Origin of the sequence: Prevotella sp. P2-180 (assembly GCF_002251435.1) — a bacterium.
Taxonomy (GTDB): Bacteria; Bacteroidota; Bacteroidia; order Bacteroidales; family Bacteroidaceae; genus Prevotella.
This window is the reverse complement of record NZ_NPJI01000092.1, coordinates 1-40,831: the sequence shown is the minus strand read 5'-3', so window position 1 is coordinate 40,831 and position 40,831 is coordinate 1. Positions and strand designations below refer to the sequence as shown.

38 protein-coding genes are annotated in these 40,831 nt (G+C 38.1%); 32 read left to right on the top strand and 6 right to left on the bottom strand.

What is annotated here, in order from left to right; all coding sequences use genetic code 11:
- Window positions 1-707 precede the first annotated feature (707 nt).
- From CIK98_RS18965 to CIK98_RS13410, 24 genes are all read left to right on the top strand, one after another.
- Window positions 708-833 carry a hypothetical protein gene (locus tag CIK98_RS18965; RefSeq protein WP_256387779.1) on the top strand — a complete coding sequence of 42 codons (126 nt, stop codon included), beginning with the start codon at window positions 708-710 and terminating at the stop codon, window positions 831-833.
- Complete coding sequence (gene tnpB / locus CIK98_RS13520; protein WP_094385107.1) at window positions 827-1,162, top strand: IS66 family insertion sequence element accessory protein TnpB; 336 nt, start codon at window positions 827-829, stop codon at window positions 1,160-1,162. Before CIK98_RS18965 ends, tnpB begins: the two co-directional genes overlap by 7 nt.
- A 100-nt stretch (window positions 1,163-1,262) precedes the next feature.
- The gene (locus tag CIK98_RS13515; protein ID WP_253249744.1) at window positions 1,263-3,179 is read left to right on the top strand and encodes a transposase; all 1,917 of its coding nucleotides are present in this window, start codon (window positions 1,263-1,265) and stop codon (window positions 3,177-3,179) included.
- Between the two features lie 310 nt (window positions 3,180-3,489).
- Entirely contained in the window at window positions 3,490-5,229 is a 1,740-nt protein-coding gene (locus CIK98_RS13510; RefSeq protein WP_141210550.1) for a hypothetical protein, read from the top strand.
- A 180-nt stretch (window positions 5,230-5,409) separates the two neighbouring features.
- Window positions 5,410-5,994 carry a dTDP-4-dehydrorhamnose 3,5-epimerase gene (gene rfbC / locus CIK98_RS13505; RefSeq protein WP_094385103.1) on the top strand — a complete coding sequence of 195 codons (585 nt, stop codon included), beginning with the start codon at window positions 5,410-5,412 and terminating at the stop codon, window positions 5,992-5,994.
- Between the two features lie 86 nt (window positions 5,995-6,080).
- Window positions 6,081-6,983, top strand: a complete 903-nt coding sequence (gene rfbA / locus CIK98_RS13500; RefSeq protein ID WP_094385101.1) for a glucose-1-phosphate thymidylyltransferase RfbA — start codon at window positions 6,081-6,083, stop codon at window positions 6,981-6,983.
- A 215-nt stretch (window positions 6,984-7,198) separates the two neighbouring features.
- The gene (gene glmS / locus CIK98_RS13495) at window positions 7,199-9,079 is read left to right on the top strand and encodes a glutamine--fructose-6-phosphate transaminase (isomerizing) (protein ID WP_094385099.1); all 1,881 of its coding nucleotides are present in this window, start codon (window positions 7,199-7,201) and stop codon (window positions 9,077-9,079) included.
- 25 nt (window positions 9,080-9,104) lie between these two features.
- Entirely contained in the window at window positions 9,105-10,154 is a 1,050-nt protein-coding gene (gene galE / locus CIK98_RS13490) for a UDP-glucose 4-epimerase GalE (protein ID WP_094385097.1), read from the top strand.
- Window positions 10,155-10,358: 204 nt separating this feature from the next.
- The gene (locus CIK98_RS13485) at window positions 10,359-11,882 is read left to right on the top strand and encodes a lipopolysaccharide biosynthesis protein (RefSeq protein WP_094385095.1); all 1,524 of its coding nucleotides are present in this window, start codon (window positions 10,359-10,361) and stop codon (window positions 11,880-11,882) included.
- A 7-nt stretch (window positions 11,883-11,889) separates the two neighbouring features.
- Window positions 11,890-12,720, top strand: coding sequence for a hypothetical protein (locus tag CIK98_RS13480; protein ID WP_094385093.1), 831 nt, complete (start codon window positions 11,890-11,892; stop codon window positions 12,718-12,720).
- 2 nt (window positions 12,721-12,722) lie between these two features.
- Complete coding sequence (glf, locus tag CIK98_RS13475; protein WP_094385091.1) at window positions 12,723-13,844, top strand: UDP-galactopyranose mutase; 1,122 nt, start codon at window positions 12,723-12,725, stop codon at window positions 13,842-13,844.
- Window positions 13,845-13,855: 11 nt separating this feature from the next.
- Entirely contained in the window at window positions 13,856-14,722 is an 867-nt protein-coding gene (locus CIK98_RS13470; protein ID WP_094385089.1) for a DUF4422 domain-containing protein, read from the top strand.
- A complete protein-coding gene (locus CIK98_RS13465) occupies window positions 14,713-15,339 on the top strand; it encodes a DapH/DapD/GlmU-related protein (protein WP_253249743.1) in 627 nt (208 codons plus the stop codon). The genes CIK98_RS13470 and CIK98_RS13465 overlap by 10 nt, the downstream gene beginning before the upstream one ends.
- A 7-nt stretch (window positions 15,340-15,346) precedes the next feature.
- Window positions 15,347-16,651: an O-antigen polymerase gene (locus tag CIK98_RS13460; RefSeq protein WP_094385087.1), complete on the top strand. Its 1,305-nt coding sequence runs from the start codon at window positions 15,347-15,349 to the stop codon at window positions 16,649-16,651.
- Window positions 16,652-16,655: 4 nt separating this feature from the next.
- Window positions 16,656-17,747, top strand: a complete 1,092-nt coding sequence (locus CIK98_RS13455) for a glycoside hydrolase family 99-like domain-containing protein (protein ID WP_094385085.1) — start codon at window positions 16,656-16,658, stop codon at window positions 17,745-17,747.
- Window positions 17,744-18,808, top strand: a complete 1,065-nt coding sequence (locus CIK98_RS19080) for an acyltransferase family protein (protein ID WP_094385084.1) — start codon at window positions 17,744-17,746, stop codon at window positions 18,806-18,808. The genes CIK98_RS13455 and CIK98_RS19080 overlap by 4 nt, the downstream gene beginning before the upstream one ends.
- Before the next feature lie 18 nt (window positions 18,809-18,826).
- Window positions 18,827-20,596, top strand: coding sequence for a 2-succinyl-5-enolpyruvyl-6-hydroxy-3-cyclohexene-1-carboxylic-acid synthase (gene menD / locus CIK98_RS13445; RefSeq protein WP_094385082.1), 1,770 nt, complete (start codon window positions 18,827-18,829; stop codon window positions 20,594-20,596).
- Window positions 20,597-20,729: 133 nt separating this feature from the next.
- Entirely contained in the window at window positions 20,730-21,446 is a 717-nt protein-coding gene (locus tag CIK98_RS13440; protein WP_256387782.1) for an SDR family NAD(P)-dependent oxidoreductase, read from the top strand.
- Window positions 21,446-22,570, top strand: coding sequence for a polysaccharide pyruvyl transferase family protein (locus tag CIK98_RS13435; RefSeq protein WP_094385078.1), 1,125 nt, complete (start codon window positions 21,446-21,448; stop codon window positions 22,568-22,570). Before CIK98_RS13440 ends, CIK98_RS13435 begins: the two co-directional genes overlap by 1 nt.
- Before the next feature lie 2 nt (window positions 22,571-22,572).
- Window positions 22,573-23,520 carry a glycosyltransferase gene (locus CIK98_RS13430; protein ID WP_172409956.1) on the top strand — a complete coding sequence of 316 codons (948 nt, stop codon included), beginning with the start codon at window positions 22,573-22,575 and terminating at the stop codon, window positions 23,518-23,520.
- A 72-nt stretch (window positions 23,521-23,592) separates the two neighbouring features.
- Complete coding sequence (locus tag CIK98_RS13425) at window positions 23,593-23,985, top strand: hypothetical protein (protein ID WP_094385074.1); 393 nt, start codon at window positions 23,593-23,595, stop codon at window positions 23,983-23,985.
- On the top strand, window positions 23,975-24,589 hold the full coding sequence (locus CIK98_RS13420; protein WP_094385072.1) for a hypothetical protein: 615 nt from the start codon (window positions 23,975-23,977) through the stop codon (window positions 24,587-24,589). The genes CIK98_RS13425 and CIK98_RS13420 overlap by 11 nt, the downstream gene beginning before the upstream one ends.
- Before the next feature lie 20 nt (window positions 24,590-24,609).
- Window positions 24,610-26,451, top strand: coding sequence for a P-loop NTPase fold protein (locus tag CIK98_RS13415; protein WP_094385070.1), 1,842 nt, complete (start codon window positions 24,610-24,612; stop codon window positions 26,449-26,451).
- A 7-nt stretch (window positions 26,452-26,458) separates the two neighbouring features.
- On the top strand, window positions 26,459-27,511 hold the full coding sequence (locus CIK98_RS13410) for a glycosyltransferase family 1 protein (protein WP_094385068.1): 1,053 nt from the start codon (window positions 26,459-26,461) through the stop codon (window positions 27,509-27,511).
- 23 nt (window positions 27,512-27,534) lie between these two features.
- Here CIK98_RS13410 and CIK98_RS18320 read toward each other — a convergent pair whose 3' ends face one another.
- The gene (locus tag CIK98_RS18320) at window positions 27,535-27,705 is read right to left on the bottom strand and encodes a hypothetical protein (RefSeq protein ID WP_172409955.1); all 171 of its coding nucleotides are present in this window, start codon (window positions 27,703-27,705) and stop codon (window positions 27,535-27,537) included.
- Between the two features lie 364 nt (window positions 27,706-28,069).
- Between CIK98_RS18320 and CIK98_RS13405 the strand changes: the two genes are divergently transcribed.
- Window positions 28,070-29,068 (top strand): glycosyltransferase family 8 protein, encoded by a 999-nt coding sequence (locus tag CIK98_RS13405; RefSeq protein WP_172409954.1) that lies wholly within the window; start codon window positions 28,070-28,072, stop codon window positions 29,066-29,068.
- A 14-nt stretch (window positions 29,069-29,082) separates the two neighbouring features.
- The gene (locus CIK98_RS13400) at window positions 29,083-31,017 is read left to right on the top strand and encodes a sugar phosphate nucleotidyltransferase (protein WP_094385064.1); all 1,935 of its coding nucleotides are present in this window, start codon (window positions 29,083-29,085) and stop codon (window positions 31,015-31,017) included.
- Between the two features lie 302 nt (window positions 31,018-31,319).
- Here CIK98_RS13400 and CIK98_RS13390 read toward each other — a convergent pair whose 3' ends face one another.
- Window positions 31,320-31,895 (bottom strand): transposase, encoded by a 576-nt coding sequence (locus CIK98_RS13390; protein ID WP_256387780.1) that lies wholly within the window; start codon window positions 31,893-31,895, stop codon window positions 31,320-31,322.
- 393 nt (window positions 31,896-32,288) lie between these two features.
- Here CIK98_RS13390 and CIK98_RS13385 point away from each other — a divergent pair, with 393 nt between their 5' ends.
- Together CIK98_RS13385 and CIK98_RS13380 are read left to right on the top strand one after the other, a co-directional pair.
- Window positions 32,289-33,395 (top strand): nucleotidyltransferase family protein, encoded by a 1,107-nt coding sequence (locus CIK98_RS13385; RefSeq protein WP_094385058.1) that lies wholly within the window; start codon window positions 32,289-32,291, stop codon window positions 33,393-33,395.
- Window positions 33,388-34,656, top strand: a complete 1,269-nt coding sequence (locus CIK98_RS13380; RefSeq protein WP_094385057.1) for a nucleotidyltransferase family protein — start codon at window positions 33,388-33,390, stop codon at window positions 34,654-34,656. Before CIK98_RS13385 ends, CIK98_RS13380 begins: the two co-directional genes overlap by 8 nt.
- 117 nt (window positions 34,657-34,773) lie before the next feature.
- Here CIK98_RS13380 and CIK98_RS18315 read toward each other — a convergent pair whose 3' ends face one another.
- Window positions 34,774-34,920, bottom strand: coding sequence for a hypothetical protein (locus tag CIK98_RS18315; RefSeq protein ID WP_172409952.1), 147 nt, complete (start codon window positions 34,918-34,920; stop codon window positions 34,774-34,776).
- 195 nt (window positions 34,921-35,115) lie between these two features.
- Between CIK98_RS18315 and CIK98_RS13375 the strand changes: the two genes are divergently transcribed.
- The 3 genes from CIK98_RS13375 to CIK98_RS13365 are packed head-to-tail and all read left to right on the top strand — an operon-like array spanning window position 35,116 to window position 38,456.
- Complete coding sequence (locus CIK98_RS13375; RefSeq protein WP_094385055.1) at window positions 35,116-35,946, top strand: hypothetical protein; 831 nt, start codon at window positions 35,116-35,118, stop codon at window positions 35,944-35,946.
- A gap of 2 nt (window positions 35,947-35,948) precedes the next feature.
- Window positions 35,949-37,739 (top strand): DUF262 domain-containing protein, encoded by a 1,791-nt coding sequence (locus CIK98_RS13370; RefSeq protein ID WP_094385053.1) that lies wholly within the window; start codon window positions 35,949-35,951, stop codon window positions 37,737-37,739.
- Window positions 37,740-37,757: 18 nt separating this feature from the next.
- Window positions 37,758-38,456, top strand: a complete 699-nt coding sequence (locus CIK98_RS13365; protein ID WP_094385051.1) for a hypothetical protein — start codon at window positions 37,758-37,760, stop codon at window positions 38,454-38,456.
- Between the two features lie 70 nt (window positions 38,457-38,526).
- On the opposite strand, the gene CIK98_RS18310 is transcribed toward CIK98_RS13365, so the two are convergent.
- Window positions 38,527-38,667, bottom strand: a complete 141-nt coding sequence (locus tag CIK98_RS18310) for a hypothetical protein (RefSeq protein ID WP_172409951.1) — start codon at window positions 38,665-38,667, stop codon at window positions 38,527-38,529.
- A gap of 103 nt (window positions 38,668-38,770) precedes the next feature.
- Window positions 38,771-39,055, bottom strand: a complete 285-nt coding sequence (locus tag CIK98_RS13360; protein WP_094385049.1) for a hypothetical protein — start codon at window positions 39,053-39,055, stop codon at window positions 38,771-38,773.
- 83 nt (window positions 39,056-39,138) lie between these two features.
- On the opposite strand from CIK98_RS13360, the gene CIK98_RS13355 reads away from it, so the two are divergent.
- Window positions 39,139-39,825, top strand: coding sequence for a hypothetical protein (locus CIK98_RS13355; RefSeq protein WP_094385047.1), 687 nt, complete (start codon window positions 39,139-39,141; stop codon window positions 39,823-39,825).
- Window positions 39,826-40,079: 254 nt separating this feature from the next.
- On the opposite strand, the gene CIK98_RS13350 is transcribed toward CIK98_RS13355, so the two are convergent.
- A partial coding sequence (locus CIK98_RS13350; RefSeq protein WP_172409950.1) for a transposase occupies window positions 40,080-40,831 on the bottom strand: 752 nt, incomplete at its 5' end.

Below are 40,831 nucleotides of genomic sequence, written 5' to 3'. Positions count from 1 at the left end.
ACGCTTGCGGACAATCTAAGTCGTCACATGTAGACCCTGTTGTCGTTAATAAATATCTTTATCAGTGATAATCAGCAATCAATCATCATCAATCCGCATGGGCGCCCACGGCGCATAAACACTCGCAATTCTATTGCGTCAAATAATCGCAACTCTGTTGCGTAGATAATCACGAGCAACCCCGCAGGGGCGTGAGCTTGTTTGCGAGTACAGGCCCAGCCGGCCAGGCTTTAAGTCCCCTGTACCCTGAGGGGAAAGGGGATTTAGGGGAAAGCGGTGGAGCCCCTCTTCAGGTTAAGAGGGGACGGGGGAGTTTTCGAAAAACATTTTTTTATGACAATTGCTGGTCATTTATGGCACTTGCTTTAGCTTGATGAACTCCTCTTTAAATTTAGTAAGCGTCCAAAAGTGGTTTTAGGTAATCCCTGAGAAAGTTTGTACCTTTGCGCTGTCAAATTCAATAAACAGTAAAAGGTATGATAAGTAACAGTGATTTAGAGAAGGCTTGGTTTCTGTATAAGACAGAGTATGAGCCGCAGAACATTTCAATCAATGATTTCTGTATGAGAAAGGGTATCCCCCATCGTGAGTTCAACAAATGGTTTCGTAATACACACAAGCAAGTTGTCCCTGTGGAGATTGAAGGAGTCCCGGACAACTCGGGGCCAGCCCCTTCTCAATCAGATTCAGCTAAAGTTTCTAATATAATGAGTCCAAGGAAGTCCGGCATCCATGTGTTCATCCACACGAGCGACGGTCTTCAGATACAGAAGAAAGGCCTGACCTACCAGGGGCTGCTGAGCCTGGTGGAGAAACTGGAGGGTCTATGTTGAGTATAACGGGACTTCATAATTTCTATTTTCTTCCCGGTCTGCATGACATGCGCTGCAAGGCTCCTCGTATATTTGAGATAATACGCGCCAAGTACCACCGCGACCCGTTGAACGGAGATGTCTATATGTTCATGTCCAAGGACCAGACGAAGGTCAAGATGATCCATTATGAGAACCATGCCTATTATGTTCACGAGAAGTGCTTCTCAAAGGGATACAAGTTTGTAAAGATAGTGCTACGGGATGATGTTCCTGTATATAAAATCGAGTGGAAAAGCTTGGTTTCAGTGCTTGAAAGTCCTGTAATTAAGTCAATAAATTTACAATAATATAAATAGTGTTAAATCGCTGATTAACAACAGAATAATATGATTAAAAAATTGCATATATCAAATATTTTTAGTATCTTTGTACCATATAATAAAGCATATGGCAAAGGACGAGTTAATCAGAGAAATACAGCTGAAACGGCAGCTTTCGGAGCTGGACGGAAGTCCAGTTCCGGAGTATGACCCGTCCGATGGTATGGAAACGGTAGAAGAACTGAAAAGATACGTGAGATTCCTGTATTCCTCCCTTCAGGAGAAGGATAGGGAGAACAGACAGGTCAGGGATGAGATGGCGGAGATAAAGGCCGAGCTAAAGGCCGCCAACCGCCGTGCCGACTCTGAGGCGGAAAGTCGCCAGCGCCTGTTTGACAAGCTTGAGCGTTTCATGGACAGCCAGAAGGAGGCTGACAACGAGAAGAAAAAGCTCCTTCGTAGGATTGAGACTCTTGAGAACCGCCTGGCATTGGCTAACCAAGCACTCTATGGTGGAGGGAAGACCTGCAGCGAGAAGTATTCAGGCAAGAAGAGCGAGGGCATCAATGACGGCCGTGACGATTTTGACGGAACGGAGAAGTCGCTTCCCGAAGGTACTCCCGGCCCGGTTGGCAAGTCGCATACTTCTGAAGAAGACACTTCAAAGTCAGAGAAGGCTGAAGGTGGAGAGGCGGATGCTCAAGACACGGTTCAAGACAATGGCACAGGCCAAACCTGTTACCATGGTGCGAGCCGCAAGGGTTGTTCTTACATAAAGGAGGTGATAGGCAATCCGATATTTCATGAATGCGTCGTGCCTGAGGGTTGCAAGGTGATAAAGGTCAAGAAGCCCCGTAAAATAAAGACGTTAGTCCAGCGGTTGGAGGAACATCATTTCCAGAGGCTATTGGTTGAGTATCCTGACGGTTCCAGAAGGGTTATCACCGCCCCTGTTGACGAGGACGGCAAGGAGATACTTGAGGAGCTGGTCCCCGGCACAGGCATAACAGCCACATTGTTGTCGTTCATGATATTCAACCGTTACATCATGGCTTCCCCCGCTTACCGTGAGGCCAAGAACAGGTATCCAGATATGGACTGGCACACCTGCAGGCAAAACCTGCTCAACTGGGAGGACAAGGGCGCAATCATGCTCAACATGCTCCTGCCAGCATTGAAGGATATGGCCTTGGAGGATGGCGCAAACGTCAATGTTGACGAGACATGGTACCGCTACCAGACCCACTTCGGCCACAATAAGACTTACATGTGGTGTCTTGTAAACCGCAAGGCGGGCATAGTCATATTTTTCTATGAAGATACGGTTGACAAGAACGGCAAAGTTCATACGGGTGGGCGCAGACGAGCAGTGCTTAAGGAGTTCCTTGGCGACGCCAAGATAAAGTCCCTTCAGAGCGATGGCTACAATGTATATATGTATCTTGATGACGAGATGGTGGATGTCGAGCACATCTGCTGCCTTGCCCACGTTCACAACAAGCTTCAGGAAGCAAAGAGGCTCGGCTATAAGATTGTCGATTTCTTCCTTTCGGGAATCAAGAAACTGTATAAGCGTGAGAGGATGTACGCAAGCGATCCAAAATACTACACCCCTGAGCGCATAAAGAAGGCTCGCAATGACGAATATACAGATGGAATCATAAACTCCATGCATGTTAAGCTGCTTGACTTGATAGCCAAGGGCGAAGAAGAGTTCCCCGACAAGGTGTGGAGGGCCTTGAACTACTTCTACAATTTCTGGGACAGGATATTCGCCTATCGGAATGACGGTGAATACAGCATTGATAACATGGCGGTAGAGCGGGCCATAAGGCCTTTGACAGTTCAAAGGAAAAACAGTCTGTTCTTCTGCAGTCCCAAGGGAGCCAAGAACTCCGGCATATTCAATACTTTCATCTCGACCTGTCAGCAGAAGTGTCGCAACTTCCGCGACTTCTTCGTGGATTTTGTTCGGGAGTGGAACAAGGGACGAAGGGACTATGACAATCTTGTCAGGCTTGCTTTCTCCCCGGCAACCAATTAAAATAAGTTAAATTTCAATTAAATCACAAATAGGCGGGCTTCTCGGAATGCCCGTCCTATAAGGGTTTTAATCACTTTTGGACGCTTACGGTAGGTGTTTGACTTTGAAACCAATATACACAGTACAGAATATGAGATATATCCTGCATATTAACATTAGTTACGGTTCTGATGTACATGTCCCTGTGAACCTCCAACTATTTGGGTTCACTTCACCCTTTGACCCAATATCCCTGTGACCCAAATTGAATACTTACAAACTTGCGTATTTACATATGATTTATCTATATTCATTAAAATCTATAATCAATTTGGATAACTATCTACCTGAGATACAACAAGACATTCTCAGCTTATCCAATCGTTTCACTCCGCTATGTATAGGGAGTGAACATTATGGGGGATATGTTTATAACGATAAAACCAAGTTGTTATTGGATTCTCTTGAAATGAAATGGAAATCAGTCAATGCATCGATATTGAAATTTACTCGTTGGTTTCATAAATTACAAAATGGTGACGTATTCTTTATACTTACCGACAAAAACCCGGATATTGATCATGATGCCGCTCTTTATGCATTGAATGAATACAATAAAAAAAATATCTCCATCGAGGAATCCATAAAGAAATACAAGACGTTATTCGCTACGTTGTCGGAGAAATACAAAATCTACAGTTATGGAAAAAAAACAGTAAAAGAGTTTGTTGGAGAAAAGCAAAAGTCGAAAAGGGTATGCCGTTTCTGCGGCAAATCAATGCCAGATGTTAGCTTCAACCATATTGCCCATGCTGTAGGTGAATCGTTAGGTAATCATAGGTTGTTTTGCTATGAAGAATGTGATATTTGCAACGGAAGATTGAGTCAAATCGAGCAAGACCTTACCGCCATGATGGATGTTAGAAGAGCCACTTTTGGCGTTAAGAATAAGAAAAAGGACATTCCTGAAGTAGAAGGCGACAATTTCTGTATAAGAAGAAAAGGCAAGGACGATATTAAAATGTATCTAAAAGAAGAGATGCTTCCTTCAACATACAAGACTAATCCTGTGTTTGATCTCAGACTTGAGACAAGCAAACTGATGACAAATCACAATTTCTATAAGGCATTAGTCAAGATTACAATTGATTTAATCCCATCTGAATACCTTCCTCATTTACGGAATACAATTGCATGGATAAACGGCAAACTAGGACTGCCAAAAACACCTTCATGTCTGTTTATGGTATTTCCTTATGTCGCGCCTCACCCGTATGTCGATATATATGTAAATAAAAAACCCGGAAATGGTCATCCATTCATAACTGTTATTCTCAGAATTCTTGATATTGCTTATATGTATATCATACCAGAGGTTGACTTTGACAAAGGGCTATTCGTGTCTGACGAGACCTTGATAAACCACTGGTTGGATTTCTATAAAGTTTATGGTGATGAATGGATAAAACAAGACACATCATGTATTAATTATAGCTCACCTTTCATAGATGTAACAGTAGATTTGCAAAATGACTTCTTTGAGGTTCGTCCATCATCTAATATGGTTTTCAACTATCCTACCAGTACATATAAAATAGAAAAGATGGAAATGAATGAAGTTGACTTTCCTTCTATTGGCAGCAATGATATAAACGTAGTAAAAGTCACTTTGAACAATTTCAGGGTTTTTCGTCAGATATCGATAAAATTACCTTATAACTATACTATGCGTCTTTATATGAAAATTGCGATTAGAAAAGAACAAAATACATTAATTGTTGAATTTCAAGACATGCAATATGATCATACCGACCAAATCCAGCTGTTCGGCATATATATTACAATAAGATTTGTGGTAAACAATCTTCAAAATTATATCAGTTATGATAAGAAACAGATAAGTGGAGATCTTGTTAAACTAGTTTTGGAAAAGACTTTGTTGGAAGCAGACAAGTTCTTAATTCCAAAACTAAATAACACATCATATTCACACGTAAGGTTGATAGATCAATATCAAAACTTGATAAATAGTGAATTTATGGACAAAGTGAAAATTGGAGTTTACCAATAGAATCGGCTTTTTGATATAGACGATTACGAAGAAGATTAATATTTTTGTTAATTGCTGTTCATTTATGGCACTTGCTTTAGCTTGATGAACTCCTCTTTAAATTTACAATGTGTGAATAATTGCTGTTTACCCCAAACAGTCCGCTTGCGGACACTCAATATAAAGTTTAAACATACTTTTATGGAAATAATAAAAACAAATATCCCTGGCGTGCTCATCATTGAGCCCCGCATATTCAAAGACTCCCGTGGCTATTTCTTCGAGAGCTTCTCTCAGAGAGAGTTTGATGAGAAAATAACGCCCATCCTTGGGCATAGTATCAACTTCGTGCAGGACAACGAATCGATGTCATCATACGGCGTGATGCGTGGTCTTCACTATCAGCGCATGCCATATACACAGAGCAAGCTAGTGCGCTGCGTAAAGGGCGCAGTACTCGACGTAGCCGTTGACATCCGTAAAGGCTCCCCGACATTCGGTCAACATGTAGCAGTAGAATTGACAGAAGACAATCATCGTCAGTTCTTCATCCCTCGTGGCTTCGCTCATGGCTTCGCCGTTCTCTCCGAGACCGCTGTATTCCAATACAAGTGCGATGAGTTCTATCATCCTGAGGCTGATGGCGGAATCAATATCAAGGATGAATCCCTTGGCATTGACTGGCGCATACCTGTTGAAAAAGCGATACTCAGTGAGAAAGACTTGAAGCACGCATGCCTAAAGGATGCAGTGCTAGATTTTGATATAAACGACAAGTTATACTAATCATCTTCCATGTTCAGATACTGCCTGTTTTTAATGAGCAACTTTTCAGGTAAGTCTGAATGGTGGAGATACATTAAGATAAATATATGAAAGGTATAGTATTAGCCGGTGGCTCGGGTACTAGGTTGTACCCCATCACCAAGGGTATCAGCAAGCAGCTGATTCCCATTTTCGACAAACCAATGATTTATTATCCTATCTCTGTGTTGATGCTTGCCGGCATCCGTGAGATATTGATAATCAGTACTCCATTCGACTTGCCAGGCTTTAAGCGACTGCTTGGCGATGGCAGTGACTTCGGGGTGAAGTTCGAGTATGCAGAGCAGCCATCACCCGATGGACTCGCACAGGCATTCACTATAGGTGCAGACTTTATTGGTGATGATGCAGCATGTCTAGTACTTGGAGATAATATCTTCCAAGGTGCTGGTTTAACAAATATGCTTATAGAGGCAGTACGCACAGCCGAGGAAGACAAGAAGGCTACAGTCTTTGGATATTGGGTATCAGACCCTGAGAGATATGGCGTAGCTGAATTTGATGCAGACGGCAATTGCCTGAGCATTGAGGAAAAGCCAGAGCATCCAAAGAGCAATTATGCAGTAGTCGGATTGTATTTCTATCCCAACAAAGTGGTAGATGTAGCAAAGACCATCAGACCATCTGCACGTGGAGAATATGAGATAACGACTGTCAATCAGCGATTCCTTGAAGATGGTGAGCTGAAGGTGCAGAAACTTGGCCGTGGCTTTGCATGGCTCGACACAGGTACTCATGATTCACTATCTGAGGCTTCTACATATATAGAGGTATTGGAGAAACGACAGGGCTTGAAGGTGGCATGTCTTGAAGGCATCGCATTCCGCAAAGGATGGATTACTGCCGTCAAGATGCGTGAGCTTGCAAAGCCTATGCTTAAGAACCAATATGGACAATATCTGCTTCAGGTCGTGGAAGAAGTGGAAAGGACAGGTCAAGCAAATCTTTAATCAGCAATCAGTCATCAATTTGAGAAGGCTATACTCAGTGAGAAAGACTTGAAGCATGTAAGTTTAAAGGATGCAGAGCTTGATTTTAATATAAACGACAAGTTATACTAATCATCTTCACTGTTCAGATACTGCCTGTTTTTTATGAGCAACTTTTCAGGTAAGTCTGAATAGTGGAGATAAAAACTTATAGAGAAAAAGCGAATCAATAACGTATGTGTGGAATCGTAGGATATATAGGAAATAAGGAAGCAGCCCCTATACTTATTAAGGGACTTCATCAGCTCGAGTATCGTGGATACGATAGCGCTGGTATTGCCCTGTTAGGATCAGGCTGCAACGAGATTAAAGTATTTAAGGCAAAAGGCAAGGTGGCAAACCTTGAAGAAAAGGTAGATGCTGCATTGTCATCTGAATCACAGCAGACAAGCCTGACTACCGGCATCGGACATACACGTTGGGCAACTCATGGCGAACCATCAGAGACAAATGCCCATCCCCATGTGTCAATGTCAGGCGATATAGCCTTGGTGCATAATGGTATCATCGAGAATTATAAATTGTTGAAAGAACAGCTCGAATCTAATGGCTATGAATTCAAAAGCCATACAGACACCGAGGTGCTTGTTCAGTTGATAGACTATTATTATCAGAGAAACGGCAAGCAGTTGGTGAAGGCTGTAAACCAGGCCTTGAATAAGGTCATTGGTGCTTATGCTATCGTGGTTATGGAGAAATCAAACTCCAACCACCTTGTAGCTGCACGTAAAGCTTCGCCGTTGGTAATAGGATTGAGCAATGACAACACGGAGTTCTTTGTAGGCAGCGATGCCACGCCACTGGTGGAATATACACGAAAAGTGATATACTTGGAGGATGAGCAAATAGCTGACATCTATATTGGTAAAGACATTGAGATAACCAATCTCGATGAGACATCAGCCGACATCACCATCAAGGACGTGGATCTTGACATATCTGCACTGAGCAAAGGTGGCTATCCCCATTTCATGCTCAAAGAAATTTTCGAGCAGCCGCATTGTATTGAGAATACTATGCGAGGCAGGATTATCATGAGAGAGGATGGCCTATACGAGATTAAGCTCTCGGCACTAACAAATTTCAAAGCCAAACTCCTTCGCGCTCGACATATCATCATCGTTGCCTGTGGAACGTCATGGCATGCCGGACTCATCGGCAAACAACTCATCGAGGATATGTGCCGAATAAGAGTGGAGGTGGAATATGCCAGTGAGTTCCGCTATCGCAATCCTGTGATAGAAAAGGACGATGTGGTGATTGCCATTAGCCAAAGCGGAGAAACGGCAGATACCCTTGCTGCCATCCAACTTGCAAAACAACAAGGAGCATTGGTATTTGGTATAGTCAACGGCGTTGGCAGCAGTATCGCCCGAGAATCTGATACGGGAATATATATTCACGTAGGACCGGAAATAGGCGTAGCCAGTACAAAGGCATTTACCGGTCAGGTAACAGTATTGACCATGCTTTCATTGGCATTGGCAAATGCCATTGGAACCATTTCGGAAGAAGAGTTCCAAACCACATGTCACGAATTGACTCAGATACCACAAAAGATGGAAAAGGTGTTGGAGCAAAACGATACGGTAGAAAATCTATCGTCGATGTTCACCTATGCCCGTAACTTCCTCTATCTTGGCCGAGGCTACAACTATCCAGTAGCCCTTGAAGGCGCATTAAAGCTGAAGGAGATTAGTTATATCCATGCAGAGGGTTATCCCGCTGCCGAGATGAAACATGGTCCTATAGCCCTTGTGGATGAAGAGATGCCGATAGTGTTCTTGGCCACACATCACCAGCTGTATCATAAGATAATCTCCAACATGCAGGAAGTGCAGAGTCGTAACGGTCGCATTTTCGCAGTTGTGACAGAAGGCGATGAGGATGTCAAGAAGATCTCAGAGCAAGTGGTAGAAGTACCGAACACATTGAATTGCCTTGTTCCATTGCTAAGTGTCATACCAATGCAGATGTTGGCATATCATGTGGCAGTGAAGAAGGGTTTGAATGTAGATATGCCAAGGAACTTGGCTAAGAGTGTAACGGTAGAATAATGAGTAAATATAATATATTAAAAATATGAAAATACTTCTAACAGGTGGAGCTGGTTACATTGGCTCACATACGATTATTGAATTATATAAAGCAGGTCATTCAGTTGTAGTAGTAGATAATCTCGTAAACTCTAATCAAGAGGCTCTTCGCCGTGTATCAAAAATAATAGGTGAAGAATTTCCATTTGAAAAAGCAGATATTCGAGATCGCGAGAGTCTGGATCGCTTATTCGGTCAATATCACATTGATGCTGTGATTAATTTTGCAGGTCTAAAGGCTGTGGGAGAATCTGTTTCCAAGCCGCTTGAGTATTATGAGAATAACATGAATGGTGTTTTCGTACTATTGGATGTTATGAGAAGACATGGTTGCAAAAACATAATTTTTTCTTCATCTGCGACAGTGTATGGAGATCCAGCAATTATCCCTATTACAGAAGAATGTCCCAAAGGACAATGTACAAATCCATATGGATGGACAAAGTCTATGCTCGAACAGGTACTTATAGATGTGCAGAAAGCAGATCGTGAATGGAATGTAGTTCTGCTTCGTTACTTTAATCCAATTGGAGCGCATGAATCAGGATTAATAGGTGAGAATCCAAATGGCATTCCCAATAATCTTATGCCATACATCACTCAAACAGCAGTAGGCCTGCGCAAGGAATTAGGTATATTTGGAAACGACTATGACACCCATGATGGAACAGGAGTTCGCGACTATATTCATGTTGTTGACTTAGCCCGCGGTCATGTTGCAGCTTTGAAGGTGTTTGAAAATAGAAATGAAATATCATCTCAAAGAGATGAAGAAAAGGGATTATACATTTACAATCTTGGTACCGGACACGGATATTCTGTATTGGATGTAGTTAAAGCTTTTGAGAAAGTAAATGGAGTAAAGATACCATACGTTATAAAAGAAAGACGTCCTGGGGATATAGCAACTTGCTATTGCAATCCATCAAAGGCTAAGGAAGAACTTGGTTGGGAGGCTCAGTATGGCATAGAAGAAATGTGTCGTGACTCCTGGCGTTGGCAGTCACAGAATCCGAATGGATATGAAAGTTTGTAAACAAATGGAGTTGATTTATATTTCACATGCACAGTAAAATATCAATTTAGTGCTACTGATTCTTTGCTTCTGAATTGTCGATATTGATAATAAACCGTTAAATAAACGATTTGTATATATAATATTAAATAGGCATAGAAGAGGTTGTTCGTTTACATAATAATTTTCATATGTATATAGAGTTTTTCCTATTAGAAATAAGAAATGAATAATAAAATTATTGCAAAGAATACAATATTTCTTTATGTAAGGATGCTACTCATTATGTTAGTATCCTTATACACTTCGCGTGTTGTACTTGATTCATTAGGTATTGATGATTTTGGAATTTATAATATCGTAGGTGGTATTATTTCTCTTTTCGCATTTATAAATGGCCCCATGATAGAGGCAACACAACGGTTCCTAAATTTTTATATGGGAAGAAACGATAAAGAAGGAGTAAAAAACGTTTTTAATGCGAGTTTAGTTATACATATAATAATTGCCTTAATCATCGTTTTTTTTGCAGAAACAATAGGATTGTGGTTTTTACATGAAAAAATAGTCATTCCAGAAAATCGATTTTTCGCAGCTTGTTGTGTATATCATATTAGCATTTTTTCTACAGTGATGATGATTCTATCATATCCTTATAATGCTCTCATAATTGCCCATGAGCAGATGAGTATTTTTGCTTATATTTCAATTTTTGAAGCATTGTCAAAATTGCTAATTGCTTTTTTGATTTTGTCTTCACCCTGCGATAGATTGGTTTACTATGCATTATTAATTGGCATTGTGCATATAATTATAACACTGATGTATTTTATATATTGTAACAAAAAATATAAAGAAACGCAAATATCTTTTGTATCAGTACCTAATTCTTTATATAAAGATATGCTTGGGTTCACTAGCTGGAACTTTTTAGGCAATATTGCAAGTGTTTGTTTAAGCCAAGGTACGAATATTCTTCTAAATATATTTTTTGGGCCAGCTGTCAATGCAGCTAAAGGCATTTCAGTTCAAGTACAGAATGCAGTAAATCAGCTTAGTAATAATTTTCAAATAGCTTTTAAACCGCAGATAATCAAGAGTTATTCTAGCAATGAATTAAAAGCTATGCACAGTTTAATATTTCGTGCATCGAAATTCTCTTTCTTCTTAACCTATTTACTGGCATTACCAATTATGTATAAAACTTATTGGATTCTGTCAATATGGCTTAAAGAAGTACCATGCTATACTATTGCTTTTGTAAGATATACAATGTTATTCGCATTAATTCAGTCACTAGCAACACCTTTGCTTACAGGTAGTTTGGCTACAGGAAGGGTTAAAAAGATCATGTTATATATTGCTTCTTTTTTTATAATGGTTATCCCAATATCATATATAGCTTTACTATTTGGAGGTGAACCTACAATCGTTTTCTTAATTCAATTATTTATGTATTTTGTAGCTCATATCATAAGGATAATAATAGTCAGTAAACAAATCTTTTTTGGAATTAATGATTATTGTAAAGATGTAATATACCCAATCATAGTTGCATCTATTCCCTCTTTAGTATGTGCAATAATATTAAATTATTATGTGGAAGATTCTTTTGTACTTAATCTGTTACAATTGTTTTTAATTAGTATTTTAAATATTTTCTTTATTTATTATTTAGGCATCTCTAAAGTGGAGCGACATAAGATTAATCAAATTGTAATCAATAGAATTAACAACATTATAAAATAATAATATTATGACATTTGTATTTAAGTGTATTTCATTACTAAAAAGTGTAAAACTTAAAATTATTGGACTCTCTATAAGAGATGAATCAATAAACTATTTTAAATCATTACTAATCAATATTAGTTTGTTTGGATTAAAAAAAGGATTAAAACTGCCAATTTTGATATTTCATAATACCAATATATACAAGATTGGTACAATCCATATAAAATGTCCAATAAAAAAAGGAATAATAAAAATCGGGCATCATGATTTTAAATCGCAAGGCAGAACTAAATTTTACAATAACGGTGTTATTAATGTATATGGTCCTCTTAGAATAGAAGGTTGTTGCATAATTGAGAACAATGGAACCATTAATTTTATGGGTTACAACTTTATCAGTGACGGAACATCAGTTTTAATTAGAAATCAACTAACTATTGGAGAACATAGTCGTATAGGCTTTCATAGTTTCGTTATGGATAGTGATGATCATTTTACTATTGATTGTAACACACATTTGATAAGTAGAAATACAAAACCAATTACTATTGGTAAGTATAATTGGATAGGTCATACTACATTTATCAAAAAAGGCACAAAAACTCCTGATTACTTCATTGTATCGTCACCAAATGCTCTTTTGTTAAAGGACTATAGTGAGATGCCACCTTACACAGTTGTAGGAGGAAGTCCAATAAAAATAATTAAATCAGGTATTAGACGAATATATAATTGCGAAACTGAAGAAAAAATATTCAATTACTTTAACACTCATCCTGATATTAACAATATTGAAGCTGAATTAAATAATCAGACGTTGGATGAATATTGTAAGAATAATAATTCATTTTGATAATGGAAAATTTTGACTATCTTATAGTTGGATCTGGGTTGTTCGGATCGACATTCGCACATCTTGCCGCGAATCAGGGCAAGAAGTGCTTAGTGATAGACAAGCGTCCGCATTTGGGAGGAAACGTCTATTGCGAGAACATTGAAGGAATCAATGTGCACAAGTATGGCGCACATATATTCCATACTAATAATAAGGAGGTGTGGGACTTTGTTAACTCTATCGTGGAGTTCAACAGATATACCAACTCCCCTGTTGCTAACTATAAGGGCAAGCTCTATAATCTTCCCTTCAATATGAACACCTTCCATCAGATGTGGGATGTGAAGACTCCAGAGGATGCGAAGGCGAAGATTGAGGAGCAGAAAGCAGAGGCTGTGGCGGCACTCAATGGTAATGAGCCACAGAACCTGGAAGAACAAGCTCTGACATTGGTCGGCAAAGATATTTTCTATACCCTCATCAAGGAATATACCGAGAAGCAATGGGGACGAAAGTGTACAGATCTGCCTGCATTCATCATCAAGCGACTGCCGCTGCGTTTTGTCTTCGACAACAACTACTTCAACGACCGATATCAGGGTATTCCCATAGGTGGCTATAACAAATTGATTGACGGATTGCTTGATGGATTGGAATGTAAAACAGACGTTGATTTCTTCAAGTCTGAATTCAGGGATTGGCGAAAATATGCCGATAAGTTGGTATATACCGGTGCTATCGATGAGTTCTTTGATTTCAGATTCGGAAAGCTCGACTGGCGCACAGTTTCCTTCAAGACTCGCATAGAGAACACTCCAAACTATCAAGGCAATGCCGTAGTTAACTACACCTCTCTTGATGAACCGTACACTCGTGTAATCGAGCACAAGCACTTCGAGATGTTCGGTCAGGATGTATATGACTGTCCAAAGACAGTGGTCAGCGAGGAATATTCCACAGAGTATAAGCCCGGTATGGAGCCATATTATCCTGTGAACGATGATCGCAACAATTTGTTATCTGAGAAATATCGCGAACTTGCCTTTAAGGAGTCTGATGTCATCTTTGGTGGCAGATTGGCTGAATATAAATACTATGATATGGCTCCAATCATTGAACATGTTTTGAATATGAATATCTAATCATTTTTGAAATGAAAGAAGAAACAATAAAAATTCTGATAGCATGTCATAAACCAGATAGTGTTTATGAAGATGACGTTTATACACCAATACATGTAGGGCGTGCTATTTCGCCTTACAAAGAAGAAATGGCTAATATGATTGGTGATGATACTGGTGATAATATTAGTGTTGAAAACCCAAGATATTGTGAATTAACCGCAATTTATTGGGGATGGAAAAACCTGAAAGATATTGATTATTTCGGATTATGCCATTATAGACGTTATTTCCAAAAAAAGATAACAAATGAGAACATACAAGAATTAATGTCTTCGTGTGATTTCATTGTGGCAAAAAAAGTCGCATTTGCTCAAAGTATAAAAACATGGTTGTGCGGTTCTTTAGTCTCAGAGGACGTATATATTCTTTATAAAGTGATACTTGCCAAATGTCCTGACAAGAAATGTCAAATAGATGATTTTTTTATGAGTAATGCCATTTATCCATGTAATATGTTCATCTGCAAAAAAGAGATATTTGACAGATATGCTGAGTGGCTTTTTGATATATTATTCACTGCAGATAAATATTTAAAGCCATCAAGTTATTCAAGACTTAGACGTGAGATGGGGTATCTGAGCGAAGTGTTATTGGCTCTTTTTATTAAGCTGCATGGATATGTTTGCAAAGAAATGCCTCTAATTAGTAATATTAATACTACTCAAGTTTTGTTTAGTATTCCAATACATCGACAGCTTAAAACGAAATTAGCATATTGGATAAATAAAGTCTCAACAATCGAATGGGATTATGCTTTAATAACAGGTATGAAGAATGATGGAATTTATGATGAATTGGAAACATTAACTATAAAAAAAGAAGATATATGTCGATAATTGAATATTTGTTCATATTTATTCAGAAATTTTTCTACCCGTATCAAGTGTATCGGGCTATTTTAAAGATGAAATGGAAACTACAGTCGAATTGGCTTAGACCCATTTTTGCCCATTGTGGTTCTAATGTAAGTTTTAGAAAAGTAGGGGCTATTCTTTCACCTGAAATGATTTCCATTGGAGAAAGTAATGTTTTTCAAGAAAATATTTATCTGACTGCTTGGCCTTTAGAAACAGATAAGAATTTCCCAATAAAAATCCATATAGGAAACGGATGTATTTTTGGGGCTTTTAATCATATTACTGCAATAAACAATATAAGAATTGGAAACAATTTGGTTACTGGTAAATGGGTGACCATCACAGATAATTCTCATGGGTTAACTGATGAACTATCATTAAATACCCCCCCCAAAGAGCGTCCATTGGTTAGTAAATCTGATGGGGTGATAATTGGGAATAACGTATGGATAGGAGAAAAGGCTACAATACTTCCTGGAGTTCATATTGGAGACAGCGTTGTTATTGCAGCTAACTGTGTTGTAACAAAGGATATTCCTAGTTTCTCTGTTGCAGCAGGAGTTCCTGCCCAAATAATTAAGACATACAAAAAGTGACATATTCATGATTTCTGTAGTATTACTATCGATATTTGTTATTTTACTTATATCAATTTACAAATTCGGGTCCAATCCAATCAGGCCTTCTGTGTTGTTTTCATCCGGTATGTTAATGATGGCTCTTATTGCTTTCACGTTACGCAAAGAGTGGAAATTAGACATTATGCAATCCGATACGGTATTCTTACTTATTGGAGGAAGTATCGTTGCATTTCTGACAGATTATTACGTTTCAAAAAAGAATGCACTCAAAATCGCTGAAAAGCCTACATATCGAAAAATGAGTGCATTCAGACTAATGATAATATTAATTATTCAATTCTTTGTTGTTGTATTATATTTAATTGAATACTTCAGAAATGCAGGTGTAGTAATGATGTTGCAGTCATTTGGTGAAGTTAACGAATCAATTAAAAATGATGACATATCCATTTATATACCTTGGTATATTAATTTCCCATTTCATGTTTTTCAAGGTATGGGATATATTTGGGCAATAATGGTTCCTCTGAATTATTTGATTATTAAACCCGAAAAAAAAATCCGAATATTGATATTATTGAATTACATTTTGGCATTAATTGGTTCCTTTTCGTCAGGCGGTAGAATGCCTATATTGAATTACATTACTCCTTTAGTGTTTTTTTATTTATTATTTAGTAGGTCCCAAAACTCGAAATTACAAATAAGAAAATATCTTCGTGTTGGATTATTAGCATTTTTGTTTTTGTATTTTTTCTCTGAATTAGGAACACTTATGGGAAGAACGGAAAGAACAGAAAGTGCTTTTGAAATTGTTGCGGAATATTGTGGAGCAGAAATTAAAAACTTAGATGATTTTGTTAAACACACTCCTCGGTTAAAAACAAACCATATAGCAGATTATACTTTACATAGTATTTATGATTGGCTTAACAGTCGATTTGGAACTACACCATCAGCTTATGATCATAAAACTATATACCCTTTTAGTTCCATTAATGGATATCATTTAGGAAATGTTTATACATGCTATGCAAACTATTATGCAGATTTTGGCCTGTTTGGTTTGATTTTTGTAGTAATAGCAATTGGCATAAGTTGCTTATTCTATAATAAGATATGTAAAAGCGACCTTTTATCGTCAGGCATTCCTAATATGTGGTGTTTTTTGTTTGCCACTTCTATTGCCCGTCTTTTTTTATGTTTTTTCCATGAGCAGTTTTATGCTTTTAATTTGGAAAATTGGATAAGAAATATGATAGTTATATATTTCATATTGGCGTTTGTTTATAAATCATGGAATTTAAATTATTTTAAAAAATATTGAGATAATGAATAAAGCTCGTGTAATTGCATTTTATCTTCCTCAGTTTCACCCCATTCCTGAGAATGATGAAAATTGGGGAAAGGGTTTCACTGAATGGACTAATGTGGCTAATGCCAAGCCTCTATGGAAAGGGCATCATCAGCCTCGAATTCCAGCAGACCTCGGTTTTTATGATTTGCGACTTCCTGAAATTCGGGAAGCTCAAGCAAAAATGGCTCGAGATGCAGGTGTGGAGGGATTTATGTATTGGCATTATTGGTTTGGTGGTAAGAAGTTGCTTGAAAAACCTGCAGAATGGGTGCTTCAATCTGGGAAGCCTGATTTCCCTTTCTGTTTTGGATGGGCAAATCATGAATGGAGCACAGCAACTTGGACTAAAGGTGTGAAGAACAAAGAAAAGAAAATGATTGCAGAAATGGTTTATCCAGGTACAGAAGATAATAGGAATCATTTCAATTACTGTCTTCCTTTTTTTAAGGATCATCGCTATATTCAAGTAGATGGGAAACCTTTATTTATGGTGTATTTACCTGAAGATTTTAAGGGATTGTCTCAGTTCATGAATGAATGGCAGAAATGGGCAAAAGAAGCAGGCTTAAAAGGGATATACTTCTTTTGTTGTAACACTACTTATGAAAAAGCTAAAGAAATGGGATTTGACGGATATTGCCATAACGATAAAAACCCAGTACTTAAATCCTTAAGACATGGAAGAATTATTAATGGTATCATAAAGAGGATAAAGTCATTTTTGGGATTGCCAGGGCAAGTCTATGATTATTCTAAGGTGGTATCTATGATTCATCCAGAATGTACAAAAAAAGAAGATTGTTTCCCTGTTATCACGCCAGGATACGACCATACAGCGCGAAGGGGAAAACAAGCTTTAATATTTAAAAATGCGACTCCCGAGGCTTTCCGCAAACATGTCAGTCATGCTCTTGATGTGGTAAAAGACAAGCCTTATGAGCATAAGATAATTTTCCTTCAATCATGGAATGAATGGGGAGAAGGTAATTATATGGAACCTGACACAAAATGGGGTCACGCTTTCTTGAATGTACTTAGAGATGAAATTGTAAATAAAGAGAAATGATAAAAATGGTTAATTTAAACACGAATGTTGGTAATTCTTATGATTTGCTCAAATTCATAATGGCGTTATTGATTGTGGCGATTCATACGAACGCTTTTTATGGTCCATGGTTTTGTACTTGGGTACAGCCGGTCGTATATATAGCAGTTCCTGTGTTTTTTGTTTTATCGTCAATGTTTTTTTTTGTAAAAGTTCGCAAAAATATAAGTCAACGATTTTCCATTCTAAAACAATATCTAAAACGTATATGTACGCTATATTGTTTCTGGTTCATCATGAACATCCCCTTTATACAGAAGAATCACCATTATTTCATTGATGCCGGGGGGGGGGATTTTGTTAGGCTAATATTGGACATTTTACTAAGATATACATACTCTGGATCTTGGTTCTTTTCTTCTTTGGCTTTCGCAGTCGTTATTTATACGGTCTTTTTGAAATTTAAATACGTTCTTAATTGCATTTTAACCTGCTCTGTAATTTTGCTTCTTTATATTTCATGGCATGATATATTACCTCCGGATTATGTCGTATTTTATGGTTGGTTACAAACAGTACTACGTGAAGAACTGTCTCTAACTATTTGTTCAAGCCTTGGATGGGTTGGCATAGGTGTATGGTTTAGTTCAGATAATATGCAAAAAATAATAATAAAGGCGAGAAATAATAAGGCTGTTTTATGGTTGTTATTGAGTTTGTTTTCGACCATCTTGTATGTATTTAATTGTAGCTTTGGATTGAAGTGGCTTAATATAATTCTCATAATTGTATTAACTTGTTTATATGTTATTACTGCAGGATCAATGAAAATTAAGCAAAACAAGACATTGTATAAATTGCGGAAAATGAGTGTTCTATTTTTTATGCTTCATTTCATAATTATTTTTACAAGTTCATTCATTATTAAAAGAATTACTCAATTAGAATATGTATCTTTAGCAGATTATGTAGGTTTCATACCAGGCTATTTAATTGTTCTATCTATTTGCTACATATCATCCAGTATAATTCTAAAACTTAGTGGTTATAAAAGGACTCGATGGTTGTCTTTAAGTTATTAATTATTTAAAGTTAAAATTATGTATACACCTTTAAAAAGTTATCAAGTAATAATATCATTACTTAAGCAGAATAATATACGTCACCTTGTTCTTTCAGCAGGTACAAGGAATATACCTTTTGTCCAATCGGTAGAAAATGACTCTTTTTTTGTATGCTATTCAGTTGTAGATGAAAGAAGTGCGGCTTACATGGCATTAGGAATGTCATTAAGATTAAACGAACCAGTTGTTATATCTTGCACTTCTTCAACTGCAACGTGTAACTACTTTCCTGCAATTGCAGAAGCATATCATCAGGGAGGTCAGTTGATAGTTTTGACAAGTGATCGTAATCCTGCTCTTCTCAATCAAAGAGAGGACCAAATGATTGATCAAGTGGGCATGTATGGAAACTTTGTTAAAAAGTGTGTTAATCTTCCCATAATAAATACAGATGAAGACTTGTGGTTCTGTGAAAGGTTAGTAAATGAGGCTATTATTTCAACATATCAACATGGAAAGGGTCCTGTACAAATAAACATACCGATGCTTTCCTATTATTCAAGATGTAATGAGCCAGACTTACTCAATGCGAGAAAAATAGATCTGTACTCTTACGAGACACCAGCAAAAGAATGGAAATCTTGTGCAGAAATTCTTAATAGTAAAAAGCGCATAATGATAATATGTGGCCAGAATAACTATACATCTCCAGAACTTAACAACTTGCTAAAGTTATTTGGGGAGAAATACAAAAACGTTCTACTTGCAGAGTATATGTCAAATATTGAGGTGGAGGATGCAATTAATCCGTTCTTGCCTTTTGACACACATACGTTGTCATCAAAAGCTTTTGCAGATTTTTTGCCCGAGATAGTAATATCTCTTGGAACTAATGTTATGTCAGGAATTAAGGCACAACTAAGACAAAAGTCAGGACGATTTGAACATTGGGGAGTCGAGGAAAGTGGCAATGTTGTTGATATGTATAAGAGTCTAACTAAGGTATTTGAGTGTTCGCAAGAATATTTCTTGAGATATTTTATAGAAAATGCCTCAGAAGAAGAGAAGGACAATGAATACTTATGTAAAGTCAAAAATTTCGTTGAAGATATTGAAATACCAGAACTGCCATACTCAAACAATACGGTTATAAGAAAGTTAGCTGCGCAAATACCAGACCATAGTATATTACATTTAAGTATAAACAATAGCATTCGAATAGTGAACTATTGCGGTTTGCCAAATCGTACTATCAAGGTTTATTCCAATATAGGTACACACGGTATCGACGGTTGTTTATCTTCATTTATCGGTCAAGCAGTTACTTCAGACAGACTTAGTTTCCTGATAATTGGAGATTTGAGTTTCTTCTATGATATGGGTGCTATGCGTATTAGACACATTCCTAAAACAGCGCGTATTTTGATGGTAAATAACTATGGAGGCGGGGAATTCCATTACAGCACAACACTTGCAATAGACCCAACAATGGATTTGCACACCAGCGCTGCACATACAACAGAAGCTAAGGGTTGGGTCGAGTCTGTTGGCTTCAAATATTTTGCCGTTCATAATGATGCAGAATTTGATGAAGCGATGAGAGTTTTCCTTGATAACACATCGGATTCTCCTATCTTTATTGAAGCATTCTCTGATATGGAAATAGATGCCACGAATACACATAAAATGGAGAGATTCAACTTGAGAGAGACCACTAATGAGGGAATTAAAAGAGTTGTGAAAGAGAAAATTGTTAGTAAGGTTGGGTATAAAACCATAGACAATATTATAAACAAACTAAAGTAGTTTATCCATATGAATATAAAAAAAACAGTCAAAAAAGCCATCAATTTCGTATTAACACCACGTGGAAATGTGAAGGTTTCTATCGCTTCTATCAGTAATGCCCATAGGCTTGAAAATAAACGAATTGTAATAACTGGGGGGGGGTAGTGGATTTGGACTTGAAATGGCAAAAAAATTCATAAAGGAGGGAGCTGTAGTGTTAATTTGCGGACGTAATGAAAGTAAACTTAAGATTGTATCAGAACAATTAGGTGAAAGATGCTTGTATTTGAAGCATGATGTCTCGAAAGTTGAAGATTCTGAGTCCTTTTTAGTTAAGGCGACAAAATTATTAGGCTCAATTGATTGTCTAGTTTGTAATGCAGGTATTTCATTACATGAGTGTGGTATTGAAAATGTGACAATAGAAGGATACGATACCCAAATGAACATTCTGATGCGAGCTAACTTCTTTTTGGCACAAGCTTTTATAAAAATATGCAATGATAACCGTAGTAATAGAAATCTATTGTTCATATCAAGTATGACTGGAAATGCTCCAAGTGAGATCCCATACGGAATTGCAAAAGCAGGAATAAGTTCAATGGTAGCTAAGTTAAATCGTGAGCACTATGCAAAGGGATTAAGAGTGATTGCCATTGCTCCAGGAATGTCACCGACAGAGCTGACTAAATCATACATTGACACGGATGATGGAAATATGTATTGCAATGCCCCATGTGGCAGATACTTTTATCCATCAGAAATTGCAGAAGTCGCAACTTGGCTTTTGTGTGATGCATCTCGAATAATAGGTGGAGAGGTTATTACATGCGATGGTGGATGTACAACTAAAAATATTTGGCATTAATGAGAATAGGAATAATTACAATGCACAGGGTACAGAACTATGGTTCTGCGCTTCAGGCATTTGCATTGGTAGAGTATTTGAAAAAACTTGGACATAATGTCGAGATAATCGATTATGTGTTTCCAAACAAGTACCACTTAAAATGCTCCATGCCTTCTTGGAAGGAACGTTTAAAGTTAAAAAGTCGCGAGTTATTACGTTCTTTGTTACTTGAATTCTTTCTTAAAAGAAATCAGAAATTTAAGTCTTTTAGAAAAGAACACATGTCGTTGAGTGCTAAAAGATACTGCACTATATCGGAACTACATAATTATACTTTCCATTATGATATATATATAACAGGCTCAGACCAGGTATGGAATGAGAATAAGATATATGATGACAATTCTTTCTTCTGCGACTTCGCTCCAAAAGGAAAGAAAATTATCTCATTTGGAGCAAGTGTAACAACAAATACTCTTACTACGGAATATAAGAAACGACTTGAGAACCAATTGTCAAGATACAGTGCAATTGGAGTTAGAGAAATCTCGTCTGTTCCACTATTAAGAAATATGCATCTTGGCAACAATGTTGAAATTTTAAACACTTGCGACCCAACGTTATTGTTAGATGTTTCTGATTATGACAAGCTGGCTGAACAATCAAAAATTAACATATCGGATGATTTTATCCTTGTACATCAATTGGAATATAACTTCTCTGCCGAGCCTGCTATTTCGGAAATTATAAATTCGGCAAAGCAACATTATGGATGCGGAATAATTCTTATTGACCACATGTTTAAAAAGCTGGATGCAGGTGACCGCAAATTATGCAATCTTGGGCCTAATGAATTCGTGTGGTTATTTAAGCATGCGAAGGCCGTAGTAACAAGTTCTTTTCATGGCACTATGTTCTCAATTATATATCGTAAATCCTTTGTCTCTGTTGCCCCGCCCAAAAACCACTCAGACAGCCGTATAACAGATACGTTAACTGGTATGGGATTGAATAATCGCTTGGTGCATAACGACGGAGGCAAATATGAAATTGATTGGGATGAGACGTATTCAGCCGATCAAGAAAAGCTTATACATTCTTATATAAATAAATCAAAATGTTTTCTTAAAGAGAATATATGAAAATGAAACTATCAATAATTGTCCCTTGCTACAATGTGGAAGAATATGTAGAAAAGTGTATTGTTAGTCTTGAAAATCAGGATATACCCCAAGAGGATTATGAGATTCTGGCATATAATGACGAATCTAAGGACAATACGCTTGACATTCTTAATAGACTTGCCAAAACTTACTCTAATGTGAACGTGGCGAGCCACAAAAACAAGGGATTGTCTGGAACAAGGAATAGGGGAATCAGAGAAGCCAAAGGAGAATTTCTGTGGTTTGTTGATAGCGATGACTGGATAACAGAGAATTGCCTAAAAAGTATTTTGTCTTCTGTTGGTCAAGAGACGGATTTAATCGCGTTTTCTGGGTTTGTCCCCGAAGGGAACAGAAGTGTAGGTGCAAATATTTTTGGAGAAGAAGTTAAAGATAAAAAAACTCTTTTTAAATATGGATTTGCAGATGGTGCGCCATTTTATATACATAGAAGAGAATTCTTGGTAAAGAATAATCTATATTTCAAGGAGGGTATAAAACATGAAGACACTTTATTCACTCCAGTCGTATTGAATGAAGCTCATAATATCATATTATACAGGAAACCAGTCTATCACTATCTTCTTCGTTCTGGCAGCATTACAACTGTCGTTGACAAAAAGCGAATATATGACCTATGGGATAACATGAAGATTCTTTATGATTATTCCAAAACGATTAAAGACGATGTGATAAAAAAGGGTTTTCACAATCACATGGCTCACCATATTACAGAAATGCTAAATTATGGCATTGACAATGGTAAAGAAGGAGAAAGGTTAATAGAGCAAATCATGAAACAGCATCCTGAATTCTGGAGTATAATGAAGAATGCTATTGATTTGAAACCTCGTTTGTTATATTGGGCTGTGAGATTATCTCCATTGTCATTTATCACCACGTATCGTCTATTAGCAAAGTTGAGATAGTCTTCAAATATTATTTACGTGACATTTAATACTTCTGAGTTTTTATATGTTTATTTTATAAACAATCAAATTATGAATTCACTTTTTCCATTGATTAATAGGGTTAATAATTCAATCGGAACAATTACTGTTAAAGGTGTTCCTGATAAACTATGGAGAGTATTGTTATTATTGTTGTTGCTTTTAGTAGGATGCGCATATTTTGATATTAATATGCTATGTCAGATTACCATAATTGTAATAATATCATTGGTTCTTTTACTCACAATAATAACTTATGTCTTTTTTATGATAAAGAATCCAGACTATCTACGATCTGAGAATTTTCATATACGTAAGCAAGCAATAGAATTGTTGGGAGACAAAGATGGCTTGCTACCGACCAATGTGGAAAATGTAATTAATGTTCCGTATTCTAGTCCCAATTTAATTGAAAATAAGGAGGTTGAAGAAGATGAAGAATAGTGTTTTTATATTGTCTTTTGATAGAGACAGCATAAGTGATATTCGTTCCCTCCATAATGGGGTTACGAAAAATGCTTTAGTAAAAAATTGGTTCCATTATATTAAATCTTCATATATTATTGTTGCAAATACAAATAATGCTGATATATTATCTAAAAGTTTAGATGCAGCATTAAATGGTATTAGATATATATTACTGGAAGTAAATATTTCGAATTGCAATGGATTCCTTCCTCAGAAAGCATGGGATTGGATTGAACGAATAATTAATAAATCAGAGGGTGGGCTTACTTTTGATAGTTTACTTGGTGCAAGTCTGTTTAAACTGGCAATAATCATAAAAAAATCAACATCGTTTAAAATAGGAAAGACAGGATTGCCACCTGAAGAACGTCGTAATCAACCCGACTATAAGGATGTATATCCAAATATAACATCACTGTTTTCTAATAAAAACCGGGATTTAGTTAGTCTAGCGGAATCAGAAATAATAAACAATGTTATCAATGATCCCAAATGTGACAATAAGAAAGATGGCCGGAAGAGCTTAAATGATAATATGTCTGAGTCAGATAATTATTGTGTATATGTGGTATGGAGATGAAAAGAAATAAATAGTGAAATATGGAAATAGACAGAATCATAACAGACTATGTCAATGCCAAAGATACGGACTATGCCATCATGATAGATGGTGAGTGGGGATCGGGAAAGTCTTGGTATTGGAATAATGTTTTGACAGGAATAGTCACTGACATTGATTACCCAGAAAATACAGCAGAAGATCCAAAGAAATATAAGACTGCTACCATTTCTTTATTTGGTATCAGTTCATCAGCGGAATTAAGGGCAAGAATATTTGAAGAGACAACTCCTTTGTTTAGAAATAAATATGTTAAGACTGGTGCAAAGTTGGCAGGGCTTGTCGTTAATAAGGTTGGTAATTTCTTTAATATCGGTGATGTAAATAAAGAAGATATAGACAATGTATTTAGTGACATCTCCATTAATCTTGATGACTACGTGCTTTGCTTTGATGACCTTGAGAGGGTAAATGAAGATGTTCTTATTGAACTGCTTGGCTACATTAACAATTTGATAGAGACTGACCATGTAAAGGTGGTGTTTATTGCTAACGATAAGGAAATAAAGAGTGATGATTATAAGCGATATAAAGAAAAGCTGATTAGATTTACAAATACTATTCATCCGAAGATAAATGACCTTGTTAAAGCTTTTGCTAATGAAATGGTTGGAGCATATAGAGAATATCTTGAAAAGCAAAGCTATTATATTGATGCAATATATAATAATGTGGAATGTAGAAATCTTCGTACATTGAAATTCAACTTGGATGTATTTGAGAGGATCTTTGATTATGTTAGGACTACGGTTGCATTCGTAAACAAAGATCTCATAGAGAATTATATGCTATTATTATCTATGATGTATTGCATTGAATATCGAAAGGATAATGATAAGGTAAAGCTGAAGTCGCTACTGAAAATCGATAGAAGCTGGGCGTACGAGATAGATACTATAGAACAGCTCAACAACTATATTGACAGTGGAAAGGATGAACATGAAGAGTCGCCTGAATTAGCATATCTAAAACAGGTGAAAAAAGGGTATTTTTGCAATACATTTGTTTGGGGATGTAGTTCTGCCCTCGTGGATTATCTTGTTACTGGCTATTGTGATGAGAATAAGATACGAGAAGACATAAGAAACATCGAATCTGAATTAATCAAGGACCAGGGTAATGAAATACAACTGATATACAAAAAAATCACTGATTTTTGGAATACGGATGATAATGAACTGAGATGTTTTGTATTGAAGGCATTTAGTCTTGTAAATAAAAGAGCTTTGATAATTACGGATTATCCAATATTCTTTCTTGCTATTCAAAGATTGGTTAAGTTTGAATTCATATCTATTGATATACCAATTGAGGAAATCTTTGATTTATTTGCGGAGGCTATAAAAACATGTTCATTTGATACTTATATTAATGATGTAGATGGAATTTATAGTAGCTTCCAAAATGCCAAAACGGATGAGTTCGAATCATTGATAAAGATGGTGAAAGAAAGGAACTTTAAGCTTTATATTGATAATAACAAGCAAGAATTTTTGGAAATAATTAAAGACCAGAATAGCATTAAGCCAATGATCAATTACAAAGGGTTATGCGCTAATCTTTTCGAAGCAATATCTCCCAATGAATTCATGGACTTATTCCTTAATGCTAAAAATTGCAGGAAAGGAGAATTCCTTCAATTCTTCACCGTCAGGTATGAGTTTAAAGAATGTTTTATGGCGGATAAGGATTTTGTCGCAGGTTTGATACCGTTACTCAATGAACAAATTCAGAAACTGCCGAAATCCGCGACATTTGTGTACTGTAAAAAATTACATGAACTATTTTGTATGAAATCATCATTGTATCAAAATCAAAATTGAATATTGTATGAACAAAGCAAAATACGCATTTAACGGTCGTTTTCTGACCAAGGGATTGACAGGTCAAGAAAGATTCGCTTTGGAACTGTTGACGCACATGGATAAGATATGTGAGAAAGGTGAGTTTTGTGTAGTTACTTCTATGAAAGCTCTGTATCTGCCGGACTTTGAGAATATCGAGATAATACAAACTGGGACTCTGAAACGTGAGGCATGGGAGCAGTTCTGCCTGGGGCCATGGCTAAGGAAACACAAAATGAAATGTGTCAACCTTACTACGACGTATGCTATCGGACATTGTGATGTGGTATGTATTCACGATGCAAGTATCTACGAGATAGGAAGGCAATTTATGCATTCTGCGTATGGCTTCTTTGGTACGATTTGGAAACGTTTGCTATGTGATATTGCGGCTCGCAAGGCAGAAAAGATATTGACTGTAAGCAATTACAGCAAGGATAAGTTACATGACTTGCTGAAAATTCCATACGAGAAGATAACTGTCATATCAAATGCCTGGCAACATTACAATCGTGTTGAGGAAGACAACTGTATATTTGAGCGACTTTCGTTTGCAAAGGATGGGGAGTATTTCTTCGCTATGAGTAGTCTTTCACCGCAGAAAAACTTTGTATGGATTATGGAAGTGGCAAAACGTAATCCACAATTGCAGTTTGTGATTACAGGTAAGGCTGAAGGATTCACCCATCTTGGCGCTGATGACCTAAAGACTGACAACCTGCATTTTACCGGATATTTGAAGGATGGGGAGATAAAGTCGCTGATGAAACATTGTCGTGCCTTCATCCATCCTGCTATTTACGAGGGATTTGGTATTCCGCCTATAGAAGCGATGTCATGTGGGGCTCAGCTGATATTATCTCCAGCCACTTGTCTGCCTGAGATATATGGCAAGTCGGCACATTATATAGATCCATATAACTATGATGTGGATTTAGACAAACTGCTTGCAGAACCTGTCGCTCCTGCGACAGAGGTTCTAAGCAAGTATTCATGGGAGAAAGAGGCAAAGAAACTATTGGAATTATTAAGAGAATAATTATTAGTATTCCTCATATATTATTATACAAACAACTTATTGAAAAAGAACACTGCCTGAGCAATCTTCAGGCGATAATCATAAATACTGCCGTCTGCATACTGTGCCAGACGCAGTTTCTTAGTAAAAAGCGAAATGCGGTCCATGAATGCGGGTACAGCCGCGATCGCCTTGTCCAATGTAGTATTGGTCATTTTTTGTGTGGTGGAGGGGATTAATGACGGGGAGGTTCGAAATATCCCGTCATCTCCCTTCACCTTTTAGAGCAACGTTTCGATTAAACGAGAACAGAACCAAACTTGTTTGTGTTATGTCGAGTGTGAGAAATGTCGGATTAAATCCAAACGTAAAATAAGTGTGAAATATTGTAGTGGAAAGTTTAAGCCGCAGGACTTTAGCTTTTTTCACTGCAGTGAAAAATTAGTGTAACAGACATTTACTTTCGACTCTACATTTGCATTGACCATTGGTGAGCATTACGACTCGCCAATGGATTAGTGTTATGCAGATAATATTAAATAGATAAAACAATAAAAATAATAAATAATCTGAAAAATTGTGAATGTAATTTTAGCAAGTGACAACGGTTATGCCTGGCTTGCAGGTATTTGTATGCTCTCTCTGTTTGAGAATAACAAGCAGTGTGAGGAGATTAACGTATGGATCTTCGGTGACCATATTTCAAAGGAGAACGAGGATAAGTTATATGAGACTGCACGTATGTATGGCAGAAAGTTTGAACTGGTGGACGTAAACTGTCTTGATATACCTGCAGAGATTTGTTCTGGTCGATATCCAAAGAGTGCTTTCTCTCGTCTCTTTGCTTGGAAGCTATTGCCTGAGAATGTACACCGTGTATTGTACCTTGACTGCGATATGGTTGTTGAGGGCAATATGGAGCAGCTCTATAATATGGACTTTGAGGATAAATTCATCATTGCTTGTAAGGATCCTGTAAGTGTGATGTACAAGTGGAAGGTGGGCGCTCCTACTAACGGTGTGTATATCAATACGGGCATGATGATGATGGATCTTGATAAATTCCGTAGCTATCCACTTATTGATAAGATGAAGGCTTTCATCAATAAGTATGCCAGTGCTATGCACTACGCGGATCAGGAGATCATCAATGGTTTGTTCCAGGGTAAGTTTAAGATTTTGGATTCTCCAAAGTGGAACATGATGTCGCAGGAGTATCAGTACTCTTATGAGCAATTGCGTAGAACACGTCATCCGCATAACTACTACACCAAGCAGGAAATCTTGGAAGCTCAGAAAGACGTGAGAGTCTTCCACTACACGACTTGTTTGTTGGATATCCGTCCGTGGTTCAAGAACTCTAAACTGAAGAATGCTGATCGTTTCGACAAGTATATGGCGTTGAGTCCATGGAAGGATGTAGAGAAGAAGGAGATGAACTTCAATAATCCGAAGTTTAAGACAATAAAGATGCTCTTCAAGTTGCCTACTCCTGTAGCGCATTTCTGTACTGGTATGTTACATGCATACTTGCGTCCGACATATACAATATTGATGAACAAGATAAAAGGTCATTAAAATACATTTAAAATATGGCAAAAGAAATTTTTGTTCCTGGTCGTCTGTGTCTCTTCGGAGAGCATACCGACTGGGCTGGTAAGTACCGTACTATGAATGCAGAAATCGTTCCTGGTGCCGCTTTGGTGACAGGTATTGAGCAAGGCATTCATGCAACAATAGAGAAGGCTACCACTTTCAAGATGACATCTGAGGCTCCTGAGATTGCTGACACTTGGAAGGACTTTGAGTGCCGCATGGAGTTTCAAGAGTTGAAGGAGATTGCTAAGAGCGGTTCGTTTTTCTGCTACTGTGCAGGTGTGGCAAGCTATATGCTGGAGTGGTATAAGGTAGGTGGTGTGCACATTCACCTAACTAAGATGGATATGCCGATGAAGAGTGGACTTTCTTCTTCTGCTGCTATCTGTGTGCTGGTGTGTCGTGCTTTCAACCAACTCTATAACTTGAACCTCAACACAATGGGTGAGATGAATATTGCCTATTGGGGAGAATTGCGTACGGCTTCACGTTGCGGTCGTCTGGATCAGGCATGCGCTTTCGGTGTGCGTCCTGTAAAGATGACCTTTGATGCAGAGGAGGTGGATGTAGAGAATTTCAATATCAAAAAGCCATTGTATTGGGTGTTTGCTAACCTGAAAGCGAGCAAAGATACCATTCGCATTTTGGCTGATCTCAACAAGGCATATCCATTTGCTGAAACTGATGTAGAGAAGATGGAGCAGAAGGCTCTTGGTGAGATGAATCAAGACATTATTCAGCGTGCTATTGACTGCATGCGTGAGGGACGCGTGGAAGACCTTGGAAAGTTGATGACAGAGGCTCAGGGGGTTTTTGATAAATATGTAGCTCCAAATTGTCCTTCGCAGTTGAAGTCACCAAAACTCCATGCAACTCTTGCTGATCCTAAGATTCTCGAATTAACTTATGGAGGCAAGGGCGTTGGCTCTCAGGGTGATGGTTCTATCCAGTTCCTTGCTAAAGATGCTGAAAGTCAGTTGGCGCTCGTTGACTATCTCAATGCCAACGACATGCCAGCTTACAAGTTGACTATCGAGCCAAAGCACACTATTCGTAAGGCTATCATTCCTGTTGCAGGTTTCGGCACACGCCTATATCCTGAGACTCGATTCTTGAAGAAGGATTTCTTCCCTGTTGTGGATAAGGATAATCAGGTGAAACCTGTGATCCTTGTGCTCATAGAGGAGTGTCTTGCTGCTGGTATTGAGGAGATCTGCCTTGTACTTGGTGGCGAGGAAGAACGTCAGATGTATCGCGACTTCTTTGAGACCCGTTTGTCAGAGGAGCACCTTTCAAAGTTGCCAAAGGAGAAACTCCGTTATGAGGATCATATTCTTGAAGTAGGCAAGAAACTGCACTATGTCTATCAAACAGAGAAAAAGGGATTTGGTGATGCCGTATATCGTTGTGTTGACTTTGCTGGCAATGAGCCTGTCTTGCTGCTCCTTGGCGATACGCTCTATCAGTCGAACACCAATAAGTGTTGCGCATTGCAGTTTATTGAGGCATACGAGAAGTATAACAAGGCAATGATCTCGATACACGAGATTCCGCTGGAGAAGGTAGGCTATTATGGCATCATCAGTGGTCGTTGGGCAAATAAGAAAGAGACTGTCCTTGAGATGAGCAATATTACAGAGAAACCTACTGTGGCATACGCAGAAGAATTCTTAGGTGTTGGTTCGCCAAAGCAGCAGAAAAAGTATTTCAGCGTATTTGGTCAGTACATCCTCACGCCAGAGGTGTTCGCTCAGTTGCATGACAATATTGAGAATGGTGTGGTCAGCAATCGTGGCGAGATTGAACTGACTACTGCCTTGGAGCAAGTACGTGAGAAGTATGGACTTATGGGTGTGCAGCTTGATGGTAAGATGTACGATATTGGCGTGCCTCATGAGTTAAGAGAAACATTATACGGTTTTGGAAGATAAATTGTGATAGAACAAGATAGGCTTCGTATCGCCTGCAAAGCGGTATGAAGCGCCGACCGTTGCACGTCCGCCGCAAATGTAATCAGATTATTATGGGGAAAGATGTTGGTTTTTGCATGGTTTCCAAAAGGCAAGTGGCAACTTACGGATGAGAAAAACGGACTTGTACCTCTTAGAATATATACAAACAGAGATGTCACAATCTCAAATCATGCCACAAATGATACAATATACAGTGTTTTAGACGCGTTAGGGCACAAAGAGGCTGTCCACGAAGAAAAGCACTTCGCGGACTGCCACACTTAGTTACCCATACGCATGAGAAGGAATGGTGGGGCTCTCGGGGCTGGATTTATAATCCTTATGATGATACGCTGGCAATGGCATTCCTTGCATACTCCAATCTCCCAACCATTCTCCTGACAGATCTCAAGATATGACTTCTTTGTCCTTTCTTTCGGCACGGGCGGCACATCGAGCTGCTGATGTATGCTGCGCAGAGCATCCCTGTTGCATGGTGAGAGTATGCCGTAGTGAGGTATCCTCACAAACCTGTCGGCAAGAACATGCAGTGACAACAAGCCAAGGAACTTGTCAATCTCCATGGTCATTACTCCATGCTTGCCGCCTTTCCTGTAGTCCTTGTAGTCGTATGAGACATTTGAGTGGGTCACGTCAAGAATCCTGGAATTGGTTATCGCCACACGATATGCATAGAAGGACAGGCTGCAACGGTTTTTGTCCAGGAGTGTCGACAGATAGTAGTCGAAGTCCGTCTGTGTGAACTCATCCGGCAACTTTTTGAAGAACAACACTGCCTGAGCAATTTTCAGGCGATAGTCATAGATACTGCCGTCTGCATACTGTGCCAGACGCAGTTTCTTAGTAAAAAGCGAAATGCGGTCTCTGAATTTGAGTACAGCCGACAGCCGACGAACGAAGCAAGAGCAGAGTCAAACTTGTTTGAACTTTGCCTTGCAAGGAGGAGGAAGACGAAGTCAGTCGCCTTGTCCAATGTAGTATTGGGCATGGTTATTTGTGGTGGAGGGGATTAATGACGGGGGTGTGAAAAAGGCCCGTCATCTCCCTTCACCTTTTAGAGCAACGTTTCGATTAAACGAGAACAGAACCAAAATTGTTTGTGTTATGTCGAGTGTGAGAAAGGGCGGATGAAATCCAAACGTAAAATGAGTGTGAAATATTGTAGTGGAAGGTTATAAGCCGCAGGACTTTAGCTTTTTTCACCGCAATGAAAAATTAGTGCAACAGGTATGTCACTGACTAATAAAGTCCAGATAAATATCAATTTGTTGCGTGTCGCTTTGGGAATCCAAGTGGTTGATAATGCGACACCATCAGATAAGGAATGGCATGATTTCTTTCTATTCTGCAAAGACCAGGCTTTATTGGGTATCGGTTTCTCTGCAGTTGAGAATATCAGAAATTGCCCTAAAGATTTGATGCTAAAATGGTATTCTTTAGTTGTACATATTGAGAAGAGAAATAAGCATCTTAATGAAATAGCGACTGAGATGTGCCTGAATATGGCTGGCATGGGATTAAGATGTTGCTTATTGAAGGGGCAAGGTGTTGCCACCTTATACCCCAATGCCGCAAGAAGAAGTTGTGGTGACATTGACCTTTGGACAGAAGGGGACAGAGAGAAGATAATCGAAGCTGTACGCTATGTTCATAATGAAGCTGAGGTTTCGCTACATCATGCTTCTGTTACTTATAAAGATGTGGAAATAGAGTATCATTTTATTCCTTCCTATCTGATCAATCCAATTGCTGACAGTCGGCTGCATCATTTTTACCATGACAATCAAGAAAGGCAATTCACTCATCTTATACGACTTGAAGGATGTAATCATGACATCGCTTTCCCTACATCAGACTTTAATCTTGTGTTCATGTTAAGCCATGCCTACAGACATTTCATTTATGAAGGACTTGGAATGAGGCATGTCATTGATTATTGGATGGTGTTGAAAGCATGGGATGATGCCGGAAGACAGAATGAGAAGGAAGTTCTTCGAATTATATCTCAGTGCGGAATGATGAAGTTCCTTTCTGCCATGATGTGGGTAATAGGAAAGTTAATGGTTGAGGATGAAAGATTAACGAAGGAGGATTGTTCTTGGAGGTTGTGTGAGCCGAATGAGAAAGAAGGACGCTTCTTGTTGGAACATATAATGCAAAACGGAAATTTTGGCAGAGGAAATTTGGCTCGACAAGCAATAAATGACATACGTAATCCCTTTAAAAGATATTTTCTACATAAAAAATATTCTTTGTCCATCTATATGCATTATCCTTCTGAATTGTTTTGGGGATTGTACCATAGCATTTACTATAGAATAGCCTGCCATGAGTAATATACTTTTTGATTTTATACAAATAGCAATAGGAAATAGGAAGTCGTTGTCAGCAACTATCAATGATAGCGACTGGTTACGGCTTTTTGAGTTTTGTAAAAGTCAATACATAGTTGGTATAGTATATACTGCGGTTGAAAAACTACATAACCAAGGAATTATTTGTCCTTCATCTTTGGAAGAGCAGTGGCGAGCTTTTGTATATAAGATAGAGAAACAGAATGAGGTGATAAATCGAAAATGTGCAGAGATTTCTCGACAATATAATCACGATGGATTTTTTACTTGCATTCTTAATAGCCAAGGGAGTCTGTTGAACTATCCTGAGAAATTGAGGATGAGAAGAATGCCGGGTGATATTGAAGTATTGGCGTCCCCGCTTTGTGATATATCTGTGGCAGTTCTGACAGGTAGTAATGATGTGGAGTATGCAACTTATAACGGTTTTCGGGCTGTAAGGGAGTATGTGAAAATGCAGCATCGGATAGATGGTTATTTTGCAATCCCAATTGTAAGATATAATCATATCGAAGCGCCAAAGATAGATGGAACGGAGGTGGAGGTGTATTTTCGAGCAGCTCATTTATATTCTCCATTAAGAAACTGGAGATTGCAAAAATGGATGAATGATCATGCTGACGAATGTATGAAGAACAAGACGCATCTTGGTTTTGCTATGCCGACTTCATCGGTTAACGTTATACATCAGATGACGCACATGTATAATCATCATATCGATGGCGGTCTCGGATTCAGGCAGCTCATGGACTATTATTACGCATTGCGGGTATGGCATAATGACGTTATGGAGTGCAAGGACTTGCAATCACAGGGTATGTGGAGCGAGGGATTAGGCACTCATGTAATGTCTAACGAAGAAGTAATGTCAGTGATACGTTCATTTGGCATGACCAAATTCACAGCTGCCGTGATGTACGTGTTGCATAAGGTATTTGAAAATGAAGAATACATTTTAAATGAAGAATGTAGAATGAAGAATGAAGAATGTTCTGAGGCGGATATACCTTGGATGATTTGTGAGCCGAATGAGAAGGAGGGAAAGAAATTACTTGCAGAAATAATGAACAGTGGGAACTTCGGGCATTACGACAGCGAAAAACCGAATGTATATCAGCATAGGTTTCAATATCATATCTGGAAGTTCAAAAGGATATTCAGACTTGCGATGAGCTATCCTGAAGAAGCTCTGTGGGAGCCGGTGTTTAGGGGGTGGAGGAAGGTACAAAGAATTAAAGATTAAAGACTTGAAGAATTAAAGATTAAAAATTAAAAGCTGAAACTTAAAGTGTTGCTGATTGTTGATTATTCGCACATTATAATTTTTAGTGGTGCTCATCAAGCTAAAGCAAGTTTCTGATTACTGAGCTTGAGCAATCTTCAGGTGATGAACATAGATACAGCCGTCTGCATACTGTGCCAGATGCGGCTTTTTAGTAAAAAGCGAAATGCGGTCTCTGAATGCGGGTACAGCCGCGATCGCCTTGTCCAATGTAGTATTGGTCATTTTTTTTGTGGTGGAGGGGATTAATGACGGTGTGGTTAAGGGAAAAAAGACCCGTCATCTCCCTTCACCTTTTAGGTGAAACGTAAAATAAGTGTGAAATACAGTAGTGGAAAGTTATAAGCCGCAGGGCTTTAGCTTTTTTCACCGCGGTGAAAAATTAGTATAACGAATTTTGTTATCATTTATTTATGTAATATGCCACATATCCATATAGAGAAATGGGCTGCGCGTGCAGCAATAGATTATTACATGCAGTTTATAAAGGCATGGATTCCATTTAATGCCTGGTATAAACGTGAGTGCAAATTGGCAAGATTACCAGTTTTGACAGATGCAAATTGCATTGAACATGTATGTAATACGACGAATACTTACAAGACAAGAATCATTACTTTGTTAGGAGGAGAAGACCGAGAAAGTGAGAATTTTAGGGAGCTTATAACCGATTTACATCATGAATTACAGGCTCATGTTATCCCGAAACCGGAATCGCCTTTGAATTTTTCCACCATGATACCTGGAATAACTTCTACCAATCTAGTCCAAAAAGACTTTAGGGCTTATCATTATAAAGTGGAAAGAATCCCCCATGGTACCAATTTCCAATTTGACATCAGAGTGGAGGACAAAGCAACTCACTCTCCAAGATATACAAAGACACTAAATAGATGGAATCTTAATGATATTGAGGCAGACCCCAATTTCTTGGCTTTACAAAGCGAAGAATGCAAAAAAAAGATTATTGAATTCTTTAAAGAAGTAAACCCGAAGAAACCACTCGACATTGTCTTAAGACCAAAAACTAAGGCTGACGGTACTATAGTAAGACCATCACATTCAATCGAGATAGGGAATCAGGTGTATTTTGTCGATGATAAAGAAAAAATTGCCAAGGTGTTGATACATCTATTGTATAAATTAAGATGTGAAATATTCCATGGCTCTTTAGATCCGACTGAAGCAAATATGGGTATTTATAAAAATGCTTATCACATACAGTATGAACTTGTAAAGGAATTAATTTAGCCATGTCACATATTGCAAATAAAATCATAGCCCAAGATAAGGCTTTGAATAGTATTTTTTCAGAAACAAGGTATCGGATAGACTCTTTTCAACGTGAGTATCGATGGCAGCACAAGCAGATTGACGCTCTCATCAGTGATATATCAAGTAGTTTCTTCGCAAATTACAGTAGTAATCATACTTTGGCTGATGTAGAAAGGTATGATTGCTATTATATGGGGCCTATTGTATTATGTGAGGATGGATCGGAAATGTCTGTTGTGGATGGTCAGCAACGTCTAACATCCTTCTCGCTTCTATTAATATACTTACGTCATCTGCAAATAAAACATGGATTGGACAAAAACGAGAGCGTATATAAAGACTTGAAAAATTATCTGTTCGTCAGTCGTGGAGGAAGAAGAACATTGTCGCTTGATGTTCCTTCAAGGGAATATGTAATGAAATATTTATTCGAATTAAAAGGTGATATCATTGACTATAGTGTTCTTGAAAAGTGTGGAAAAGACAGAGAGTCGAACGAGAATCTTTTGCACTGCTATGATGAAATATGTCATCTTTTCCCTTCTGAGTTGGATAATCCATTTGTCTTGCCACTATTTATAGAATGGTTATTGTATAAGATTGTTATTGTTGAAATCAAAGCATTCAACATTGATAATGCCTATACAATTTTTGAGACAATGAATGACCGTGGTCTCAGCCTTAATCCTACAGAGATATTAAAGGCTATTGTTTTGTCAAAGATTAAGGACGAAGAACAGAGTGACGAGATGAATCAGTTTTGGAAAGAAAGAATATCACAAATAAAATATTCAGCTGGTTCTGAAGGCGATTTACTTTTTTTTAGGGCATGGTTTAGAGCGCAATATGCACGGGATATTAGTCAAGGTAAGGTTAACGATGAAAAGAAAGACTATGAATTGATTGGCTCACAATTCCACACTTGGTTCAAGAGCCATCAGGATATTATGCATCTACATAAGCCAAGTGATTTCTATTATTTTGTAAAAGGAGATTTTGACTTCTACTCAAATGTGTTCATAAATCTTCGGAAATGGCAGAGTAAAGAAGAGTGTAAAGAAAAAGACAATCCGTTCTACGTGACAGCTTGCTACCCAATGGCTGAGTCTTTATACTATGCTTTGGCTTTCGCGCCAATTTTGCCTATTGACAGCAGTGAAGAAGTTAGCGAAAAATTGCAATTGATAAATCAATTTGTTGATATATTTATTAACAGGAGGTCATTATTAGGCAAATCGGTTAATCAGAGCTCTATCCGAAGAATGGTTTTTGAGATTATCAGAAAGATAAGAATGTTGAGCGGAGATGTATTAAGAAGTATTCTTAAGGAAGAATTGTCAAAATATAATTGCGAAGATATGTTATTGCCTGCAAAGAGAGGTTTTTCTCAAAGCTATGCTCATTATTTACTTGCGCGATTAAGATATGTTCATGATAGGGAAGATCTCTTTGGTACTTTGTTAAGGACAAGAAAACAATCCTCTTTTATACTTACTCAACTTATTGGTGATGATGATTGGGAAATGTATAATATTGATGGAGAAAAAGGCATAGTGCCTTGGTCTATATGCAATTATTGTTTGTGTAGAAGATATGATGTGGCATTGTTGCCGCTAACTCCTAAAGAGAGGATTGAATACTTGGTGTCCAATGGTTATTTACCTGAAATGAAAGGAGTGTATTTCGATTCTTTTTCAGACTTTATTGCCCAAAGATTGAATATCTTAAATAGAATAGCATCTGTTGAGGTTTGGCCTGCTAAGATTTGACTCTGAAATATATAGATTATGAGCGAACTTATTTCTTGGATGATACGTTACATGGAGAATGACCGGTTCTCAAAATGGCAAAAACTGTCGCGATTGTTATGGGTGTTGTTTGTGGCGTTCGTCATAGACAATGCGTTCGGGCTGAGTTCCATCGTCTATAATTCATTTAAGTTGGATTATCTTGTAAAGGTAGAGCATGCCAGACGTAGATTTGGAAGTGACAAGGAATTAGGATACGTCATAAATTGTATGCATGAGGATGTTGTCTATCACAAAAGCGCAAGAGAGTGTTTCTATGAAATGTTTACTGGAGATAATAGTCACTCAGAATACCAAGATCAGATAAAATATGAAGAGGGAATGAAGCAGAGAAACCGATATTTACATGTGTTTTCTTCTGCGGCCTTGCCTTTAGTTCTGATGTACTTGTGTTTTTCTTTTGTGCTTGTAAGCATTATGGTTTCTAAGAAAAATATGATATATAAGACCTCATATTATCTTTGGGGAATTGTATTATTTGGATATATCGCTTATAGGATGCAATATTTTTTCGGCAGAATGCCATTGGTTATGGATAGTGAGTATATGACATACTTTTTTCAGTTAGGTTTAAATATTATAATAGGCGCATTTATGATATGGGTTCTCAAACAAGTGCGGATACATTATGGAGATAGTAATCAAGGACAAAATGAGACTCTCCCTGATACAAAATAATATACTACATTGCTGGATAAAAGCCCCACCGACATCACGTCGGCGAGGCACATCCTTAAAGATTTAATAATTACTTCTTCTTGCTTCCAGTCTTCTGACTAAGAGCACTTCCTGCAACACTCTTGGAACTACTTCCGTAACGTCCATCCTTGAGTATCTTGGAAGCTATCGAAGCTACTTGGGCTGAAGTTGTTTTTTTATTCTTTGCCATATATTTCGATTTTTCAAATTACACCTTGACAACCTGCCCCTGTCAACTTAGGGCTCTTCGCTTAGGCGGTAAGAATGCCGAGGGGCTTAGCCTCATAGGAAGATTAAAGATTACTTGGAACTGGTACCAATACTTCATCTACATAAAACTCATCGGTGCGGTTGTTGCAACCTCGACAAAGTGGTACGATATACCAACTGTTGTCAAATCCGTTCACTTTTTGTACATGTGCACCTACCAATTTGTTTCTGCCAAATGTATAGCAGTCCGTTGCGGAACATACACTTGCGGTTTTACCGCTCTTATCTTCCCAGTAGTCCAGCCAGGTGTCATAACCTGCAGGGCTTTCGAATCGGCTTGAGCCGTTTACGTTTTTAACTTTTGTCATTTCTTTATTCTTTTAAGTTTTATAGAGCTTCCTTAGTGGGTCGCTCATATATATACCAAAACCGTTAGTCGAAGAAATAACTTATGAACAAAAAGGACGATAATGTTGTGGATGGGCTGAGGCTTTTACAATTGATAGCCAATAAAGACAAGAATCGACATGAAGCGGAGGATGCTTTGAATCTGTTCATTGCCTATTTCGAGCCCAAAATCATGACTTGGTGTGATATTCATGCACAAAAGGTAGGATATGGTGAGATTGTTGCTTTTGAGGCTATTCAATGTACCTTCAACAAAGTGTGGCTTTATCCTACGTTTGATATGAGAAAATCGCGTAGTAAGGATGAGGAACATGCTATCATATTGTGGTTGCATGCGATTGCGGCATCTCAGATGAGTCAGTTCACAAAAAAGGGATTCTGTACTCAAATTGAGAATGAAGAGGACTTGTCGATAATAGAAAGTGTTGAGGATTTTATCAATTCATATAATCTTATTGATTTAGATGCCAGCAAAAAGATGCAATATGTTATTGCTATGGAGGAGAAGTTGTCTGTGCTTGACGATAAGCACAAACTTATATACATGACCTATAAGGCATATTACACAAGAGGTAAGAAACTACCGCGATCGGTATTGGAAAAGTTACGAAATCGTCTTGGCTTGACCCAAGTAACGATTAGAGTATATAAGAGAGAAGCTTGTATTGCATTGAATGACTATGAATTATTGAAACAAGTTAGGCTTCGTATCGCCTGCAAGGCGGTATGAAGCACCGATGGTTGTACGTCCGCCGCAAATGTAATCAGAATATTATGGGGAAAGATGTCGGTTTTTGCATGGTTTCCAAAAGGCAAGTGGCAACTTACGGATGAGAAAAACGGACTTGTACCTCTTAGAATATATACAAACAGAGATGTCACAATCTCAAATCATGCCACAAATGATACAATATACAGTGTTTTACGACGCGTTAGGGCACAAAGAGGCTGTCCACGAAGAAAAGCACTTCGCGGACTACCTGCTTAGTTACCTATACGCTTCACAAAGAATGGCGGGGCTCTCGGGACAGGATATACAGTCCTTACGATGATACGCTGGCAATGGCATTCCTTGCAGACCCCAATCTCCCATCCTTTCTCCTGACAGATCTCAAGATATGACTTCTTTGTCCTTTCTTTCGGCACGGGCGGCACATCGAGCTGCTTCTGTATGTTGCGCAGTGCATCCCTGTTGCAAGGTGAGAGTATGCCGTAGTGGCGTATCCTTACAAACCTGTCGGGAAGCACATGAAGTGACAACAAACTGAGAAACCTGCCTATCTCCATGGTCATTACTTCATGCTTGCCGCCTTTCCTGTAGTTCTTGTAGTCGTATGAGACATTTGAGTGAGTCACGTCAAGAATCCTGGAATTGGTTATCGCCACACGATATGCATATCTGGCAATATACTCCAACACCTGATTCACACCCTTTGCGGGAGGACGGGAGTAAACGACCCAGTCCTTGTCAAAGCATAAATCTCTTATGTAATCAAAGATGACGAGACCTTCTTCCTTAAGTCTCCTTGTGAGCAAAGCCATAAATCTTCCGCGGAATTTGTCGCTCATGCCATGCACGGGAAAAAGGAAGTCACTTTTTTCGCAACCGTTGAGATGATGCCACACACCGAGTTTGTCCATCCCGCCACCCGGCACAATGCAGTGAATGTGCGGATGGTAGAACAGATTGGAACCCCACGTATGAAGAATGGCGGACATGCCGGTACGCAGTCCCT

Excerpts from the sequence above, each read along its gene's own strand:
- CIK98_RS18965 (WP_256387779.1), top strand. The coding sequence starts at position 708 with ATGAGTCCAAGGAAGTCCGGCATCCATGTGTTCATCCACACGAGCGAC.
- tnpB (WP_094385107.1), top strand. The coding sequence starts at position 827 with ATGTTGAGTATAACGGGACTTCATAATTTCTATTTTCTTCCCGGTCTG.
- CIK98_RS13515 (WP_253249744.1), top strand. The coding sequence starts at position 1,263 with ATGGCAAAGGACGAGTTAATCAGAGAAATACAGCTGAAACGGCAGCTT.
- rfbC (WP_094385103.1), top strand. The coding sequence starts at position 5,410 with ATGGAAATAATAAAAACAAATATCCCTGGCGTGCTCATCATTGAGCCC.
- rfbA (WP_094385101.1), top strand. The coding sequence starts at position 6,081 with ATGAAAGGTATAGTATTAGCCGGTGGCTCGGGTACTAGGTTGTACCCC.
- glmS (WP_094385099.1), top strand. The coding sequence starts at position 7,199 with ATGTGTGGAATCGTAGGATATATAGGAAATAAGGAAGCAGCCCCTATA.
- galE (WP_094385097.1), top strand. The coding sequence starts at position 9,105 with ATGAAAATACTTCTAACAGGTGGAGCTGGTTACATTGGCTCACATACG.
- CIK98_RS13485 (WP_094385095.1), top strand. The coding sequence starts at position 10,359 with ATGAATAATAAAATTATTGCAAAGAATACAATATTTCTTTATGTAAGG.
- CIK98_RS13480 (WP_094385093.1), top strand. The coding sequence starts at position 11,890 with ATGACATTTGTATTTAAGTGTATTTCATTACTAAAAAGTGTAAAACTT.
- glf (WP_094385091.1), top strand. The coding sequence starts at position 12,723 with ATGGAAAATTTTGACTATCTTATAGTTGGATCTGGGTTGTTCGGATCG.
- CIK98_RS13470 (WP_094385089.1), top strand. The coding sequence starts at position 13,856 with ATGAAAGAAGAAACAATAAAAATTCTGATAGCATGTCATAAACCAGAT.
- CIK98_RS13465 (WP_253249743.1), top strand. The coding sequence starts at position 14,713 with ATGTCGATAATTGAATATTTGTTCATATTTATTCAGAAATTTTTCTAC.
- CIK98_RS13460 (WP_094385087.1), top strand. The coding sequence starts at position 15,347 with ATGATTTCTGTAGTATTACTATCGATATTTGTTATTTTACTTATATCA.
- CIK98_RS13455 (WP_094385085.1), top strand. The coding sequence starts at position 16,656 with ATGAATAAAGCTCGTGTAATTGCATTTTATCTTCCTCAGTTTCACCCC.
- CIK98_RS19080 (WP_094385084.1), top strand. The coding sequence starts at position 17,744 with ATGATAAAAATGGTTAATTTAAACACGAATGTTGGTAATTCTTATGAT.
- menD (WP_094385082.1), top strand. The coding sequence starts at position 18,827 with ATGTATACACCTTTAAAAAGTTATCAAGTAATAATATCATTACTTAAG.
- CIK98_RS13435 (WP_094385078.1), top strand. The coding sequence starts at position 21,446 with ATGAGAATAGGAATAATTACAATGCACAGGGTACAGAACTATGGTTCT.
- CIK98_RS13430 (WP_172409956.1), top strand. The coding sequence starts at position 22,573 with ATGAAACTATCAATAATTGTCCCTTGCTACAATGTGGAAGAATATGTA.
- CIK98_RS13425 (WP_094385074.1), top strand. The coding sequence starts at position 23,593 with ATGAATTCACTTTTTCCATTGATTAATAGGGTTAATAATTCAATCGGA.
- CIK98_RS13420 (WP_094385072.1), top strand. The coding sequence starts at position 23,975 with ATGAAGAATAGTGTTTTTATATTGTCTTTTGATAGAGACAGCATAAGT.
- CIK98_RS13415 (WP_094385070.1), top strand. The coding sequence starts at position 24,610 with ATGGAAATAGACAGAATCATAACAGACTATGTCAATGCCAAAGATACG.
- CIK98_RS13410 (WP_094385068.1), top strand. The coding sequence starts at position 26,459 with ATGAACAAAGCAAAATACGCATTTAACGGTCGTTTTCTGACCAAGGGA.
- CIK98_RS18320 (WP_172409955.1), bottom strand. The coding sequence starts at position 27,705 with ATGACCAATACTACATTGGACAAGGCGATCGCGGCTGTACCCGCATTC.
- CIK98_RS13400 (WP_094385064.1), top strand. The coding sequence starts at position 29,083 with ATGGCAAAAGAAATTTTTGTTCCTGGTCGTCTGTGTCTCTTCGGAGAG.
- CIK98_RS13385 (WP_094385058.1), top strand. The coding sequence starts at position 32,289 with ATGTCACTGACTAATAAAGTCCAGATAAATATCAATTTGTTGCGTGTC.
- CIK98_RS13380 (WP_094385057.1), top strand. The coding sequence starts at position 33,388 with ATGAGTAATATACTTTTTGATTTTATACAAATAGCAATAGGAAATAGG.
- CIK98_RS18315 (WP_172409952.1), bottom strand. The coding sequence starts at position 34,920 with ATGACCAATACTACATTGGACAAGGCGATCGCGGCTGTACCCGCATTC.
- CIK98_RS13375 (WP_094385055.1), top strand. The coding sequence starts at position 35,116 with ATGCCACATATCCATATAGAGAAATGGGCTGCGCGTGCAGCAATAGAT.
- CIK98_RS13370 (WP_094385053.1), top strand. The coding sequence starts at position 35,949 with ATGTCACATATTGCAAATAAAATCATAGCCCAAGATAAGGCTTTGAAT.
- CIK98_RS13365 (WP_094385051.1), top strand. The coding sequence starts at position 37,758 with ATGAGCGAACTTATTTCTTGGATGATACGTTACATGGAGAATGACCGG.
- CIK98_RS18310 (WP_172409951.1), bottom strand. The coding sequence starts at position 38,667 with ATGGCAAAGAATAAAAAAACAACTTCAGCCCAAGTAGCTTCGATAGCT.
- CIK98_RS13360 (WP_094385049.1), bottom strand. The coding sequence starts at position 39,055 with ATGACAAAAGTTAAAAACGTAAACGGCTCAAGCCGATTCGAAAGCCCT.
- CIK98_RS13355 (WP_094385047.1), top strand. The coding sequence starts at position 39,139 with ATGAACAAAAAGGACGATAATGTTGTGGATGGGCTGAGGCTTTTACAA.